This window comes from Burkholderia sp. BCC0419, from assembly GCF_902830285.1.
GTDB lineage: Bacteria > Pseudomonadota > Gammaproteobacteria > Burkholderiales > Burkholderiaceae > Burkholderia.
Map to the genome: position 1 here is coordinate 57,672 of NZ_CADESR010000014.1, position 57,671 is coordinate 115,342.

Annotated in this window: 42 protein-coding genes and 1 pseudogene (2 of these 43 cut by a window edge); 23 read left to right on the forward strand and 20 right to left on the reverse strand. The window is 66.2% G+C overall.

Annotated features, from left to right (window positions below):
• The 3 genes from HWW87_RS34920 to HWW87_RS34930 form a co-directional block, all read left to right on the forward strand.
• A protein-coding gene (locus HWW87_RS34920) for a porin (RefSeq protein WP_174387107.1) crosses the window boundary here: on the forward strand, positions 1-608 show its 3' portion. 586 nt of this gene lie to the left of the window's left edge; only the last 608 of its 1,194 coding nucleotides appear in the window; the start codon falls outside the window, past its left edge; the stop codon is at positions 606-608.
• Between the two features lie 97 nt (positions 609-705).
• Entirely contained in the window at positions 706-1,137 is a 432-nt protein-coding gene (locus HWW87_RS34925) for a GFA family protein (protein WP_175824085.1), read from the forward strand.
• 443 nt (positions 1,138-1,580) lie between these two features.
• Entirely contained in the window at positions 1,581-3,506 is a 1,926-nt protein-coding gene (locus tag HWW87_RS34930; RefSeq protein WP_175824086.1) for an SMP-30/gluconolaconase/LRE-like region family protein, read from the forward strand.
• A gap of 135 nt (positions 3,507-3,641) precedes the next feature.
• On the opposite strand, the gene HWW87_RS34935 is transcribed toward HWW87_RS34930, so the two are convergent.
• Positions 3,642-5,810, reverse strand: a complete 2,169-nt coding sequence (locus HWW87_RS34935; protein ID WP_175824087.1) for a TonB-dependent siderophore receptor — start codon at positions 5,808-5,810, stop codon at positions 3,642-3,644.
• Positions 5,811-6,211: 401 nt separating this feature from the next.
• On the opposite strand from HWW87_RS34935, the gene HWW87_RS34940 reads away from it, so the two are divergent.
• The gene (locus HWW87_RS34940) at positions 6,212-6,658 is read left to right on the forward strand and encodes a hypothetical protein (protein ID WP_175824088.1); all 447 of its coding nucleotides are present in this window, start codon (positions 6,212-6,214) and stop codon (positions 6,656-6,658) included.
• A gap of 26 nt (positions 6,659-6,684) precedes the next feature.
• Here HWW87_RS34940 and HWW87_RS34945 read toward each other — a convergent pair whose 3' ends face one another.
• From HWW87_RS34945 to HWW87_RS34965, 5 genes are all read right to left on the reverse strand, one after another.
• Positions 6,685-7,785: a porin gene (locus tag HWW87_RS34945; protein ID WP_175824089.1), complete on the reverse strand. Its 1,101-nt coding sequence runs from the start codon at positions 7,783-7,785 to the stop codon at positions 6,685-6,687.
• Positions 7,786-7,887: 102 nt separating this feature from the next.
• Positions 7,888-9,231: an MFS transporter gene (locus HWW87_RS34950; RefSeq protein ID WP_175824090.1), complete on the reverse strand. Its 1,344-nt coding sequence runs from the start codon at positions 9,229-9,231 to the stop codon at positions 7,888-7,890.
• A 163-nt stretch (positions 9,232-9,394) separates the two neighbouring features.
• Entirely contained in the window at positions 9,395-10,456 is a 1,062-nt protein-coding gene (locus HWW87_RS34955; protein WP_175824091.1) for an aromatic ring-hydroxylating dioxygenase subunit alpha, read from the reverse strand.
• 56 nt (positions 10,457-10,512) lie between these two features.
• On the reverse strand, positions 10,513-11,478 hold the full coding sequence (locus HWW87_RS34960; protein WP_175824092.1) for a PDR/VanB family oxidoreductase: 966 nt from the start codon (positions 11,476-11,478) through the stop codon (positions 10,513-10,515).
• Positions 11,475-12,554, reverse strand: coding sequence for an aromatic ring-hydroxylating dioxygenase subunit alpha (locus tag HWW87_RS34965; protein ID WP_175824093.1), 1,080 nt, complete (start codon positions 12,552-12,554; stop codon positions 11,475-11,477). The genes HWW87_RS34960 and HWW87_RS34965 overlap by 4 nt, the downstream gene beginning before the upstream one ends.
• Before the next feature lie 198 nt (positions 12,555-12,752).
• Here HWW87_RS34965 and HWW87_RS34970 point away from each other — a divergent pair, with 198 nt between their 5' ends.
• Positions 12,753-13,241, forward strand: a complete 489-nt coding sequence (locus HWW87_RS34970) for a MarR family transcriptional regulator (RefSeq protein ID WP_174387096.1) — start codon at positions 12,753-12,755, stop codon at positions 13,239-13,241.
• A gap of 54 nt (positions 13,242-13,295) precedes the next feature.
• On the opposite strand, the gene HWW87_RS34975 is transcribed toward HWW87_RS34970, so the two are convergent.
• Positions 13,296-14,042 (reverse strand): TetR/AcrR family transcriptional regulator, encoded by a 747-nt coding sequence (locus HWW87_RS34975; RefSeq protein WP_175824094.1) that lies wholly within the window; start codon positions 14,040-14,042, stop codon positions 13,296-13,298.
• Between the two features lie 170 nt (positions 14,043-14,212).
• On the opposite strand from HWW87_RS34975, the gene HWW87_RS34980 reads away from it, so the two are divergent.
• From HWW87_RS34980 to HWW87_RS35015, 8 genes are all read left to right on the forward strand, one after another.
• On the forward strand, positions 14,213-15,394 hold the full coding sequence (locus HWW87_RS34980) for an isovaleryl-CoA dehydrogenase (protein WP_175824095.1): 1,182 nt from the start codon (positions 14,213-14,215) through the stop codon (positions 15,392-15,394).
• Between the two features lie 31 nt (positions 15,395-15,425).
• Positions 15,426-17,033 carry a carboxyl transferase domain-containing protein gene (locus tag HWW87_RS34985; protein ID WP_175824096.1) on the forward strand — a complete coding sequence of 536 codons (1,608 nt, stop codon included), beginning with the start codon at positions 15,426-15,428 and terminating at the stop codon, positions 17,031-17,033.
• Between the two features lie 19 nt (positions 17,034-17,052).
• The gene (locus HWW87_RS34990) at positions 17,053-17,838 is read left to right on the forward strand and encodes an enoyl-CoA hydratase/isomerase family protein (RefSeq protein ID WP_175824097.1); all 786 of its coding nucleotides are present in this window, start codon (positions 17,053-17,055) and stop codon (positions 17,836-17,838) included.
• A 36-nt stretch (positions 17,839-17,874) separates the two neighbouring features.
• Positions 17,875-19,872 carry an acetyl/propionyl/methylcrotonyl-CoA carboxylase subunit alpha gene (locus HWW87_RS34995; RefSeq protein ID WP_175824098.1) on the forward strand — a complete coding sequence of 666 codons (1,998 nt, stop codon included), beginning with the start codon at positions 17,875-17,877 and terminating at the stop codon, positions 19,870-19,872.
• A 543-nt stretch (positions 19,873-20,415) separates the two neighbouring features.
• The gene (locus tag HWW87_RS35000; protein ID WP_069253042.1) at positions 20,416-20,847 is read left to right on the forward strand and encodes an STM2901 family protein; all 432 of its coding nucleotides are present in this window, start codon (positions 20,416-20,418) and stop codon (positions 20,845-20,847) included.
• On the forward strand, positions 20,847-21,185 hold the full coding sequence (locus HWW87_RS35005) for a DUF1493 family protein (protein ID WP_175824099.1): 339 nt from the start codon (positions 20,847-20,849) through the stop codon (positions 21,183-21,185). Before HWW87_RS35000 ends, HWW87_RS35005 begins: the two co-directional genes overlap by 1 nt.
• 339 nt (positions 21,186-21,524) lie before the next feature.
• Entirely contained in the window at positions 21,525-21,728 is a 204-nt protein-coding gene (locus HWW87_RS35010) for a hypothetical protein (RefSeq protein WP_175824100.1), read from the forward strand.
• A gap of 42 nt (positions 21,729-21,770) precedes the next feature.
• Complete coding sequence (locus HWW87_RS35015; RefSeq protein WP_175824101.1) at positions 21,771-23,885, forward strand: phospholipase C, phosphocholine-specific; 2,115 nt, start codon at positions 21,771-21,773, stop codon at positions 23,883-23,885.
• A gap of 87 nt (positions 23,886-23,972) precedes the next feature.
• Here HWW87_RS35015 and HWW87_RS35020 read toward each other — a convergent pair whose 3' ends face one another.
• Positions 23,973-25,292 carry a galactosyl transferase GMA12/MNN10 domain protein gene (locus HWW87_RS35020; protein ID WP_175824102.1) on the reverse strand — a complete coding sequence of 440 codons (1,320 nt, stop codon included), beginning with the start codon at positions 25,290-25,292 and terminating at the stop codon, positions 23,973-23,975.
• A gap of 405 nt (positions 25,293-25,697) precedes the next feature.
• Here HWW87_RS35020 and HWW87_RS35025 point away from each other — a divergent pair, with 405 nt between their 5' ends.
• The 3 genes from HWW87_RS35025 (at position 25,698) to HWW87_RS35035 (ending at position 28,915) form a co-directional block, all read left to right on the forward strand.
• Positions 25,698-26,840 (forward strand): DUF2827 domain-containing protein, encoded by a 1,143-nt coding sequence (locus tag HWW87_RS35025; RefSeq protein WP_175824103.1) that lies wholly within the window; start codon positions 25,698-25,700, stop codon positions 26,838-26,840.
• 783 nt (positions 26,841-27,623) lie between these two features.
• A complete protein-coding gene (locus HWW87_RS35030) occupies positions 27,624-28,427 on the forward strand; it encodes an EAL domain-containing protein (RefSeq protein ID WP_174433971.1) in 804 nt (267 codons plus the stop codon).
• A 71-nt stretch (positions 28,428-28,498) separates the two neighbouring features.
• Positions 28,499-28,915: a hypothetical protein gene (locus HWW87_RS35035; RefSeq protein WP_175824152.1), complete on the forward strand. Its 417-nt coding sequence runs from the start codon at positions 28,499-28,501 to the stop codon at positions 28,913-28,915.
• Between the two features lie 23 nt (positions 28,916-28,938).
• On the opposite strand, the gene HWW87_RS35040 is transcribed toward HWW87_RS35035, so the two are convergent.
• The 10 genes from HWW87_RS35040 to HWW87_RS35085 all read right to left on the reverse strand — a co-directional run bounded on the left by HWW87_RS35040 (position 28,939) and on the right by HWW87_RS35085 (position 46,292).
• Complete coding sequence (locus HWW87_RS35040) at positions 28,939-30,075, reverse strand: DUF2827 family protein (protein WP_175824104.1); 1,137 nt, start codon at positions 30,073-30,075, stop codon at positions 28,939-28,941.
• 27 nt (positions 30,076-30,102) lie between these two features.
• Positions 30,103-30,567 (reverse strand): DUF4019 domain-containing protein, encoded by a 465-nt coding sequence (locus HWW87_RS35045; RefSeq protein ID WP_175824105.1) that lies wholly within the window; start codon positions 30,565-30,567, stop codon positions 30,103-30,105.
• Positions 30,568-30,593: 26 nt separating this feature from the next.
• Positions 30,594-31,748 (reverse strand): DUF2827 domain-containing protein, encoded by a 1,155-nt coding sequence (locus HWW87_RS35050; RefSeq protein WP_175824106.1) that lies wholly within the window; start codon positions 31,746-31,748, stop codon positions 30,594-30,596.
• 14 nt (positions 31,749-31,762) lie between these two features.
• Positions 31,763-32,908, reverse strand: coding sequence for a DUF2827 domain-containing protein (locus tag HWW87_RS35055; protein WP_175824107.1), 1,146 nt, complete (start codon positions 32,906-32,908; stop codon positions 31,763-31,765).
• Positions 32,909-33,296: 388 nt separating this feature from the next.
• Entirely contained in the window at positions 33,297-33,959 is a 663-nt protein-coding gene (locus HWW87_RS35060) for an OmpA family protein (RefSeq protein ID WP_175824108.1), read from the reverse strand.
• Positions 33,960-34,079: 120 nt separating this feature from the next.
• A complete protein-coding gene (locus HWW87_RS35065; RefSeq protein WP_175824109.1) occupies positions 34,080-42,608 on the reverse strand; it encodes an ESPR-type extended signal peptide-containing protein in 8,529 nt (2,842 codons plus the stop codon).
• A 961-nt stretch (positions 42,609-43,569) separates the two neighbouring features.
• Entirely contained in the window at positions 43,570-44,472 is a 903-nt protein-coding gene (locus HWW87_RS35070) for a ferritin-like domain-containing protein (protein WP_174430901.1), read from the reverse strand.
• A gap of 95 nt (positions 44,473-44,567) precedes the next feature.
• Positions 44,568-44,786 carry a hypothetical protein gene (locus HWW87_RS35075; RefSeq protein WP_006480563.1) on the reverse strand — a complete coding sequence of 73 codons (219 nt, stop codon included), beginning with the start codon at positions 44,784-44,786 and terminating at the stop codon, positions 44,568-44,570.
• Between the two features lie 238 nt (positions 44,787-45,024).
• Positions 45,025-45,675: an NAD(P)H-dependent oxidoreductase gene (locus HWW87_RS35080; protein ID WP_059502143.1), complete on the reverse strand. Its 651-nt coding sequence runs from the start codon at positions 45,673-45,675 to the stop codon at positions 45,025-45,027.
• 311 nt (positions 45,676-45,986) lie between these two features.
• Positions 45,987-46,292, reverse strand: coding sequence for an NIPSNAP family protein (locus HWW87_RS35085; RefSeq protein WP_174391183.1), 306 nt, complete (start codon positions 46,290-46,292; stop codon positions 45,987-45,989).
• Between the two features lie 280 nt (positions 46,293-46,572).
• Here HWW87_RS35085 and HWW87_RS35090 point away from each other — a divergent pair, with 280 nt between their 5' ends.
• Complete coding sequence (locus HWW87_RS35090) at positions 46,573-47,361, forward strand: GNAT family N-acetyltransferase (protein ID WP_175824110.1); 789 nt, start codon at positions 46,573-46,575, stop codon at positions 47,359-47,361.
• Between the two features lie 165 nt (positions 47,362-47,526).
• On the opposite strand, the gene HWW87_RS35095 is transcribed toward HWW87_RS35090, so the two are convergent.
• Entirely contained in the window at positions 47,527-48,885 is a 1,359-nt protein-coding gene (locus HWW87_RS35095; RefSeq protein WP_175824111.1) for a DUF3999 domain-containing protein, read from the reverse strand.
• On the reverse strand, positions 48,882-52,262 hold the full coding sequence (locus HWW87_RS35100; RefSeq protein WP_175824112.1) for a DUF2339 domain-containing protein: 3,381 nt from the start codon (positions 52,260-52,262) through the stop codon (positions 48,882-48,884). Before HWW87_RS35100 ends, HWW87_RS35095 begins: the two co-directional genes overlap by 4 nt.
• Before the next feature lie 483 nt (positions 52,263-52,745).
• Here HWW87_RS35100 and HWW87_RS35105 point away from each other — a divergent pair.
• From HWW87_RS35105 to HWW87_RS35125, 6 genes and pseudogenes are all read left to right on the forward strand, one after another.
• Positions 52,746-54,041 (forward strand): annotated as a pseudogene (locus tag HWW87_RS35105) (glycine betaine/L-proline ABC transporter ATP-binding protein); the annotation flags it as partial.
• Complete coding sequence (gene choW / locus HWW87_RS35110; protein WP_175824113.1) at positions 54,034-54,930, forward strand: choline ABC transporter permease subunit; 897 nt, start codon at positions 54,034-54,036, stop codon at positions 54,928-54,930. The pseudogene HWW87_RS35105 and the gene choW, both read left to right, overlap by 8 nt.
• 108 nt (positions 54,931-55,038) lie before the next feature.
• Entirely contained in the window at positions 55,039-56,037 is a 999-nt protein-coding gene (locus HWW87_RS35115; RefSeq protein WP_175824114.1) for a GlxA family transcriptional regulator, read from the forward strand.
• A gap of 104 nt (positions 56,038-56,141) precedes the next feature.
• Entirely contained in the window at positions 56,142-57,089 is a 948-nt protein-coding gene (locus tag HWW87_RS35120) for a choline ABC transporter substrate-binding protein (RefSeq protein ID WP_174385424.1), read from the forward strand.
• A 169-nt stretch (positions 57,090-57,258) separates the two neighbouring features.
• Entirely contained in the window at positions 57,259-57,387 is a 129-nt protein-coding gene (locus HWW87_RS37490; RefSeq protein ID WP_279608068.1) for a hypothetical protein, read from the forward strand.
• Positions 57,384-57,671 carry the beginning of a trimeric intracellular cation channel family protein gene (locus HWW87_RS35125; protein WP_175824115.1) on the forward strand. Its footprint extends 339 nt past the window's final position, so 288 of the gene's 627 nt are visible here — the first part of the coding sequence; the start codon lies at positions 57,384-57,386; the stop codon falls past the right edge of the window. The genes HWW87_RS37490 and HWW87_RS35125 overlap by 4 nt, the downstream gene beginning before the upstream one ends.

Below are 57,671 nucleotides of genomic sequence, written 5' to 3' on the forward strand. Positions count from 1 at the left end.
TCGGCGCCGCGTACGCGGCCGGCCCGCTGCGCGTGGGCGTCGGCTACGAGCGCTCGGACAACAGCAAGACGGGCGCGGCCGATCCGACGGCGGGCAAGTGGCAGAGCACCGACGACGGCCTGTTCAATTCGTCGATCAACGAAGGCTATGCGAGCGCGCAGTCGCAGCAGGTGATCGCGACGGGCGCGACGTACGACTTCGGGCCGGCCGTCGTCGGCGTGAACTACAGCAACGTGCAGTACCGCAGCGGCGCGCAGTCACTGTTCAGCGGCCACGCGACCTTCAACGTCGCGGGCGTGTTCACGCGCTGGAACGTGCAGCCGCAAACGCAGCTGTTCGCCGGCTACAGCTACACGCGCGGCAGCGATGTCGATGGCATCGATAACCGCGCGCAGTATCACAACGTCACGCTCGGCGCGGTCTACGACTTGTCGAAGCGCACCAGCGTGTACTTGCTCGGCGCGTACCAGCGTGCGTCCGGCACGACGCTCGACGCGCTCGGCCGGCCGGTGGCCGCGACCGCGTCGGTGTCGGACAAGGCGAACGGCCATTCGTCCGATTCGCGGTCGCAGGCGATCGTGAGCCTCGGGCTGCGCCAGAAGTTCTGACGCAGCGATCGTTGCGCGTGCAACGGGGCCCGCGGCTGCTGCGGGCCGCGTGGTCGGCATGCTCCTATACTGTCGCCTCCCTTTTCGAGGAGACGACATGACCCGAACGCTTTCCGCGCGCTGCCTGTGCGGTGCCGTGACCGTCACGCTGCGCGGCGAGCCGGCGGCGCGCGCGAACTGCCATTGCACGACCTGCCGCGACTTCTACGGCACGCCGATGCTGTCCGCGACCGCATGGCCGCCGGAGCAGGTGACGATCGACGGCGGCCACGCGACGTTCCCGCATCCGTCGAAGTCGATGTCGCGCACGTGGTGCGCGTCGTGCGGCGAGATCGTGTTCGGGACGAACCGGCTCGGCATGCGCGTCGTGCCGAACAGCCTGACCGCGCGTGCGCATGGCGGGCAGTTGCCCGGCGACCTGCAGCCAACGATGCACCTGTTCTACCGGCAACGCGTGCTCGACGTCGTCGATGCGCTGCCGAAATACGTCGACGGCTGGGACGGCCCGACGTTCGACCCGGCGAGCTGAACGATCGCCGCCGCGTGCCGGCACGGCCGGCGCGCGGTTTTCCCGCCGCATCCTCCTTTTCCTCCCGCTTCCCTTCCATACCGCGAAATCGCAAAAAAACGTGCGCGCCGGATAATATTTTTTTCTTTCATTTAAATTTCGATTTGTAATAATCGAAACGGTGTCCGGTGAATGAAAAAGCAATGCGGTCATGCAAGAAAAAATGACGCATTCGCATTCAAGACCCGGAAGAAAATGCCGGGGAATGCGCCGGGACCGCGTGGCTGGCAGGCCGTCGTGGCGCGGGTTCGCAGATTTTTCGATCTTTGACGAAAAAGCACCGGACGGCAAAAGGCGCGGAGTGAATAATTCGGGATAACGGCGAACGCGTATTGCCGGAATCACCAATATTTCATGCGCCGCGATTTACAGTGTCGACCATTGTTCGTCTGGGAGCATTATTCATGTCAATGAAACAAATTCGCGCGGCGTTGCTGGGAATGTGCATGGCGATACTGGCGCCGGCAAGCCACGCGCAGGCCCAATACTCGACCGACTGGCTCGCGAACACGTACGGCACGCTGGCCTCGCACGTCGGCAACGGCGCGCGCTCGATGTGGGTCGCGCCCGAAGGCGTGATCTACACGGCGTCGCGCTGGGATGAGAACGCGGGTGGCGTCGCGATCTACCAGAACGGCCAGCCGCTCGGCACGATCGGCATCCACGACGAATTCCAGGGCGGCGCGATCACCGGCAATTCGACGTCGCTGTTCGTCGCGCTCGGCTACAACCGCACGTTCGGCAGCGGCTCGGTGGGCCGCTACAACCGCAGCACGAACCAGCGCGACCTGCGCATTCCGGTCAGCACGTGGACGGGCATCCAGTATGCGGACGTGATCACGGGCCTCGCGACGGGCGGCAACCTGCTGTACGTGAGCGACTTCTACGGCAACCGCGTGCGCGTCTATACGACCGACGGCGTGTGGCAGCGCGACATCGGCGTCACGGGCCCCGGCGCGCTGGCGCTCGATGCGGCCGGCAACCTGTGGGTCGCGCGCAAGAGCGCGGGTGTCGTCGCGCAGTTCAGCGCGACCGGCGCGGCGATGAACACGCTGCAGATGGCGGCCGGCGCGCGGCCGGCGTCGCTGTACTTCGATGCGCCGATGGGCCGGTTGATGGTGGGCGACGAAGGGCCCGACATGAACATCAAGGTGTACAGCGGGCTGCCCGGGCTGCCGGTGCAGGTCGGCACGTTCGGCGTGCAGGGCGGCTATCTCGACACGACGACGGGCATCAAGGGGCAGGTGGGCGACAAGCGCTTCACGCGCGTCGCGGCGCTCGGCAAGGATGCGGCCGGCAACCTGTACGTGCTGAACAACGCGTGGGGCGGCGGCTGGGATCTCGGCCGCAACGGCAGCACCGATCTGCATTCGTACAGCCCGATCGGCACGCTGCAATGGAAGCTGCAGGCGCTGAACTTCGAGGGAATCGCCGCGCCCGACCCCGTGACCGACGGCACGTTGTTCTTCAGCGGCAACAACGTCTATACGGGCACCGCGGGCGGCACGTTCGTCGCGAATACGGTCGACCCGTTCACCTATCCGAAGGACCCGCGCCTCGACATGAACGACTACCAGCGCGGCCAGCACTTCGGCCAGCTCGTGAACGTCGGCGGCAACCGGATCCTCGTCGCGTCGGGCCAGAACCCGGGCAACTTCAACTTCTATTACTTCAACACCGCGAGCGGCTATATCGCGATTCCGGCCGGCTCGCTGCCCGGCAAGCCGTTCAACACGACGCTGCAGGTGACGGCCGGCTTCGACATCGACGGCAACGGCGACGTGTGGGCCGGACTGAACGGCTCCAACGTGATCACGCGCTACCCGATGACGGGCTTCGACGCGACCGGCAAGCCGTCATGGGGCAAGCCGGTGACGACGCCCGTGCCGAGCAGCGTGGCGCCCGTGACGCGCATCATCTACCAGGCCGACAGCGACACGATGATCCTCGCGCAGGGCCTCGCGGGCAACTGGGACTGGACCGCGATGAACGGGCACATCGAGGTCTATCGCGGCTGGAAGAACGGCAACACGAGCACGCCGAACCCGGTGATCAACCTGACGAGCGCGAACCCGAAATCGATCGCGGCGGCCGGCCACTACCTGTTCGTCGGCTACGTGCACACGGTGCCGAACATCGACATATTCGACCTGAACACCGGCGCGCTCGTCACGACGCTGACGAACTCGAACGCGTCGGCGATGGACGTCGGCAACGACGTCGACTCGATGTACGGCGTGCGTGCGTACCTGCGCTCGACCGGCGAGTACGTGATCACGAAGGACAACTACAACGGGTCGAGCATCGTCGTGTATCGCTGGCGGCCGTGAGCGCGCCGGGGCCGGCTGGCCGGCGTGCCTCTGCCCGGCCGGCCCTGACCGTGACGCGACGTGTTGTCGTTCAACCGGGTTGCGTCGGCAAACCGGGCAGAGCAGTCGAGCGGCAGGAGGCGCCGCTCCGGGGCGTCAGAACGACACCGTCGTCGTCAGCGTGACGAGCCGCGGCTCGCCGACCGCGACGATCAGGTTGTTGTTGCTCGACGGATAGTAGGTCTTGTCGAGCAGGTTCTTCACGTTGAGCTGGAAGCGGGTCGGGAACTTGCCGATCGTCGTTTCGTACGCCGCGAACGCGTCGACGGTCACGTAGCCGGGCAGCGTGAAGCTGTTCGCGGTGTCGCCGGCGCGGGTGCCGACGAGCCGCGCACCGCCGCCGAAGCGCCAGCGCCCGGGCAGGTTCGCGATGGCCGTGTCGACCACCGCGAACAGGCTGCCGGTGTGGCGCGCGACGTTGACGAGCGGCGTGTTGCTGTCGCGATCGTTCGCGTTCGTATACGCATAGCTGCCGATCACGCTCAGGTGGCGCGTGATCTGCCCGGCGACGTCGAGCTCGATCCCGCGCGAGCGCGCGGTGCCGATCGTCGACGTGATGTCGCCGACCGTGACCGCGACGTTGCGCTTGTCGATCTGGTATACGGCGAGCGTGCCCGTGATCGCGGGCTTCAGGCTGAACTTCAGCCCGGCCTCGAGCACGCGGCCGTATTCCGGTGCGAGCGGCGCCGCGACGTTCGACGCGACGTTCGGCTTGAACGAGCGGCTCACGTTCGCGTAGGCGGTGAGCGCCGGCGTCAACGCATACGCGAGCCCGAACTGCGGCAGCCAGACGCTGCCGCGCGAGCGGTCGGCGAACACGAACGGCCGGCCCATCCCCGATTCCTGCTGCCAGTTTTCCCAGCGCAGCCCGCCCACCGCGGTGAGGCGGTCGGTGATCTTCACCGAGTCCTGCACGATCGTCGAATACGCATGCACGACCGAGCGCGAATCGCTTTGCTTCGGATTGGGTAGGCCGCCCGGCGCGAGCAGCCCGTACACGGGATCGTAGAGATTGAAGCCCGTCGTCGCCTTGCCGCGGATCGTGTCGCCTCGGAAGCTGCGCTGTCGCTCGTATTCGCCGCCGAAGTAGATCGCGTGGTGCATCCCCGCGAGCGTCACGTTGCCGAGCAGGCCGAGCGTCGCGATCTGGTCGGAATCGTTGCGTCCGAGATTCGCATCGGACGACCGCGTCAGCGCGCCGGTTCTGCTGTCGAACGCGGTGGCGCGGGTGATGAACTGATCGTAGCGGTCGCGACCCCAGCCGTAAGTCGCACGCACGCGCCAGGCATCGGAGAAGCGGTGCTCGATGCGGGTCCGCAGCGTTTCCTGGATGCCGCTGCTTTGCGACCACGCCTCCTCGTAGCGGCGATAGCGCAGCGCATCTTCGAGCTGGCCGTTCACGAGCACGGTGCCGCGGTCGAACGGCGTCGTGTAGTCGACGTACTGGTAACTGACGTCGATCGACGTGTTCGCGTCGTGCCACGACAGCGCGGGCGCGATCAGCGCATTGCGTTCGCGGCCGAAGCTGCGCCAGTAGCGGCTCGTGTCGTATTCGCCGGTCAGCCGGAACGCGAGCGTGCCGCCCGCGACCTGGCCCGGCTTGCCGAGCGGCCCCGTGAGATCGAACTGCGCGTTGCTGCCGCCATGGTTCGTGCGCGACGCGGAGATCGAGCCGCCGAACGTGTCCTCCGGCTTGCGGGTGACGAGGTTGATCACGCCGCCCGGGTCCTGCATCCCGTACAGCAGCGAGGCCGGGCCCTTCAGCACTTCGACGCGGTCGATCGTCGCGAGATAGCTGTGCAGCACCGGCGTGCGCACACCGTCGACCAGCACCGAGCCGTCGTTGTTCGACCCGAAGCCGCGCTTGATGAACGCATCGCGCGTGCCGCCGAGCGTATTCGTCTGCGTGACGCCGCTGATGTTGCCGAGCACGTCGTCGAGCGAGCGCGCTTGCTGGTCCTGCATCACGCTGCTGCTGACCACCGCGACCGATTGCGGGATCTCCTTCAGCGCACGGTCGTCGCCGCCCGCGATGCTTGTCGTGCGCGGCTGATAGCCGATCGTCGGATCGACGGCTGCCGACGCGTTGACGCTGATCGCCGGGAGTTCGTGGTCGGCGGCCGGCGCAGCGGCGTGTGCGGGCGCAACGGGTTCGGCACCGGCCGCCTGCGCGCCGCTCGCGGCGCACAGGGTGAGCAGGACAGGCAGGCGGGTGCGCCACGGACGCAAGGTCCGGGCACGGCGGGGCGTTCGACGGAATGGCATGAATCGATGCAGGAAGAGGAATGCTAAGGATCGTGTTGCGGGCCGCGGCGTTGCGTGGCGACCAGGACGCGCATGATATACGTAATGAGAATCGTTTGCAATTGTAATGGGGTGACCGGTCAACGCTCTGCGCTCGGTTGCCGACCTGCCGGCCGTCTGCTACCGTAGCGGCCAAAATCAGACGCAGTGAAATTCAACGAGAGAACCGGGGGCCGCACCATGTCATCTTCCTGTCACGTCGCGTTCAGCGCGACGCCGCGCGCCGCGCACGAGCGTGCGGGCGATGAAGTGATCGCAGCCGTGTACCGCCATTCGAACGATTAAAGCAACGGAAGCGAATTCAACCGGCGTAACGCCGGGCTTCGATGACTTCAACCACCACGCTAGACGGAAGACCACCCATGAAGAAGATTTCCGCGCCGTTCGCGGCGGCCGCGCTTGCGGCCTGTGCGCTGCTGGCGGGCGTTCACCAGGCCGCCAGTGCGGCTTCGGCCGCCGAACCCGCGATCGACGTGCATTACGGTGCCGTGATCGAGGCCTATACGCAGGACATGGCCGCCGCGAAGACGAAGTACGACGGCAAGCGCCTCACGTTCGTCGGTGCCGTGATCCGGATGGGCAGCGACCCGGGCGGCACGTATTTCGGCGCACTGACGGCCGACGGCGAGCAGTTCGACACGCATTTCGACGTGGCCGACCAAGGCGCGCTGAAGCCGAAATTCCCCGGCGGCGAGATCAAGCCGTTCGTCACGTCGGCGGCGTTCCGGTTCAGTTGCGTGAACGAAGGCTATATCGATGCGCCGGTGCTGCCGGGGTTGAAGCTGTCGCATTGCCGGCTCGCCGATTGAGCTGAGCGATGGGCGGGGGCCGGCGTTCAGAACTTCTGCTGGATGCCGGCCATCGCGCCGAGCTGGTTCATCCCGGTGCCGACCGTCCCGCCGGCGGCGACCGCGTTCGCGGCCAGTTTGCTGTTGAACATGTAGCCCACCGACGTGTAGACGGTCGTCCGCTTCGACAGGAAGTAGCTCGCGCGGCCGACGAGCAGCGTGCCGTTCGCGCCTTCGGTGTTCTCGCGGCGTTGCAGATAGCGCACGCCCTGCAGGTCGAGCGCGAGGTAGGGCGTCGCATAGTACGTGCCGCCCGCGAACACGATGTCGGCCTGCAGGTGTTCGGCCGCCGCGAGGTTGCGGCGGATCCACCCGGCGCCGAGTTTCGCGGGGCCGATCTTCACGTAGCCGGCGACGATGTCGCGCGTGTCGGTGTATGCCGGATTGTTCAGCGGCGCGAGCGCACCGCCGCCGCCGCGCATCACGTCGTGCGATGCGGCGAGCCCGAAATTGCTCGCGTCGTACGCGAGCATCGCCGTGTATTGGCGGCACGCGACGATGTCGCCGGCCACTTGCCCGGCACAGCCCGTCGCCGACGGTCCCGCCGGCCCGGCCGCGTCGCGGCCGAAACTGTAGGTGGCGCCGAGCGTCACGCCGTGAAACGTGCCCTTGTAGCCGATCGCATTGTCGCTGCGCGCATTCGGCAGATAGGAATCGAAATCCGCCATCGAATGAATCGACGGGCCGATCACGTCGGCATTGGTCAGCACGATCATCGACATGTTCATCTGGCGGCCGAGCGTCAGCGTACCGAACGGGCTGTTCACGCCCACGTTCGCCTGCCGTCCGAACAGGCGTCCGCCATAGTTCAGCGTACCGGTGCCCGGCTGGAAGCCGTTTTCGAGCACGAAGAACGTCTGGTAGCCGCCGCCGAGATCCTCGGTGCCGCGCAGGCCCCAGCGTGACGGCACCTCGCCGGTGAGCGTCGGCATCCCGGTGAACGACCCGCCGTGCGCGGCGTTGTTGTAGTAGGACACGCCGGTATCGATGATCCCGTACAGCGTGACGCTGCTTTGCGCGCAGGCCGGGCCGGCCAGTACGACCCCTATCGCCGTCGCCGCCAGTGCGACGCCCAGTTTCGTTTTCATGGCTGTCTCCAAACAGTATGTAGATATGCTTATCGATTTTTATAGTGCCCGGACGTGACCGGGATGACGACGCGTATCGGGTGAGGCTGCGAGCGTGGCGCGTTACGACAGCGCCGGATCGCGTTGCCCGTGCGATGCGGTGGCGCGCGCGCCGGCCACGGCGACGGCGATCGCCGCGCCGGCCATCGGCAGAAGGAACGCGAGATAGAGGTGGGACACGGACCAGCCGTCGTCCAGCAGCGCGCCGACCGTCATTGGCGACAGGATCGCGCCGAGGCGGCCGATGCCGACCGCGAGGCCGATGCCGGTCGTGCGGATCTCGGCCGGATACGGCGTCGGCGACAGTGCGTACATGCCGGCCACGCACGCATTGATCACGGCACCGAGGAACACGGCGACCGTCATCCCGATGCCGAGCGAGCCGGTGTTCGCGCCGAACACGACCATCAGCACGCCACCGAACAGCAGCGTCGCGCCCAGCAGGTTGCGCAGGCCGAACCGGGTCGACAGCAGGCTGAAGAGCGACGCGCCCACGATGCCGCCGAGATTGAGCAGCACGCCGCCGGTCACGCCCTGCGACGCCGACAGCCCGGCCTGGACCAGCAGCTTCGGCGTCCAGCTCACGACGAAATAGAAGCTGCCCATCACGAGAAAGAACGCGATCCACAGCGCGATCGTGCGGCGCGTGAGCGGTGCGCGCAGCACGGCCGTCCAGTTCGACGCGGGGCTGGCCGTATCGATGGAGGCGGTCGCGGCGGGCAGCGTGTCGATCGGCGTGCGTTTCATTCTTGCGAGGATGCGGTTGATTTTCTGCAGCGCATGCTCCGGACGCCGCGCCAGCAGGAAATCGAGCGACTCCGGCAACAATGCGAGCACCATCGGGATCGCCAGCAACGTCAGGATGCCGCCGAACGCGAACACGCTGCGCCATCCCCACGTCGACAGCAGGTAACCGGCAACGACACCGCCGGCCGTCGCGCCGATCGCGTAACCGGCCGACTGCATGCCGATCGCGGCGCTGCGCCATTTGTTCGACGCGTATTCGCCGCTGATCACGGTGAGGCTGGCGAGCATGCCGCCGATGCCGAGCCCGGTGTAAGCACGCGCGACCGCGAGCTGCAACGTGCTGTGCGTGGCCGCACAGGCGAGCATCCCGGTCGAGATGACGGCGAGGCAGAGCAGGATGATGCGGCGGCGGCCGACCCGGTCGGCCAGCGGTGCGATCAGCACCGAGCCGATGCCCATGCCGGCCAGCCCGGCGCTCAGCAGCAGGCCGATTTCCTTGCCGCTCAGTTTCCATTCGGCCGCCAGATGCGGCGCGGCAAACGCGATGGCCAGCACGTCGAAGCCGTCGAGCATGTTCAGCACGACGCAGGCCGTGACGGCCATCGTCTGGAACGCGCTCATCGGGGACGCGTCGATCGTATTGCGGATATTTGCGCTCACGTCAAAGATCCTTCATAAGAATAGTATGACTAATTGATTGGGACGAAATCGAAGCCTGGTGAAGCGGATGAGACAAAACCCAATGCGATGGCGGGGGCCGACAGGCAACTGCGGCGCGCCCGCCGCGAATGGCCGGCGCCGTTCGCGCACCGGCATGCGATGGTCAAGCGGGCTCCGGTTGCAGCAGCAGGCGCTCGATTACGCGCCGCGCGCGATTGGGGCCTGCATCGACGTGAATGTCGATCTGGCGACCGTCCGGAAACCGCCGCTGATTCCGGTACTGCGCTTCGATCACGGTCTTGTCCTCGTCGAAGGTCGCCGCGGATTGCTCGATGACCGTTTGCGCGACGCGTTCGACGTCGTGTCGCGGATTGGTCGCGACGGTCCAGAAGTAGTGCGTCGTCGTTTCCGTCTCGGGCGTGATGCCGTGGAAGCCGCGCATATGGAAGCCGCCGCGCGCCGGGTCGAGCAGGTCGCCGGTGCCCGCGTCCATCGCGCCGGTCCAGATGCGGATATGCGACACGTGGAACTCGATTTCCTGCCAGCGATCGACGCGGCCCGCGAACGGCCATGCGGCGGTGTACGTCGGCGGCGGGACGGAGTCCGGCATCCGGCGGACCAGCGTCACCGTGTCGCCGTCGCTGCTGACGTGCGTGTCCGCGCCCATGTGCAGCCGCGCGTTGCCGCCGATCGTCTTCAGGTGCACGTAGCCGAGGTGGCTCAGGTCCATCAGGTTGTCGTGAATCAGCTGATACGGCGCGTCGTAATGGTAGTGGCCGCCGCCGAACCGGTATTGCGGATCCGAGTGAAACGGGTAGTGCGGCGGCGCGCAGGTGGGTTCGGCGTGCGCGTCCGCGCCGATCCAGATCCAGACGATCGCGTCCTGTTCCTGCACCCGATACGACGCCACGCAGGCCTTCGCCGGAATCCGGTCCTGCCCGGGGATTTCCACGCACGTGCCGCCGCGGTCGAACAGCAGGCCGTGATAGCCGCAGCGCAGGCCGCGCGCTTCCAGCGAGCCGTACGACAGCGGCAGCGACTTGTGGCAGCAGCGATCCTCCAGCGCGCCGACTTCCCCGGACGGCAGCCGGAACAGCACGACCGGCCGGCCGAGCAGCGTGCGGGCGACCGGTTGGTCCGTCAGTTCGGATGACAGCGCCGCGACCCACCATCGGTCGACCGGGAACTTAGGAGTATTGATTGGCGGTCGGGCATGTTGCTCCATGGGGCGTCTCCAGTATTGTGATTGGCCGCCGCGTGTCGGGCGGTCCGTCTCTCGGCCTACAGATCGAGTACGAGCAGGTCGGTGCGGGACCTCGAACAGCACGGCATGAACTGGTCGCCGGCCGCCTTTTCGTCGTCGGTCAGATACGCATCGCGATGATCGGGCTCGCCTTCGAGCACGCGGGTCACGCAGGTGCCGCACACGCCTTGCTCGCACGACGTCAGCACGTCGACGCCGTTCGCCGCCAGCGCCGCGATCACCGTGCAATCGGCCGGCACGTCGATCACCTTGCCGCTGCTCGCGATCCGCACCTGGAACGCGCGGTCCGCGCCGGACGTTGCCACCGCGCCGCCGAAGAACTCATAGTGCAGCCGTGCGTCGGTCCAGTTGCGCTCGCGTGCCGCGTTCAGCACTGCATCCATGAAGCCACGCGGGCCGCATACGTACAGGTGCGTGCCTTCAGGCGCGGCGGCGAGCACGGCAGCCAGGTCGAAGCGTTGCGCGGGATCGCCGTCGTCGACGTGGAAGTGGGCGCGATCATGGAAACCGGCTGCATTGATCCGCTCGACGAAGGCCATGCGCTCGGCCGAACGCGCGCAATAGTGCATGTCGAACGGCATGCCGGCCGAGAACAGCCGTTCCGCCATGCTGAGAATCGGCGTGACACCGATCCCGCCAGCGAGCAACAGATGGTGCGGCGCGTCGGACGCGAGCGGGAACTGATTGCGCGGCATGCCGATCCGCACAGTATCGCCTTGCCGGACTTCGTCGTGAATCGCGCGCGATCCGCCTCGACCTTCGGCATCGCGCAGCACCGCGATCTGATAGCGATCGCGTTGCTCCGGGTGGTTGCACAGCGAGTACTGGCGCACGAGCCCGCCCGGCAGATGCACGTCGATATGGGCGCCGGCGTCGAAGTGCGGCAAGGGCGAGCCGTCGTCGCTGACGAATTCGAAGCCGCAGATGTCGCGCGCTTCCTGCCACTTGCGGGCCACCCGCACCGTCAATGTCGCGCCGCTCATGACGCCTCCTTGACCCGCGCGACCGGAATCACGGGCCGCTGCGGGCTCGCCGCGTTTTCGGCGGCGCGCAGCCGGTCGATCACCTTGCGCGACAGCACGCCGCCGGCGTCGATGTTGAGCTTGAGGAGCGTGCGCTCGGGCCACTGCTCGAGATTGCGCTGCTGGCGCTCGAGCATCTCGAGATCCTCCGCGAAGATCTTGCCCTGGCCTTCGCGGATCTCGGCGGTCAGCGCGTCGTCGTCGGGCCGGAAGTTGCGCGCCATCCCCCAGAAGTACCAGATCGACGTGTCGGTCTCGGGCGTGATGAAGTCGACCACGATCGACGACGCCTTCTTGTCCGCCGGCGCGTCGTAGCCGCCGTGGCCCGCATGCGCGACGCCCACTTCGATCATCACGTGGCTCGGCGGCGTGAAGCGGCAGATCTGCCAGCGGTCGACCGGCACGTCGTCGGCGAGCCCGTTGCCGCGCAGCGCCATCCGCCAGAACGACGGCGGCATCACGTTCTCCATGAAGCGGCTCGTGACGACTTCGTCGCCGTGGCTGGTCGTCTTCGGCGGCGCTTCGTCGATTTCCTTCTGGCCGATGCTCGTCGCATGCACGTAGGTCTCGTGCGTGAGGTCCATCAGGTTGTCGATCATCAGCCGGTAGTCGCAGCGGATGTGATACAGGCCGCCGCCGTGCGCCCAGGCCGGATCCTCGGCCCACGCCAGCGCGGGCAGCTTGGCGGGATCGGCTTCGGACGCGTCGCCCGGCCAGACCCACACGAAGCCGTACCGTTCGACCGCCGGGAAGCTGCGAATCGGCGGGAAACCGCCGACCCGCTGGCCCGGCATGCCGGTCGCCTTGCCGTTGCAACCCATTTCGAGCCCGTGATAGCCGCACACGAGCACGCCGTCGCGCACGAACCCGAGCGACAGTGGCGCGCCGCGGTGCGGGCAGAAATCCTCGAGCGCGGCGACCTGGCCATCCGCCGCGCGGTACAACACCATCGATTCGTTGCAGATCTTGCGGCCCAGCGGCTTGCCGTCAATTTCGTCGGGCGTGCAGGCCACGTACCACGCGTTCTTGAGAAACATGTTCCTTGTCTCCTTCGGGGCGGTGCCGCCGATACGCGGCATCTCGTCATTCCGTGTACTGAATGAGATTCAGTGTACTCATTGAGATTGGCTGGGGCAAGGCGAGCGGTATACTGGTTTTCCCGGGAAATGGCGCGAGGCAGCGCCATGCCGTCGGCGTGCGCAACGGCGCGCGCCGCCTATGTCATCGACTCATTCATGGAAAAAACGAATCCCGCCGACCTGCCGGCTTTCCCGCTCGATCTGTACGACGAACCCGGGCACCTGATCCGGCGCGCGCACCAGATCGCGGTTGCGATGTTCTACGAGAAGCTGGGCCGGGACGTGACACCCGTGCAGTACGCGGTGCTGCGGATGCTCTACGAGAATCCGGGGCTCGACCAGGTGACGCTCGCGCAGCGGGTGGCGCTCGACACGTCGACCACTGCCGATCTCGCGGTCCGGCTCGAGGCGAAAGGATTGATCGTCCGCGAAGTGCTGCCGCGGCGGCAGCGGCGTCTGTTGTTGACGCCGGCGGGCGTCGAGTTGCTCACGCACCTGATTCCGTCGGTGAAGGAACTGCGTGCGGGGCTGTTCGACGGAATGGGCGAGGACGATTCGCAGGAACTGATGCGTTTGCTGCGCAAGTTCGTGCATTTGAACAACGAGCAGAGCCGCGCGCCGCTGCGGGTGAGCGAGGATTCGTAGCGGCTCCGTGCTCTGCTAGACGGCGCAGGCGCGGCGGCGTGCCGCCCGCCCGCGTCACGCGCGTGACGCTTGCCCTTCCAGCCGCCGCACGGCTTCGGCCACTTCGTTCCTGAAGCGCACCAGCGCCGCCTGCTCCGGCGCCGGCGGTTGCATGGCGGCCCACAGCATGTCGATCAACTGCGTGGCCGTCGTTTCCGTATCGAGCTTGCGGTGCCCGAGGATCGCATCCCACAGCACGTGCTCCATCGGCCCGAACACCATCGAGCGCAGCAGGCTCAGCGGCAGATCCGCGCGCACCTGCCCGGCCGCCTGGCCGCGCGCGAGCACGTCCATCAACGGCGCCGTGTAGCGGCGCTGCAGCGCGGTGAGCTCGTCGCTCAGCGCATGCTGCTTCGCGCGGCCTTCCGACAGCACCAGCGCGCACAGCCCCGTGCCGTTCACGAGCATCAGCCGCAGGTGGGTGCGCACGATGAACGCAAACTGCTGCTGCACCGACGCGTCCCGCGGCATCCCGTGCTCGAACGCGGCGATGATTTCGTCGTACCAGTCGGCGATCACACGCGCGCACAGCTCGCGCTTGCCGCGGAAATAGCTGAACACCGTCGCCTCCGACACGCCCACGCGCTGCGCGATCTCCGCGGCCGTCGCATGCTCGTAACCTTTTTCGGCGAACACTTCACGGCCGGCGCGCAGAATGTCCTGCACGCGCTGCTGGGATTTGCGCCCGGCGGGTGCGCGCGGCGTGTCGGCGCGGTCGGCTCTGGCGGTGGCGGTCATGGTGTCGGCGGGAGCGGCTGTCATGCTCGCATCATATCTGAGTATCACTCAGAAAACTATTGACGCCAAACCCGGCGAGGCGCGAAACTGTGCAAAATTTCCGCTGTATTGGTCAATGAATCGACGTATTCATTCGATTTGAGCGAAACTCAGAAATCGGTGAGTGCGACACACTTTCTGGAGACGGAGGAGACATGATCAACCTGCCCGGCGTGCAATTCATGCTCGGTGAAGACATCGAGATGCTGCGCGACGCCGTCGCGACGTTTGCGGCGAAGGAAATCACGCCGCGCGCGGCGGAGGTCGACCGCACCGACCAGTTCCCGATGGATCTGTGGAAGAAGTTCGGCGATCTCGGCGTGCTCGGCATGACCGTCTCCGAGGAATACGGCGGCGCGAACATGGGCTACACCGCACACATGGTTGCGATGGAAGAGATCTCGCGCGCATCGGCGTCGATCGGCCTGTCGTACGGCGCGCACTCGAACCTGTGCGTGAACCAGATCCACCGCAACGGCACCGAAGGTCAGAAGCAGAAATACCTGCCGAAGCTCGTGTCGGGCGAACACATCGGCGCGCTCGCGATGAGCGAGCCGAACGCCGGCTCCGACGTCGTCAGCATGAAGCTGCGCGCGGACAAGCGCGGCGACCGCTACGTGCTCAACGGCACGAAGATGTGGATCACCAACGGCCCCGACTGCGACACGCTCGTCGTCTACGCGAAGACGGACATCGAAGCGAATGCGCGCGGCATCACCGCGTTCATCGTCGAGAAGGGGATGAAGGGCTTCTCGGTTGCGCAGAAACTCGACAAGCTCGGCATGCGCGGGTCGCACACGGGCGAGCTGGTGTTCCAGGACGTCGAAGTGCCGGAAGAGAACATCCTCGGCCAGTTGAACGGCGGCGTGAAGGTGCTGATGAGCGGCCTCGACTACGAGCGCGCGGTGCTGTCGGGCGGCCCGACGGGCATCATGGCCGCGTGTCTCGACGCGGTGGTGCCGTATATCCACGACCGCAAGCAGTTCGGCCAGTCGATCGGCGAATTCCAGTTGATCCAGGGCAAGGTCGCCGACATGTACACCACGTTCCAGGCATGCCGTGCGTATCTGTACGCGGTCGGCCGCCATCTCGACTCGGCGGGCAGCGACCATATTCGCCAGGTGCGCAAGGACTGCGCGGGCGTGATCCTCTACACGGCCGAGAAGGCGACGTGGATGGCCGGCGAGGCGATCCAGATCCTCGGCGGCAACGGCTACATCAACGAATACCCGGTCGGCCGGCTGTGGCGCGATGCGAAGCTGTACGAGATCGGCGCCGGCACGAGCGAGATCCGCCGGATGCTGATCGGCCGCGAGCTGTTCGCGGAAACGATGTAACGCCCCACGTCACGCGAACGGAGCCCCGTCGATGCCGATCATCGAATCGAAACTGAACCCGCGTTCGGAAGACTTCCGCGCGAACGCCGCGGCGCTGGAGGCGGTCGTCGCCGATCTGCGCGCGAAGATCGAACAGCTCGCGCAAGGCGGCGGCCAGGCCGCGCGCGACAAGCACCTGTCGCGCGGCAAGCTGCTGCCGCGCGATCGCATCGCGCAACTGCTCGATCCGGGCGCGCCGTTCCTCGAGTTCTCGCAGCTCGCGGCGAACGGCATGTACAACGACGACGCGCCGGGCGCGGGCGTCATCACCGGGATCGGCCGCATCGCCGGCCGCGAATGCGTGATCGTGTGCAACGACGCGACGGTCAAGGGCGGCACCTACTACCCGATCACCGTGAAGAAGCATGTGCGCGCACAGGAGATCGCCGCGGAAAACCGGCTGCCGTGCGTGTACCTCGTCGATTCGGGCGGCGCGAACCTGCCGAACCAGGACGACGTGTTTCCCGATCGCGATCACTTCGGCCGCATCTTCTTCAACCAGGCGACGATGTCGGCCGCGGGGATCGCGCAGATCGCCGTCGTGATGGGCTCGTGCACGGCCGGCGGCGCGTACGTGCCGGCGATGAGCGACGAGTCGATCATCGTGAAGGAGCAGGGCACGATTTTCCTCGGCGGGCCGCCGCTCGTGAAGGCCGCGACCGGCGAGGAAGTGAGCGCCGAGGATCTCGGCGGCGGCGACGTGCACACGCGCCTGTCGGGCGTGGCCGACCATCTCGCGCAGAACGACGCACATGCGCTGTCGATCGCGCGCAACATCGTCGATCACTTGGCACCGAAGATCGCGCCGCCGGTCGCGCTGCGCGAACCGAAGCCGCCGCGCTACGACGCGAAGAGCCTGTACGGCGTGATTCCGGTCGATACGCGCAAGCCGTTCGACGTGCGCGAGGTGATTGCGCGCATCGTCGACGATTCCGAATTCGACGAATTCAAGGCGCGCTTCGGCACGACGCTCGTCACCGGTTTCGCGCACATCTGGGGTCATCCGGTCGGGATCGTCGCGAACAACGGCATCCTGTTCTCCGAATCGGCCGTGAAGGGCGCGCATTTCATCGAGCTGTGCTGCCAGCGCAAGATTCCGCTCGTGTTCCTGCAGAACATCACGGGCTTCATGGTCGGGCGCAAGTACGAGAACGAAGGCATCGCGCGGCATGGCGCGAAGATGGTGACGGCCGTGTCGAATGCGAAGGTGCCGAAGTTCACGGTGATCATCGGCGGCTCGTTCGGCGCCGGCAACTACGGGATGTGCGGCCGCGCGTTCGGCCCGCGTTTCCTGTGGATGTGGCCGAATGCGCGGATCTCGGTGATGGGCGGCGAGCAGGCCGCGTCGGTGCTCGCGACCGTGCGCCGCGACGGCATCGAGGCGAAGGGCGGTTCGTGGTCGGCCGAGGAAGAGGATGCATTCAAGCAGCCGATCCGCGACCAGTACGAGCGCCAGGGCCATCCATATTACGCGAGCGCGCGGCTGTGGGACGACGGTGTGATCGATCCCGCGCAGACGCGCGACGTGCTCGGGCTCGGCCTCGCCGCGTCGATGAACGCGCCGATCGACGACACGCGCTTCGGCGTGTTCCGCATGTAACGCCCGGGAGGACTGACCGATGCGATACGAAACGATCAAGGTAAGCGAAGCCGGCCGCGTGGCGACCGTCACGCTCGCGCGTCCCGACGTGCGCAATGCGTTCAACGAGACGACGATCGCCGAGCTGACCACCGCGTTCGAATGGCTCGATGCGCACGAAGGTGTGCGCGCGATCGTGCTCGCCGCGGAAGGTGCGGCATTCTGCGCGGGCGCGGACCTGAACTGGATGAAGAAGATGGCCGGTTACTCGGACGACGAGAACCGCGCCGATGCGCGCAAGCTCGCGCGGATGCTCGAAGCGATCCATCGCTGCGGCAAGCCGGTGATCGCGCGCGTGCACGGCGACGCGTATGCGGGCGGCGTGGGCCTCGTCGCGGCGGCCGACATTGCGATCGCCGCCGACGGCGTGAAGTTCTGCCTGTCGGAAGCGCGGCTCGGGCTGATTCCCGCGACGATCGCGCCGTACGTCATCCGTGCGATGGGCGAGCGCGCGGCGCGCCGCTACTTCACGACGGCCGAGGTGTTCGACAGCACGCGCGCCGCGTCGCTCGGCTTCATTCACGATGCGGTGCCGGCCGACGCGCTCGACGAAACGGTCGCGAAGCTGGCGGCGACGCTCGTCGCGAACGGCCCCGACGCGGTGAAGGCGTGCAAGCGGCTCGTCGCCGACGTGGCCGGCCGCGCGCTCGACGCGACGCTGATCGAGCAGACTGCCGACTGGATCGCGAAGACTCGCGCCGGCGCGGAAGCGCGCGAAGGGATCGCGTCCTTCCTCGAAAAGCGCACGCCGTCGTGGCGTGAATGATCGCGTGACCCCAACCTTCCGGACAACATCGAAGCCATGTTCGACAAGATTCTGATCGCCAACCGCGGCGAAATCGCCTGCCGCGTCGCCGCGACGTGCAAACGTCTCGGGATCGCGAGCGTCGCCGTCTATTCCGACGCGGATGCGAACGCGAAACACGTGGCCGCATGCGACGAGGCCGTGCACATCGGCGGCTCGGCCGCGGCGGACAGCTACCTGCGCATCGAGCGCATCATCGAAGCCGCGCGCGCGACCGGCGCGCAGGCGATTCACCCCGGCTACGGCTTTCTGTCGGAGAACGAAGATTTCGCGCACGCATGCGAAACGGCCGGCATCGTGTTCATCGGGCCGCCGGTCGACGCCATCGCGGCGATGGGATCGAAGGCCGCCGCGAAGGCGCTGATGCACGCGGCCGCCGTGCCGCTCGTGCCCGGCTATCACGGCGACGACCAGGACGCGGTCAGCCTGCATCGCGAAGCCGACGAGATCGGCTATCCGGTGTTGCTGAAGGCGAGCGCGGGCGGCGGCGGCAAGGGGATGCGCGTGGTCGAGCGCTCCGACGATTTCCCGGCGGCGCTCGCGTCGTGCCAGCGCGAAGCCGCGAGCAGCTTTGGCAACGATCGCGTGCTGATCGAGAAATACCTGACGCGTCCGCGCCACGTCGAGGTGCAGGTGTTCGGCGACACGCACGGTAATACCGTTTACTTGTTCGACCGCGACTGCTCGGTGCAGCGTCGTCACCAGAAGGTGCTCGAGGAAGCGCCGGCGCCGGGCTTGCATGAGGACGTGCGCCAGGCGATGGGCGAAGCGGCCGTCGCGGCCGCGCGCGCGGTCGGCTATGTCGGCGCGGGCACCGTCGAATTCATCATGACGGGCGAAGCGTTCTACTTCATGGAGATGAACACGCGCCTGCAGGTCGAGCATCCGGTGACCGAGATGGTCACGGGGCTCGATCTCGTCGAATGGCAACTGCGCGTCGCGGCGGGCGAGCCGCTGCCGCTGAAGCAGGAAGCACTGCGCGTACAGGGCCATGCGCTCGAGGCGCGCCTTTACGCGGAGAACCCCGCGCGCGGCTTCCTGCCGTCGACCGGCACGCTGAAGCACCTGCGGCTGCCGGCCGGCGTCGAGTTCGCCATCGGCGCGGCGGTGCGCATCGACAGCGGCGTGCGCGAAGGCGATGCGATCACGCCGTTTTACGATCCGATGATCGCGAAGCTGATCGTCCACGGCGCCGATCGCGCGGAAGCGCTGGGCCTGATGCTGCGTGCGCTGCGCGCGTGCGAAGTGGTCGGCCTGCATACGAACGCCGCGTTCCTGCAGCGGATCGTCGTGTGCGAGCCATTCGCGACGGCCGATCTCGACACGGGCCTGATCGAGCGCAACCACGATGCGCTGTTCGCGCCGCAACAGCCGCCGCGCGCGATGCTCGCACTCGCCTGCGCGGCGCTGCTTGCACGCGAACGCGGTGCGGCCGCGCAGGGCGCATCGCCGTGGGGCGCGCTGCGGGACTGGCGGCTGAACGGCGGCTATCGCCGCACGCTCGAATGGCACGCGGCCGATCGCGAAGCGGACGTGACGGTGACGTACGAGGACGACGGCGCCGGCACGCGCATCGCGATCGGCGACGCGGCCGCGCAACCGTTCGCATGGGCGCGCGGTGCCACGCCGATCGATTTCGACGTGATGCTCGGCGGCGTGCGCAGCAGCGGCCGCGTATATGCGGACGGCGATACGTTCCATGTGTTCACGCAGGGCGCGGCCGAGACGTTCGAATGGCGCAACCTGCTCGCGCATGCGGGCGACGCGGAGCAGGGCGGCGGCCGCTTGACCGCGCCGATGCCCGGCAAGGTGATCGCGGTGCTGGTCGAGCCGGGCCAGAAGGTCGAAGCCGGCACGCCGCTGATCGTGATGGAAGCGATGAAGATGGAACACACGATCGGCGCGCCGAGCGCGGGCGTCGTCGCGGAAGTGCTGTACGGCGTCGGCGACCAGGTTGCGGACGGCGCGCAGTTGCTGATGATGGCGGAAGGCTGAGCGTTGCACACGCGTGAGGGCCGTTGCCGGCGCTCACGCACGGGTCATCGTGCCCCGTATTATCCGAGCGTCTCCGACACCATCGGGCTGGGAACACCTGATGTGCCTGCATCAGGACGACATCGCATATCAGGACGACATCGCATTCCTGTGTGGTGATCGTCGCTCTTGTCGCGCGTAGACAAAAACGAATAATTTGCGTGTCGCATCTTCAGGGTTTTTGAATAATCCCGGGATACTCGTCGGTGACCGGCCGCTCGACATGCGCTGTCGCGCTGCCTTGCACCGGTTTTCCCGTTGCAACAGTTGTTCAAAGATCGAAACCGGCCCCGTCCGGACTTCTTCGTCAAAACGAACTGACTGCTTCCTCTTGTGGAGAAAGGCCGCGCGCGATCGCGACTGCTTTCCGGGGTGTCCGGAAAATCAGGCCCGATTGGAGAAACAGCTGCACATTCCTGCCCATGCGCGACATGGTTGCGTTAGCGTAATCGCCGGGATGTGCGGCCCGGTGTCCTGCGCAAGGTAGCCGAGAGAAAGAATGAGATGGCGAACAAATATAAATACGGAATTCACATCGACCTTACTCCGCCAGAACTTTTCTGCCTGATTGTTATCGACGTGGCCTGTGATGAACTGGGTATCGATGATGCTGTCGGAATCGCGATGATTTTGTTGGGTCAAAGGTTCGTGCCGACCAGAGGGAAATTCGGCGGAGCGGTCAAGGGAACCTCGATCGCATCCAGGGTATCGAGAAAGGTGTTGCCCTATGAACTCAAGTACAAAATTCTGCCAACGGTAACGTCATTCAAGAGTCTCCTGCTGCTCAAGATCAAATTTACCCGCGAACTCGGCGCTTTTGTCGGGCGGGCCGTGCCGGTGGTCGGTTGGATCATTACCGCTATCGATATATCAGTCATCATGTATCGCTCTACAGTCACGTACAATGGCTTGGTCAAGCAGGAGGATCGCTTTTAATGGACGGTCGTCTGATAGAGATGGTGCGGGATGAGGCCGATTCGCCACTATGGGGCGAGCTCGAGATTACCGAGGACACGGATCTCTGCATCGACCTTGAAATTTCCGACAGGGCCATGTTGAGATTGATGCGGAGATTTTCGGAAACGTTTGGTGTCGATATTTCCGATTTCGACGTTGATTATTATTACCCTTCCCGGAAACTGCGATTGGGTCGATTTTTGATGACGATATTCAGGTTGCCATTTAGCGCCGACGCCCGGGACAAAATACTAGAGCGTCCGCTCACCATCAAAATGATGGAGGCGGCGATTGAAACCGGACGGTGGACGATGTAGCCGCTCGAAAAAGGGCCAGGCATCGCCCGGTTCATTGCTGGTCATCCATGACGGTGCAGCGGTCCGCAGTCCGCTGACATGGCGCGCTTTTTCCCGGTGTGTGCCGCCCCCCGCGCTACATTGGCTCCTTCGAATCTCCCGTCCCGCCGACGATGGCCGCTCCTGCCTTTCTGTCGACGGCGCACTTGCCATTTTCGCACCAACGCGGGCATCTGCATGCACGTCGGCCCCTGTCACTCGACACCGTCGTGTAACAAGTCGAACATAGCATCTCGGCGTCGATATGACCGGCGCGGGGTTCGCGTCCGTGTCACGTCATCATCCTCACGGAGAACCGTTATGCGAACGTCGGCCCTACGGTCTTTCGCGGTCGCCGGCCTGATCGCGCTGACCGCCCTGCTCGGCGCCTGCAACGACGACCTGACCGCACCCGCCGCGCCCGTCGCGCAGCAGAAGGCCGCGTGCGGCGGCGCTGTGGTCGCCACCGCGCAGATGCGCTGCCCGCCGGGTTTCACCGCGCCTGCTTCGTCGCCCGCTTCCTGATACCGGCCGTTTCCACCAGAAAACCCATCAAGAGCAACCAGCATGGCCATCCATTCGCGACGCGATTTTCTGAAGTTCTCGGCCGGCCTCGCCGGCGCGACCGCCGCCACCGCACTGCTTCCGGAATCGATCCGCAAGGCGCTGGCGATCGAGCCGAACACCGTGACGGGCACGATCCAGGATGTGCAGCACATCGTCGTGTTCATGCAGGAGAACCGCTCGTTCGACCACTACCTCGGTCACCTGAGCGGCGTGCGCGGTTACAACGACCGTTTCCCGGTCACGCTGCCGAACGGCAAGCCGGTGTGGTTCCAGCCGCGCCAGGAGGACAAGTCGAGCGTGATCGCACCGTTCCGCTACGACACGACCAATCCGGGCGTCAACGCGCAATGCATCGGCGGCCTGCCGCATACGTGGGCGACGACGCACGGCGCGATCGACAACGGCCGCGCGGACCAGTGGGCCGTGCAGAAGTCGAACATGACGATGGGCTATCACGTTCGCGACGACATCCCGTTCCACTACGCGCTCGCGGATGCGTTCACGGTGTGCGACAACTACTTCTGCTCGATCCCGGGCAACACGCACCCGAACCGCATGTACCTGATGACGGGCATGGTCGATCCGCTCGGCACGGGCGGCGGCCCGCTGCTCGACAACACCGACTACATCGACAACCAGTTCGACAAGGTCCAGTTGCCGCCCTTCAGCTGGACGACCTACCCGGAACGGCTCGAGAAAGCCGGCATCTCGTGGCAGATCTATCAGCAGGGCACCGGGTTCGACAACTTCACCGGCAACTACGGCACGAACATGCTGGCGTGCTTCAACAACTTCGTGAATGCGCCGGCCGGTTCGTCGCTGCAGACGCGCGGGATGAGCACGCGTCCGATCACGCAGCTGAAGGACGACGTGCAGGCGAATGCGCTGCCGCAGGTGTCGTGGCTGCTGCCGCCCGCTGCGTATTCGGAGCATCCGAAGTTCACGCCGCTGTACGGCGCGTACTACCTGTCGACGATCCTCGATGCGCTGACGTCCAATCCGGACGTGTGGAGCAAGACCGTCCTGCTGATCATGTACGACGAGAACGACGGCTTCTTCGACCATGTCGTGCCGCCGTCGGCGCCGACGCTGCCGGGCTCGGGCATGAGCACCGTGGACGTGTCGCTCGAGCGGCACAACGTCGTGACCGCGACGCAAGCCGGCACCTATACGGCCGACAACCTGCCGTACGGCCTCGGCCCGCGCGTGCCGATGTTCGTCGTGTCGCCGTGGTCGAAGGGCGGCTTCGTGTGCTCGCAGGTGTTCGATCACACGTCGGTGCTGCAATTCATCGAGAAGCGCTTCGGCGTGATGGAGACCAACATTTCACCGTGGCGCCGCGCGATCTGCGGCGACCTGACGTCGGCGCTCGACTTCTCGAAATCGGATGCGACGCTGCCGGCCCTGCCGAGCACGCAGGCGTATGTTGCGCAGGCCGATCTGCAATGCTCGCGCGCGTCGTCGCAGACCGCGCCGGCGAGCACCGCGCAACAGGTCGTGACCGCGCAGGAACCCGGCACGCGGCCGGCGCGCGCACTGCCGTACGAATTGCATGTCACCGGCCAGTTGCAGGCGCAAGGCTACGCGCTGACGTTCGCGAATACCGGCACGCAGGGCGCGCACTTCTGGGTCTATACGGGAGACCCGACCGCGATGCCGCGCCGCTATACGGTCGAAGCGGGCAAGCAACTGACCGATACGTGGGCGCTCGATGCGAACGGCAACTATCTGGTGAGCGTGTGGGGGCCGAACGGCTATTTCCGGCGCTTCGCCGGGTCGGCGGCTGCGGATGCCGCTGCCAAGCCTGAAATCACGCCGTGCTACGACACCGCGAACGGCGATGTTTACGTGACGATCGCCAATGCAGGCACCGGCCCGCTCACGGTCACGGCGACCGATGTCGCGTACGGCGGCGCGGCGCGCACGCTGACGGTTCCGGCCGGCCAGCGCATCGAAGCGCACTGGGACCTGTCGTGCAGCAGCCACTGGTACGACCTGCAGTTCGCGGTGGCGGGCAATGCCGGCTGGGTGCGCCGCATCGCGGGGCACGTCGAGACCGGCAAGCCGAGCATCACCGACCCCGCGGCCGTCGCGCCCACGATCGCGGCGATCTGACGACGGCAACCGATGCGACGACGCGCCGGCCGGTTGAATCCGGCCGGCGCGTCGTGTTTGCAGATCGATGACGTTGCGGCGGTTGCGTCAGGGCAGCAGCCCGTCGTCGTGCGCCATCATCAGCGCACGCATCGCGGACCACATGCCGTAGTAATGCACGATGTAGCTGTCCGTGCGGCGAAACAGCCAGGGCGTGTTGAAGCTGACGAGATCGGCCACGCCTTCGCGTTGCAATTGCCGGTCGCGCTCCATCGCACGAATGAAATGCAACTGGTCGCCGTCGCTCGCATAGACGCTCGAACGGTCGTGCAGCGCGGCAATCGTCGTCATCAGATCGCGCAGCATCGCGTCGTTGCGTTCGGTGCGGCGAAACGCCATCACGCCCGAATTGAACGCCCACTGGCCGATATCCTGCGCGAGCAGCCAGTCGCGCCCTTCGAGCAGCGGCTCCAGCGGTTGCTGTTGGTTCGCGATCAGCACATCGGCATCGAGCCACACGACCCATTCATGGTGCTGCAGGTATGCGTGCAGCAGCCACGGCTTGAACCAGTTGCCCGTCGCGTTCAGCCCGATCTCGGCGGGAATGTCGCGATGCACGTAGAGCGTGTAGCCGTGCGCGTCGCAGTAGCGCCGGAAATTCCGCTCGGCGACGCGTGCATAGCTGCCGATGTTCGGCGTGTACAGCATCATCAATGCAATCGGGCGGCCGGGGTTGTACGTGCTGCGCTCGGCGGCTTCGTCAGGCGCCGCGGCGTCGTGATCGAACGCGAACATCGGCCGGCCGGCGGCGCGGCTGCGATTGACGTATGCGACGAGCGTGTCGCGAAAGCGCGGCGTCGCGCCTTTGCGTTCGGGATCGTGCGGCGTGTCGTCGATGCTGATCGCGAACGTCGGTTCGCGACTCCACATCGGATCGAGGTCGGGGCCGCACGGCATCACCGCGTACAGCCCGTCGATCGGCGTCATGTAGCGATGCGTATCGAGATCCGCGAACAGCGCGGCTTCCGACGTCAGCCTCGGCTCGCTGCCGAGCTTGCAGCGCTGCACGAGCCGCATCACGATCGTGCGCACGTCCGGCGTGTTGCGCCAGATCTGCACGTCGACTTGCGGCAGCGGCGACGCGAACGCGTCGACGAACAGCATGTCGCGTCCGGTCATCAGGCGATCGAGCGCGACGGGTTCGATGATCGCCGCGTCTTCGCTGAGCAGCAGCACGAGTTCGTCGGGTTGCGCGCCGCGCAGCACGTGAAGCAGCGATTCGTAGCGATGCAGCGGCCGCAACGGCAGCGCTTGCGGCATCGCGGATGCGTCGACGATTTCGTGACGATAGCCGTGCGCCTGCGCGTACCAGCGGTGGTTATCGAGGCTGGCGGACGCGTACTGGCTGAAATGACTGAGGACGATCATCGCGCGCTCCGAACGGCGGGCAGCGGGCATACGATCCGCGCAGTGTTCTTCAGTTCGGAATTCCATCCGGATACGCTTTCCTGCGAGCGCCGCCCCGGTTCGTCATGAATGGTCTGGAAGACTTGCGCGGCATCGTGTTCCATTCGGTGTGCCTTGGTTTTGATCGTGGTGTGGCGAGGTCGCTTGTGGCCTGCTCGAATGCCCCGAGAGAACCGGCCGCCGGGCGGCACGAGTATCGCATAACGGTCGGGCGGATTGGCACGGCCGGGCCGGCCGCTGACCATCCCTGACAGTATGCGGCCGTCGCTCCGCTAGAATGCGGGGTTGCCGCCGCTTGACGCGGGCGGCGCTTCGCGCGCTACACTGCGCCATGCCATTCCCGTTCAACTTTCCATCCCGCCGACGATGACGTCTCCTGTCCTGACCGGCCTGCGCATCGGTATCACGATCGGATTGCGTGCCCCCGACGAAAGCCTGTGGATCAACGGCATCAAGCAGAACGCGCTGTTCCTCGCGAAGCTGCTGATGGCGTCGCCGCACGGTTACCGCGTGACGCTGGTCAACACGACCGACGTGCCGCTCACCGACGCGCTGCCGTGGGATCGCAACGTGTACGACACGCGCGCATTCGCCGACATGAAGGATGCGCTCGACGTGGTGATCGAGCTCGGCGGGCAGATCGACGGCGAGCAGACGGCCTACCTGAAAGCGCGCGGCGTGAAGCTGGTCAGCTATTGCTGCGGCGTCGAGTACATCAACGCGATGGAGTCGATGCTGTTCGGCCGCCGGCTGTGGGATTCGCTGTTCATCAACCGCGGCTACGACGAGGTATGGGCGATTCCGCAGATCGCGCCGTCGTCGCTGCCGTTCCTGCAGTCGCTGCGCCGCTGCCCGGGGCGCGTCGTGCCGTTCGTGTGGGATCCGATGTTCCTGACCGAGCGCGCGCAGTCGCTGCCCGAGCACGGCGAATACCGGCCGCGCAGCGAGCCCGGCAAGCGGCTCACGGTGATGGAGCCGAACCACGACGTCGTGAAGTTCTGCGTGTATCCGATGCTGATCATCGACGAAGCGTATCGCCGCGATCCCGACGCGATCTGCTTCGCGCACGTGACGAACGCCGATCGCCTCGCGCACGACAGCCCCGAGTTCGTGATGCTGATGAACTACCTGGACATCGTGCGCGCGGGCAAGGCGAGTTTCGTCGGGCGCTTCGATACGCCGCTGTTCCTGGCCGACCTGACCGATATCGTCGTGTCGCACCAATGGTCGAACCCGCTGAACTATTTCTATTTCGACGTGTGCTGGCAGGGTTATCCGCTCGTGCACAACGCGAGTCTCGCGCCCGATCTCGGCTACTACTATCCGGACAACGACGTGCAGCAGGGCGCCGATGCGCTGCTGCGCGCGCTGCATACGCACGACGACGACTGGCGAGCGTATGCGCGGCGCCAGCGCGAGATCCTCGGCCGTTACACGTCGGCGAATCCGGCGCTCGTCGCCGAATACGACGCGCTGCTCGCGAACCTGATCGGCGCGCCGGCCGCCTGAGGCCGAGTTTGCACGGTGCACGTTCGTTGCGCCGCCGTCCGCCGTCGGGTTTGTCCCGCCCTCATGTCTGACGAAATAATGCCGTTAAAAAAAAGAAACCGCCGAACCCGATGGGTTCGACGGTTTTCGAAGGCACGAAATTGACGGCTCCGAGGGAAGTCCGTCAAAAACAAGTTTATAGGTTAACAAGTCAGAAAGATTGTTAAACATGTTTCAATCTATAATCTTCATATAATTGAAATTGGTATTATTGGTTAAACGGGGATTGATTCCGTTTCGAATTTTCATAATATCGTTTGAAACGTGAAAATTGAATGCTGCGATGATCGAATGATGCGCAGCGGCAGGTTTTGCGTGGGAGGCAGCGCGTGCGGAGGCCGGTGTTTCGATCTGGCATATCGAGCGCGGGCAGCACTTCGCGACACGGTATTTATCTGATCAATTGACGATGTCCCGATCCGCAGGACAAGAAAATTCGGGAAAAGACGATCCGGATAAAACTGTTTGGATGAAAAAGATAAACGATCCGGATTTTGAGTTCTTGTAATTCGCGTTGTGTAACCTGTCGCACTGTCGGCATCGTGCGCGCATGGTGTATTTCAAGTAACTGAATATCGTAAAAATATCGAATTTGACGGCGCCGAAGCGAACAGTACGCTCCCCGGAAAAAATCGACATACAGGATGGGCCGGGTAGGCGGCGGAGCGCGTCGAGGTCGGCTCGTTCCGCCTATGTGTTGAGGTCGAGCCGTGATCGGCGGCTCGCCATTAGCCGGAGCGCCGGATGAATGCGGTCGAAGCTCGCCAGGAGGCGAATCGGAAAGCGAATCGCGATGAAATCGATCTCGTGTTCGGGGCACCCGACGATCATCCCGACCTTGCGTCGGTACGCAGTTTCGTCGAAAGCCGGCTCGGATTCGCGCACGAGCCCGTGTGCCGCGCCGACCTGTCGGGCGGCGTGCTGTATGAGGAACGCCTGGCGCGGCTGCGATGGGGCGAGCGCGATGCGCTGCCGCCGCTCGCCTTCCTGCCGCGCCTCGAAGCGCTCGGGCTGATGCGCTGGTTCGACCGGCTGGTGGTCGGCCGCACGATCGATGCGCTGCGCGCCGATCCGGGCGCCGTGTACGGTTGCAACGTCGCGGCGGCAAGTGCGGTCGTGGACGACGCGTGGCTGGCGATTTTCAGGCGGCTCGAGCGCGAGCCGTCGGTGGCCGCGCGGCTGGTGGTCGAGATCACGGAGACGGGGCCACTGAACCCGGTCGCCGGCCGGTCGTTCGTGTACCGCTTCCGGCGGGCCGGGTGCCGGATCGCGATCGACGATTTCGGCGTCGGTTTCAGTGCATTGAATAATCTGGTGGTCGGCAATCCCGACATCGTGAAGCTCGACCGCTCGATCCTGTCGCTGATCAAGCGCAACGCGATCGGGCGCTACCAGTTCCGCCGGCTGATCGCGTTTGCGCATGAAAGTGCGCGGCACGTCGTCGTCGAAGGCGTGGAGAGCGAGACCGACCGGCAGATCATCCTGGATGCCGGCGTCACGTGGGCGCAGGGCATCCGATTTTCATGGCGATCGCCGGCCGCCGCATGACCGTGGGAACGGGCAGGGCCGCGCGCGGGGTGCGCGTCGGGAGCGGGACGAATCGCAAAGGGGGCGTGGGCATGGCGGGAACGAAAGCCGGAGGCGGAACGGGCACGCAGGCGGCCGATGCGCGCGAGCTGGTCGCGATCGCCGAACTGGTCGACATGCTGCGGCAACTCGGCGCTGAATCGACCGATGCGCCGATCGACGTCGCGTCCTGCCTGGACGGCCTGACGATCGTCGCGCGCCGCATTCAGCGGATGAGCCCGCTCGATGCGGGCGGCCGCGAGCTGGCGGCCCGGCACTATTACGCGGGCGTCATCGCCGGCGCGTGCGGCGACGAGTCGGCGATCGCGCGCGGCGTATCCGACAGCCTCGTCAGGCAATCGGGCGGTGCAGGCCGGTCGGCAGCCCGTTGTTTCGCGGTGCTCGCGCGCATGGGGCGGCGGCATGGCCGCGCGTTCGCCGCGCAAAGCGGCGATCGGGTGCTGGCGTAACGCAACCGGCGCTGCGAAGAAAATCAGCCGAGCGGGCGGTCGGCGAACAGGTGCTGGATCTGCGTGGAATAGGCGCGGACGTTGTGCTCGGCGAGCGTGTCGACCTGGTGCAGGCAGCGGTGGGCGGCAGCCGCGTAGTCGTCGAGCCGTGCGTCGTGCGTCTGCGCGGCGGTCGCGATCGCGCGCGCCGCATCGAAGATCTCGAAGTCCGGATAGTAGTAGCCGACGTCGCGCAGGAACGGCGAGTTGTGCACGAGCGGGTAGTTGCCGTACAGCGCGTCGTACAGCAGGTAGTTCAGGCCGTTTTCCCAGTGGTGCGACACGACGATGTCGGTGTGATGCGCGGCCCACGCGACGAACGGCGCGCGCACGTCGGCGGTGGCCTTGCCGTCGCGCACCATCTCGAGCCCGAGCGCGAGATGCTTGAAGGCGACGTTTTCCTTCTTGTCGAACGTGTTGGTCATGTACACGTGCTCGACGAGCTCCGGATGGTCGACGTAGCACGCGTTCGCGGCGAGCATCGGCACGATCGCGCTCTTCACGACGTTCAGGTTCGGCTCGAAGAACGCGATGCGCTTGGCCGGGCCGTGGTTGCGATAGCCGAAGCGCGCCTTCAGCTCGGGATCGGCGTCGAGGCTGCGTTCGATGAAATACGGCGACCAGATATGCGGCAGCTCGATCACCGGTGCGCGGTACACGGCCTGGAAATACGCGGCGCACGTATGCATGTGCTGCGGATTGGTCCAGATCTCGTCGAACTGCACGCGGTGCGGGTTCGGCCGCCAGTCGTTCTTCTCGAAGTTGATCGTCTCGACCGCGATCACGTAGTCGTTGCCGAAGCGGTACGACACGCACTTGCCGCCGCGCCGGCGCACGACGTCCGTGTGCGACGGGTCGACGAACGCGTTCATCTCGATCAGCAGGTCGGTCTGGTGCACGACGGCCGACAGCGGCCGCAGCGCGTCGCCGAACGCGTCCATCATCAGCGACTGCGGATACTCGGTGATGCCGTCGTCGTGCGCGAGCCAGACCTCGCCGATCAACGGCGATTGCTTCAGCAGCATGTACAGGTACACGCAGTGCTGGTTCGCGCCGTTGTACCAGATCGACTGCGTCGCGTCGCGCTGCACGTTCATCGTTATCGCGACATTGATTCGCATGGTGTCTCCGTGTCGTCGACGCGACGCTTACTTGGCGGTGTCCCGGGTCGCGCGCGGCGCATAGCCGGTCAGGTGCCAGTGCCCGTCGTTTTCGAGGTGGAAGCTCACTTTTTCATACACCGTCGAGCCGGTGGTCAACGTCGTCACATAGTCGACGTTCGCGTAGAGGCCGTCCGGTACCGTCGCATTCGTGTAGCGGTTGCGCGAGATCTGCTCCCATTCGCGGTGGCGGACGAAGGCGACCGTTTGCCATGCGCGCCGGATATCGCTCACGAAGTGGTCCTGCTTGAAGCGCGCCTTGATGAAGTCGGCCGAGCCGAGCCAGATGTCGTTGAACTGGCCGGCTTCGAGTTGCCTGAATACCGTGTCGGCATCCTGCAGCAATTCATCCGCGGATCCTCCCGAGGATTGCGCGTGCGCGCCGATCGCGATCGACGTGACGACACAACCGATCAGCCATTTTGCGCGGATAAGGGTCGAATGTGCGTTCATGGTCGAAGTCCGGAAATGGCGGCGCGTCACGCGTCGCGATAGAGACTGGCGATCGCGTCCGTATAGGCCGCGACGTTCTCGGGGTTGTAGATGCTGACCGAGTCGAGCACGTGTTTCGACTGCTCGCGATATGCGTCGAGATTCGCGTCGTGCTCGGCGAACGCCTGCAGCAGTGCGCGGCCGCCGGCCTGGCAGTCGAAATCCGGATAGAAATACCCGGCCTTGCCGAGGAACGGCGAGTTGTGGATCAGCGGATAGTCGCCGTACAGCAGCTCGTAGTACAGGTAGTTCTGCGCGTTCTCCCACGTGTGCGACACCACCGCATCGCCGTACGCGGCCATGAACTCGTACACCGCATAGCGGCTTTCGAACGTCGTGATGCCATGCTCGACGATGTCGAGGCTCTTCGCGAAGTGGATGAACGTCGTGTGATCCTTCAGGTGGATCGTGTTGCACACGCGCACGAATTCGAGGAATGCCGGATTCGCGCGATAGGCCTCCTCCGTGATCAGCATCGGAATGATGCTGGTCTTCACCATGCAGATGTTCGGTTCGAACATCGTCACGCGCCAGCGCGGCTTGCCGGGCTGATAGCCGAACGACAAACCGGCGCCGAGCGTCGCGCGCGCCTTGTCGAACAGCATCGGGTGCCAGATGTGCGGGACGATCGTGACCGGCGCGCGCAGGCCTGTCTGGTAGTAGTGCAGGCACGAGCGCTCGAATTCGGGAATCGTCCACACCGCATCGTACGGCGCGCCCGAGAACAGGAAGCCCGACGGCTTGTCGAACATCGCGCGCTCGATGTCGATCACGTAGTCGTTGCCCACCCGCATCGTGACCACCTTGCCGCCGCGCTCGCGGAACGCGCGCAGGTAGTCCGCGCCGAACTGCGCGCTCATTTCGATCAGCACGTCGCAGCGCTCCAGCGCTTCGTCCATCGACAGCAGCGGCACGTTCCACTCGCCGAGCATCATCTGCGGATCGGCGACCTGTTCGCCGCCGTTCACCATCACGGCATCCGCGACGAGCGGCGACTGGCGCAGCAACAGGATCAGCAGCAGGCAGTTCTGGAAAATGCCGTTTTCCCACAGCGACTGGCCGGCGCCGCGCACGAACAGCGACACGCCGACGACGAGACGCTTGCCCTCGCCGGGCGCTTGACGGGCATTGGAGTCCGACATGCGTATGCTCCGGTTCAGGCGACCAGACGCGAGACGAACGCGTCGAGGTTCGCGGGGTTGTCGATCGAGACCGACTGCAGCAGCCGGCCCGCCTTCGCGCGGTAGTCGTCGAGGCGTTCGTCGTGATGCAGCCACGCTTCGAGCAGCGCGCGGCCGCCGGCGGCCGAGTCGAAGTCCGGGTAGTAATAGCCGGCGTCGCCGAGCAGCGTCGAGTTATGGATCAGCGGATAGCCGCCGTACAGCACGTCGTAATACAGATAGTTCTGCCCGTTTTCCCAGTGATGCGACACGACCGCATCCGCGTGACGCGCCATGAAGCCCGGCAGGTCGATGCGCGGTTCGAACGTCGCCTTGTGCTGGCGCACGAGATCGAGGCTGTTCGCGAAGTGCACGAAGGTCGGATGTTCCTTCATGTGCATCGAGTTGACGACGAACATGTGCTGCACCGCGTCGGGCCGCGCGCGGTAGAACTCGTCGCACGCGAGCATCGGGTAGTGGCAGGACTTCGCGACCGAGATGTTCGGCTCGAGCATCGCGAGCTTCCACGGCCGCTGGCCGGGCCGGTAGCCGAAGGTCGCGCCTTCGTCGGCGAGCGTGGCCACGCGGCGCTCGAGGAAGTACGGCGACCAGATGTGCGGCATCAGGTGGACGGGCGCGCGCAGGATCGTCTGCAGCATCGGCGCGGCGGTCTTGTCGTATTGCGGCAGCAGCCACACTTCGTCGAACGGTGCGCCGTTGAACACGTGCCCCGACGGCTTTCCGAAGATCGGCGTTTCGCACAGGCCCGCATACACGTGCCCGCAGAAAAACGCGGCGATCTTCTTGCCGAGCGCGTTCATGTGCCGGAGCCATTCGACCGGCAACTGCGCGCCCATTTCGATCACGACGTCGAGTTCGTGCGTGACGTCGGCGGGTTTCACGAGCGGGATGTCGAGGCCGTCGAGTTCGAGGCCGGCCGGCAGCGCGTTGGCGTCGCCGCCGTTCAGGAAATAGACGGGGCCGACGCGATCCGAGCGCTTGAGCATCATCGCGAGGAACGCGATGTTCTGGTGAATGCCGTTTTCCCAGATCGCCTGGCCGTCGCGCGCAAACAGCGAGATGCCGACCGCCGGCCGTTGCTTGCGGGTGCCGCCCGCGGCGGCTTCATTGATGTCCGTCACCGGTTGTTTCCTCTGCGGCGTCGTGCGTCCGGGCATCGCGTCGAGCGTCTGGCCGGCAGCGGCGCGCCGTGGATTGTCATGGTTGGATTCGCGCCGGTGCGCCGCGGTGCGTGAATCGGGCGACGGGATTCGCGCGGGCGGCAGCCGGATTCCGGCGTGTCGCCGGGCACGCCGGGCGTGGCGCGCGTCGGGCAGGCTGCCCCGGCGACCGTCTGCGGCGATTGTGGCATGGAAATCGCCGGTTTTGGCAGGGCGTGACGAACTTTGACATAGCCGCCGGCCAACGGGAGCGGGCGCCGGCGAAGCGGCGCCCGGTCGTCCGGCGGAATTCCGGCGCGGCGCGGGCGGCCTGCCGGATCGCGCGGCCGCATCGGCGGCCGCAGGCGGCTCAGTGCTGCAGCCGGATTTCGACGCGGCGGTTGCTGGCGCGGCCTTCCGGCGTCGCGTTCGAGGCGACCGGATCGGCCTTGCCGCGGCCCGAGACCGTCATCGAGTCGGTCTTCAGCCCATGCGCCTTCAGATAGGCGGCGACGGATTCGGCGCGACGCTTCGACAGCGCGAGGTTGTAGTCGTCGCTGCCCACCGAATCGGTGAAGCCGGTGACCGACACTTGCGAGTACGTGCGGTCGGCGCGCTCGCTCAGCAGCCGGTCCAGCGATTCGCGCGCGGTTGGTGCGAGCGTCGCGTGGTCGGTGGCGAACAGCGCGTCGCCCGACAGGTTCACGCGTTCGACGACGGCGGTAGCCGGTTCGGCGGCCGAAGCCGCTTCGGCCGGCGCGGCGCCGCACTGGAAGACCAGCGTGGCCGGATCGGATTTGTCGCGCAGCGCGCGGGCCGAGTCGACGGCGCGCACGGGCTCGTCGCCGCAGATCTTGCGAGCAGCCTTCATGCAGGTCTGCGGGCCCGACAGCAGGCCGTGGCAGTCCACCTGGAACGTGCGCACGCCGTCGCGCGGCTGCAGTTCGGAGGCGCTGAAGGTCGGGCCGGATGCGGTCGAGCACGCGGCGAGGGCCGTTGTGGAAAGCGCGAGCGCAAGAGCGAGTTTGTTCACGGTGACGTCCTTAAAGCTTGGGTTGAGCGAAACCCGCCACGCGCAGCGCAGCGGGCTCGTCCTGCCGTCGGAGCCGCGGGCCGTCCGGCGGCGAGACGAACGGCCGGGCGGCGCGACGCGTTACTTCCACTGATACAGCATGCCGGCGCCGATCACCTTCTGACCGCCGCTGAAGCCGCCGTTGACCGACGCCTTCAGGTTCTCCGTGATGCGCGCCTGCATGCTGACCGCCATCGCCTTCTGGCCGAGGAAGGTCGACGTGCCCACGCCCATCCCGAAGTTGGCGTCGCGATCGAGCTGCGGGATCGACGCCATCGCGCCGACGGCCGCGATACCCTGCTTCGCCATCTGGTCGGTCTGCTGCAGTTGCGAACCCAGCGAGTTGATCTGCGCCTGCTGGCCCGACAGTGCCGTCGACAGCGTCGTCTGCACCTGCGTCAACTGGTTCACGTTCACCGCGTCGGTGCCTTGCGTACCCGGCGCGACGTTCGTGATCTGGCGCTGCTGCGTGTCGCTGCCGACCGACACCACGTTCGAGCGACCGCCGTCGTTCGAATTCGCGCCGATCGCCACCGAGTTCGAGCCGGCGGTGACGACCGGGTGATCGTTGCCGGTGCCGTTCATGTCGGCCGCCACGCCGTTGTTGTTCGCCGCACGCGTCGTGTTGTTGTTGAGCGTCGTCGACAGCTGGTTCAACTGGTTGTTGATGTTCGTCACGCCGGTCGACAGCGACGCCACGTTGCTGTTCGTCGTGCTCAGGCCGGTGGACAGCGAACCGATGCCCGTCGAGGTCGACGTCGACAGCGAGTTGACGTTGCTGTTCGTCGTGCTGAGGCCCGTCGACAGCGAGTTGACCGCGGTCGAGGTCGACGTGGACAGCGACGCCACGTTGCTGTTCGTCGCGCTCAGGCCGGTCGACAGCGAGTTGATGCCGGTCGACAGCGACGCGACGTTCGACGCGGTGGACGTCGACAGCGTGTTGATCGCGTTGTTCGTCGCGTTCAGCTGGCTGCCGTTGATCGCGTCCGTGCTGGTGGCCGAGATCCGGCCCGCGGCGACGTTCGTGATCTGGCGTTCCTGGCCCGGTGCGCCGACGCTCACCACGCCGACCGGCGAGCTGCCCGCGAAGGGGTACGTGACGCCGCCGATCGTGGCGCTCGAGGTGCCGACCGCCGCGGCCGTGACCGAGTTCGCGCCGAGTGCGATCGAGTTGGCGACGTTCGCTTGCGCGTTCGTGCCGAAGGCGAGCGCGTCGGCGGCCGTGGCCTTGGCGGCCGAGCCGTAGGCCTGGGCGCCGGTGGCGCTGGCCGTGGCCTGGCTGCCCAGTGCGATCGTGTTGTCCGCGGTGGCCTGGTTCGCGCTGCCGAGGGCGAGCGCGCTGGCGCCGGTTGCCGTGTTCTGGTTACCGAGGGACACCGCGCCGTCGCCGGTCGCCGTGTTGTTCGCACCCATCGCCACGGCGCCGGTGCCCGTCGCCACGTTCGGGTCGCCGATCGCGACCGCGCCGTCGCCGGATGCCGTGTTGCCGGAGCCGATCGATACCGCCTTGCCGCCCGTTGCCGACGCGTTCTGGCCGATCGCGACCGCGCCTGCCGTCTGCGCGTTCGAACCGTCGCCGACTGCCACGCTGCTGGCGCCCGCCGCGCTGGCGTTCACGCCGGCGGCGAGGGCGTTGGTGCCCGTGGCGCCGTCGTTGGCGTAGTTGGCCTGCTGCACGCCGTTGTCGTTGACGCTGTAGTAGTGCGTCTTCGCGGCGTTGATCGCGGTCGAGGTGGACGTGGACAGCGACGATACCGAGCTGTTCGTGCTGCTCAGGCCAGTGGACAGCGAGCCGATGCCGGTCGACGTCGACGTGGACAGCGACACGATCGTGCTGTTCGTGCTGCTCAGGCCGGTGGACAGCGAGTTGATGCCGGTCGAGGTCGAGGTGGACAGCGACGTGATCGAGCTGTTCGCGGACGACAGGCCGGTCGAGGTCGAGGTGGACAGCGAGGTGATCGAGCTGTTGGCCGAGGACAGACCCGTCGAGGTTGAAGTCGACAGCGACGACACCGAGCTGTTCGTGCTGCTCAGGCCGGTGGACAGCGAGTTGATACCGGTCGAGGTCGAGGTGGACAGCGACGTGATCGAGCTGTTGGCCGAGGACAGGCCGGTCGACGTGGAGGTCGACAGCGAGGTGATCGAGCTGTTGGCCGACGACAGACCGGTCGAAGTCGAAGTCGACAGCGACGATACCGAGCTGTTGGTCGAGCTCAGACCGGTGGACAGCGAGCCGATACCCGTCGAGGTCGAGGTCGACAGCGAGGTGATCGAGCTGTTAGCCGACGACAGGCCCGTCGACGTGGAGGTCGACAGCGAGGTGATCGAGCTGTTAGCCGACGACAGACCCGTCGACGTGGAGGTCGACAGCGAGGTGATCGAGCTGTTAGCCGACGACAGGCCCGTCGAGGTCGAGGTGGACAGCGACGTGATCGAGCTATTGGCCGAGGACAGGCCGGTTGAGGTCGAAGTCGACAGCGACGTGATCGAGCTATTGGCCGACGACAATCCAGTCGAAGTCGAGGTGGACAGGGACGTGATGGAGCTGTTGGCCGAGGACAAGCCGGTCGAAGTCGAGGTGGACAGCGACGTGATCGAGCTGTTCGCCGACGAGAGGCCCGTCGAAGTCGAGGTCGACAGCGAGGTGATCGAGCTGTTGGCCGAAGACAGACCCGTCGACGTGGAGGTCGACAGCGACGTGATGGAGCTGTTGGCCGACGAGAGGCCCGTCGAAGTCGAGGTGGACAGCGACGTGATCGAGCTATTCGCCGACGAGAGGCCGGTCGAAGTCGAGGTCGACAACGAGGTGATCGAGCTGTTAGCCGACGACAGACCCGTCGAAGTCGAAGTCGACAGGGAGGTGATCGAGCTGTTAGCCGACGACAGGCCAGTCGAAGTCGAGGTCGACAGCGAGGTGATCGAGCTGTTAGCCGTGGAGAGGCCGGTCGAGGTCGAGGTCGACAACGACGTGATCGAGCTGTTGGCCGACGACAGGCCAGTCGAAGTCGAGGTCGACAGCGACGTGATCGAGCTGTTAGCCGACGAGAGGCCGGTCGAAGTCGAGGTCGACAACGACGTGATCGAGCTGTTGGCCGAGGACAAGCCGGTCGAAGTCGAGGTCGACAGCGACGTGATGGAGCTGTTAGCCGACGACAGGCCGGTCGAAGTCGAGGTCGACAGCGACGTGATCGAGCTGTTCGCCGACGACAGACCCGTCGACGTGGAGGTCGACAGCGAGGTGATCGAGCTGTTGGCCGAGGACAAGCCGGTCGACGTGGAGGTCGACAGCGAGGTGATCGAGCTATTGGCCGACGACAATCCAGTCGAAGTCGAGGTGGACAGCGACGTGATGGAGCTGTTGGCCGACGAGAGGCCGGTCGAGGTCGAGGTGGACAGCGAGGTGATCGAGCTGTTAGCCGATGAGAGGCCGGTCGAGGTCGAGGTCGACAGCGACGTCACTGAGCTATTGGTCGAGCTGAGGCCCGTCGACAGCGAATTGATACCCGTCGAGGTCGAAGTCGACAGCGACGAGATTGAACTATTAGCCGACGAGAGGCCAGTGGACGTGGAAGTCGACAGTGAGGTCACCGAGCTATCGGTCGAGCTGAGGCCGGTCGACAACGAGTTGATGCCGGTCGAAGTCGAAGTGGACAGCGACGAAATCGAGCTATTCGCGGACGAGAGCCCCGTCGATGCAGACGTGGACAGGCTCGCGAGTCCCGACCCGGTTGCCTCGAGCGCCTGATTGGTCTGGTAAAGCTGCGAGCCGTTGATGGCGTCCGTGCTGCTTGCGCTGATGCGGCCTGCCGCGACGTTGGTGATCGTCCGTTCGGCGCCCGCGTCACCGACGCTGACCGTGCTGGTCGGCGCGGTGCCCGCAAAGCTGTAGTTCTTGCCGTTGATGGTCGTCCCGGTCGTGGCCACCACGGATTGAGTGGTCGAGTTGCTGCCCAGCGCCACGTCGCCGCTTTGCGCGCCGGCCTTGGCATTGCTGCCGATGCTGACCGTGTCGTCGACCGAGATCTGTGCGCCGGCCTGGTTGCCCATCGCGACGTTGTTGTTGCCGGTGGTGCCTGCACCTGCATAGGAACCGAACGCCGAGTTGCCACTGCCGGTCGTCGAGGTTCCAGCGTAGTAACCCGCTGCGGTGTTGTAGGAACCATTGACGTAGGTGCCTGCGCCGACGCCCAATCCTGCGTTGTAGTTGCCGGTTACCGAAATGCCTGCCGTGTTGCCGACGGCCGTGTTGCCGACGCCGGCCGTGTTCTGGCCGGTGGCCGCGCCGATCGCGACGTTGTACGACCCGCTACTGCCCTGACCGGCTGCCGAACCGATGCTGACGGACGAGTCCGTTGCGGCCTGGGCGCCGTCGCCGATGGCAACGCTCTTGGCGCCCGCTGCGGTCGCATTCGTGCCTGCCGCAAGCGAGTTGAAGCCAGTCGCGCCGTCGTTGTTGTAGTTGCCCTGCGTCGTGCCGTTGTCGTTGACGCTGTAGTAGTGCGTCTTCGCATTGTTGATCGCGGTCGAGGTGGACGTGGACAGCGACGTGATCGAGCTGTTAGCCGACGAGAGGCCGGTCGAAGTCGAGGTCGACAACGACGTGATCGAGCTGTTAGCCGACGAGAGGCCGGTCGAGGTCGAAGTCGAGAGCGACGTGATCGAGCTGTTAGCCGACGACAGGCCCGTCGACGTGGAGGTCGAGAGCGAGGTGATCGAGCTGTTAGCCGACGACAGGCCGGTCGAGGTCGAGGTCGAGAGCGAGGTGATCGAGCTGTTAGCCGACGACAGGCCGGTCGAAGTCGACGTCGACAGCGAGGTGATCGAGCTGTTGGCCGACGAGAGGCCGGTCGAGGTCGACGTCGAGAGCGACGTGATCGAGCTGTTAGCCGACGAGAGGCCGGTCGAGGTCGACGTCGAGAGCGACGTGATCGAGCTGTTGGCCGAGGAGAGGCCGGTCGAGGTCGAAGTCGAGAGCGAGGTGATCGAGCTGTTAGCCGACGACAGGCCGGTCGAAGTCGAAGTCGAGAGCGAGGTGATCGAGCTGTTGGCCGAGGAGAGGCCGGTCGAGGTCGACGTCGAGAGCGACGTGATCGAGCTGTTGGCCGAGGAGAGGCCGGTCGAGGTCGAAGTCGAGAGCGAGGTGATCGAGCTGTTGGCCGAGGACAGGCCGGTCGAAGTCGAGGTCGACAACGAGGTGATCGAGCTGTTGGCCGACGAGAGACCCGTCGAAGTCGAAGTCGAGAGCGAGGTGATCGAGCTGTTGGCCGAGGACAGGCCGGTCGAAGTCGAGGTGGACAGCGACGTGATCGAGCTATTCGCCGACGAGAGGCCGGTCGAGGTCGAGGTCGACAGCGAGGTGATCGAGCTGTTAGCCGACGACAGGCCGGTCGAGGTCGAGGTCGACAACGAGGTGATCGAGCTGTTGGCCGAGGAGAGGCCGGTCGAAGTCGAGGTCGAGAGCGAGGTGATCGAGCTGTTGGCCGACGAGAGACCGGTCGAAGTCGAAGTCGAGAGCGAGGTGATCGAGCTGTTAGCCGACGACAGGCCCGTCGAGGTCGAGGTCGACAACGAAGTGATCGAGCTGTTAGCCGACGAGAGACCGGTCGAAGTCGAGGTGGACAGCGACGTGATGGAGCTGTTCGCGGACGACAGGCCCGTCGAAGTCGACGTCGACAGCGACGAAATGGCGCTGGTCGCGGTACCGACTTGTTGGGCGACGGAATAAAGCTGGCTGCCGTTGATTGCGTCGGTACTGGTCTGGGTCACTTGGCCGGCAGCGACGTTGGTGATCTGCCGTTCCTTGTTGAGGTCGCCGACGCTAACGGTGCCGACCGGCGTGGCGCCAGCGAATCCGCCGAACGTCACGCCGTTGACGGTCGCGCTGCTCGTGGGATTGGCCGGGGCGGTCACCGAGTTCGCGCCGAGCGCAACGGAGTTGTTCGTGCCGGCGACGGCACCGCTGCCGATGGCGACGGCGTCGGTGCCCGTTGCGGTGCTGTCGGCGCCGGTCGAGTTCGCGTGGAAGTACTTGATGCCCTGGCTGTTGATGTTGTCGATCGCCGAGCCCACGCTGTTGGCCGTCGATGTCGTGCCATTCGCGTTGTACGTGGTGTACGCCGGGGCCGAGACCTTGCCCGTCGTCGGGTCGTACGTCGAACCACCGCCAAGTGCCGACGCGGTGCTGCTACCGAGGTTGTCTGTCTTCGTCGAGACCGTGCTGAGGCCGGTGGACAGCGAATTGATGCCGGTCGAAGTCGAGGTCGACAGCGAGCCAATCGAGCTGTTAGCCGAAGACAAGCCCGTCGACGTGGACGACGAAAGCGACGTGACGGAGCTTTTTGCCGAGCTGAGGCCAGTAGACAGCGAGTTGATGCCGGTCGACGTCGAGGTCGACAGCGAAGTGATCGAGCTGTTAGCCGACGACAGACCCGTCGACGTGGAAGACGAAAGCGACGTAACCGAGCTGTTTGCCGAGCTGAGGCCGGTGGACAGCGAGTTGATGCCGGTCGACGTCGAGGTCGACAGCGAAGTGATCGAGCTGTTAGCCGACGACAGGCCCGTCGACGTGGACGACGAAAGCGACGTAACCGAGCTATTAGCCGAGCTGAGGCCGGTCGACAGCGAATTGATACCAGTCGAGGTCGAAGTCGACAGCGAGCCAATCGAGCTGTTAGCCGACGAGAGACCCGTCGACGTAGAAGTCGAAAGCGACGTAACCGAGCTATTGGCCGAGCTGAGGCCGGTGGACAGCGAGTTGATGCCAGTCGAGGTTGACGTCGAGAGCGAGCCGATCGAGCTATTAGCCGACGACAGGCCCGTCGACGTGGAAGACGAAAGCGACGTAACCGAGCTATTAGCCGAGCTGAGGCCCGTGGACAGCGAATTGATACCAGTCGAAGTCGAGGTCGACAGCGAGCCGATCGAGCTATTGGCCGACGACAGACCCGTTGACGTAGAAGTCGACAGACTTGCGATGCTCGACGTCGTCGTGCTTGCCACGGCGAAGAGCTGGCTGCCGTTGATCGCGTCGGTGCTGGTCGCGCTGACGAGGCCCGCCGCGACGTTCTGGATGCGGCGCTCCGCGTTCGGCTGACCGACGCTGACGATGCCGCCCGTCGGCGTCCCGGCCTGATAGTTGCCGAACGACTGGCCACCGATCGTGGTGCTATTGACGGCCGTGGTGCCGCCGGACGTCGTCGTCAGTGCACTGTTCGTCACGGAACTGCTGCCGAGTGCGATCGAGTTCGCGACGTTCGCGGTCGAACCGACGCCGATCGCGATGGCGTTCGACACCGAAGCATTGGCATTTTGCGCGAACGCGACCGAACCTGCGCCCGACGCAGTCGCGTTCGAACCGAAGGCCGTTGCATAGGAGTTCGACGCCACGGCTGCCGCACCGACGGCGACGGCGCCGGCGTTGCCGCTGGCCGTCGAGCCGTTACCGAGCGCGAGTGCGTCGGTGCCGGAAGCCAGCGACTTGGCGGAGAAGCTGCCGACGTTACCGAGTGCGATCGCGCCGGTGCCGTTCGCGGTCGCGGCGTTGCCGATGGCAACCGCGCCGTTGGTGCCCGTCGCCGATGCCGAGCTGCCGATTGCGACGGAGCTGCTGGTCGCCGTGCTGCTGTTGCCGAGCGCCACGGAACCCGTGCCGCTTGCCGAGTTGTTGTTGCCGAGCGCGATGGCGCCGGAACCGTTCGACGTGTCGTTCGCGCCGATTGCCAGCGCACCCGTGCCGGTGGCGCTGTTCGGATCGCCGATCGCAACCGCGCCGTCGCCGGTCGCGACCTGGCCTCGGCCGATCGCGACCGCGCCGCCGGCAGCCGTGCCGCCGTTCGCGGTGGTACCGGACGAGCCGATGGCCACGTTCCGGCCCGTTGCGCCCGAGACGACGCCGTCGCCTTGCGCAATGCCGTACGCACCATTGACGGTCGCACCGCGGCCGACTGCGATGCCCGACGTGGCGGTCGATGCGACGGACGACTGGCCGCCGATCGCGATACCGTCCGACGCGGCCGACTGCGCGCCCTTCGTTGCGTTGCTGCCGATTGCGATCGAGCCCGCGCCCGATGCGAGCGTCGAGTTCGCCTGCGACAGCGGCGTCGTGCCGTCGCCGCCCGCGCCGCCGATCGCGACCGAGTTCAGCGCGCTCGCCGTCGAACCGAAGCCGAGGGCGGTTGCAGCGGCGCCGCTGGCGGTGGTTTCGAGGCCGGCTGCGACACCCCACAGGCCGGCCGACGATTGCATGCCGGTGGCGACGGCGCCGTTGCCGTTCGCCTGCGCGAACGAGCCGTATACCGTGACACCGGTCCAGCCGTTGCCGTTGGAGTTACACCCGGCTACGACCGAATACGTTCCGGAGCCGTCGCCGGCCTGGTTTTGCGTACCGCCCGGGTTGACGCGGCCGACCGCGCCGTTGCTTCCCGTGAAGCAGGTTTGCTGTGTGTTGAGCGTATTGGCTTCGGCCAACCCGGGGAGGCTGATCGCCAGAGCTGTGACTGCTGCCACCACCACGGCCGACTTGTTCGGCTTGCCCCGTGCCGAATCGATTTCCGATGCCGCGACCCAGGCGCCGAGCGCTTCGTTCCAGATCGAGCGGTATGTGCGGTTCATGTCCTGCTACCTCCAAATGTGCACGCCACACACCGGTCTCTTTTGTTAGAGGATTACTCCGTGCGCTCGCGCGAATCTCAAAATTGATGGGCGGAGTTTATTGGAGGTGGATTTTGTAGATTGACAAACAGTGATAAATGAAGTGTTTCTAAAGTTAAAGAATGGTTAATGCAGCGTGTTTAGAGGCGCTGGAGAAAAATGAGTTTGAAAGATGCAAGAATGTGTCTTGTAGGGTTCGAAATATTCTGGTGATCCCGTAAATTTCACATAAGAATCAATGTATTAGGTTGGATGTGTGCGGGAGGTAACACACCGGATCGGTCAAAAAGTAAGACAAATGAAATAGCAAACGTTTGCGCGACGCCCCATCCTTTCGTGTTTGTAATGTTAATGGGTATGCCTGGATATAATGTATTTTGTTTTTTATTAACTTGTTAATGGTTTTGCTTTAATTGAATTTGCATTTGTATTTTGCGATTATCTAGTAATTAAATTTATCTGATTTTGAACGCATTGGATTATGCTGATTTGCGCATCTCGGCCGGAGCAGCGGCCCGTGTGACGGGCGTTTCGGGCCGCCTGATCCATGGAAGTTGTAAAAAAGTGCTACAGAGCGCCAGATGAAACGATCCGCGTCAATTTATCGGATTTGTCCTATTGACGATGGTGTTGACATCGGCGTTAAGGCGGAATCGGCGCGCATGCCGGAAGTCGAGCGGGGGCGCTCGCGGCGGGTGTTTCGCGTGGTGTCGACAGGACGTCAAAGACCGCGGGCGGCGTCGGGTCGGAGGGGCCCGAAATGTCAGATGCCGGGTGCGGCAATTTGTCCGCCACGCCGCCAACGGCTCGACGTGTCGAAGAAAAAGAGGGAAGGATTGAATGTGTCGGGCACGCCACATTCGGTCCACGGGCGTGGGCCGAACCGGGGGCTTGCCGCATGGCCCGCGGCAAGCCCCCGACTTTACTTCTTCAGAAACCGCAGCGCGAACCGCGCCATCCGCGGCACGAACATCGGGCGCAGCAGGCGCTTGTCGTAACCGGCCATCCGCCGGTCGTTCTCCACGAGACACAGCTCGATCAACTCGCGCGGATTCAGCGCATCGCCGATGTCCGCGGTGCTGGTGGCCGGGAAATTCATGTCACGCGCGGCGCCGTCGGCATCGATGCCGCGCGCGATGCTCATGCGGTCGCGGATCAGTTGCACCCACACGGCCGCGACGCGTGCGAAGAACCACGGCCGGCGCCACCACGGCATCGTGCGCCAGTACCACGCGTACCAGTTCACGAAGAACAGGATGTGGCGGCCTTCTTCCTGGATCACGGGCTCGAAGGTCTCGACGAGTTCGGGCGGGAAATAGCCGGAGCGCTGCGCGGAGCGGAACAGGCCGAACGCGAAAAAGCTGTCGATGCACTCGCTGAAGCCCGTCATCATCCACGACCATTCGGGATCGGTCGGCGCCGGGTAGGCCGGCTCGGGCGCGAGCCGGATGCCGTACGCCTCGACGAGCTTCGACAGCACGACCTTGTGGCGGGCTTCCTCGCCGCCGTCCATCTCGAGCGCGCGGCGCAGCAGCGGATCGTCGACCGTCGCGGCGTAGGTCGCCACGCGAATCGACGCGCGTCCTTCGGTTTGCACCGCGATGTCCCAGATCGGCAGCGACGTGAGCCGCCTGAGTTCGGCCGGCTGGAGCGCCGGCCAGTCGATCACCGCCGGCTTGTACGGATTGTGTGTGTCGAGCAGCATCCGACAGAACATCTGCTTGTGCGCATCGGAACCGATCCGGACCGGACCTTGCCTCTCGAAGGTCCAGTTGCGCATCGCGTGATCTGCGGCTGCATGCTCTTCCTGCAGCGTGTCGGTCATGGCTATTGTTATGCGATTACGGATCGAAAGATTCTTGCACAGCTTCCGTCATCGCGTATTTTCGAGCGGCCATGTGCACGCCGGCCCCGCGGGTGTCACGCGTTCGTGTCGACCCAGAGGCGGCCCCAGCGCGACGCGTAGGCGAGGGCGTGCTCTTCCTCGAAGAAGAAATCGATTGCGTCGAACGACACGGAGCGCGGCGACGGCCCGCCGCTCGCGCGTTCGATCGTCAGGTTGGCGGCGAACAGCCCGTTCGGCAACCGGGCGGCAGCGGGAGCGACTTCGTAGCCCTTGTAGCGGATCGTACGGTTCATGGCGTGCGCGGAAAAAGTTCGGACTTTCAGCGTACGAAAACGCGCCGGCTGCGTGAACCAATCTTTCGGCCAATGCAAATTACGCGGCGGCCTGAATCGTTATCGGAGCGGTACGCGGGAACGGTGTTTTCGGGAGGCGGAGGACGACGCGCCCGGCACATCGCCACGCGTCGGAAGACGCACCGCGCGCGCCCCGTCGAAGCGTGTCGACCGAGGGCGCGCGGCGGAAATGCGGAGGTTACTGGTTGGCGACCTTCAGCACGGGTGCGAGCGCATCGACCGATGCCGCATGCGAGGCCGCACGATGCGATGCGAACGCGAGCGCGAATTCGGCGGCTTGCGCACCGACCGTCTCGAGTTGCGCGACGACCTTCGGATCCGAGCAGCTGTCGGCGCTTTCGAAGCGCGTTTCCAGCGTGTTGACGGTTGCGCCGAACGGCGTCGGCCAGCCGCGCAGCGCATGGACGATCGAGCGCAGCGACGTCAGCACGGTGCCAGCCGCCTGCCAGCCGTACGCGGTGACGATCAGGCCGACCGCGCGGCCGTCGAGATACGGGCGGTCGTCCGCACGCAGTTCCTCGAGCGTGTCGAGTGCGTTCTTCACGAGACCGGATACGCCGCCGTGATAGCCGGGCGTGGCGATGATGATCGCGTCGGCCTGGCGCACGGCGTCGATCAGCTCGCGCTGCGCGTCGGTCAGCGTTTTGTGTTCGGGTGCGTAGTGCGGCAGCGTATGCAGGAACGGGCCGTCGAACAGGCGCGTGCGCGCGCCGGCGGCTTGCGCGCCGCGCAGGGCGAACGACAGCGCGCGTTCGGTGGACGACGCGGCTCGGGTGGTCCCGCCGATGCCGACGACGAACGGGCGGCGGTGTTGATCGAATGCAGTCAAGGGGCGCTCCTCGGGAATGGCTTGCCCGGCTAAGCACAGGCTTAAAACCAGATGGTAACGACCCCATCGCCACTCTGAAAACGACTTTTCGTTCTATCGATATGCCGTGCGGCGAGGGCAATCGTGTGCGCGGCCCCGCAGATCGATAGCAGAAATGCTTGGTTGGGACGGTGTGCCGCGGTCGATAAGATGGGCTCGTCTCCTCCATGATGTCTCTACTGACATGGGTTGGCCCCGCCGCGCGGATGCTGGCGGGGCTTTTTTTCGTCCTCGGCCGGAAAACGGGGCGCGATGTGCGGCGGCCCTGCCCGTTACTCGAACACCGGCCGGAAGAAGCTGCGTTCGTAGCTGACGATGCACCGCGTTTCCTCCGCGTAGCGGAACGCGGCCTGGCAGGCCGGATCGTCCTTCGAGCGTTCGCGGTAGCGCTCGTATTCGGCGAGGCTCGGGAACGAGAACATCGCGAGCGCGATGTTGTTTGCGCCTTCGGACGGCAGGAAGTAGCCGTGATGCGTGCCGCCGAACTGCTCGACGAGCGGAATCCACATCTTGCCGTAGGTTTCGAATTCGACGAGTTTGTACGGATCGACGACGTAGCGAAGGAAGCAGGTGATCATGGGCGCTCGCGATGAGGTGACGGAGCAGCAAGTCTGGAGCGCGGGGCGGCACGTGTCAACGGCGTGCGCGCCGGGCGTCGATTTCATGGCTTGACGCGTTGCTTGCGCGAGCAACGATCGGTGCGCCGATGCGTTCGCCACGACGGACATGCAGCATTGAACCGCACCGTACTCGCTACCTCCATCCGCCGCGTTACCCCAGGATTTTTACGACATTTTTTCTTGCGACGGCGCGCGGCGCGCTCCTAGACTTCGTGCATCTTCACCACGGAGCATGGCCATGTCGATACCCTGGAACGCGATCGCCGAACGCACCGCTGCCGCGCCGCCTTCCGTGTGCGCCGATCGGGTGATCGTCCGGCGTTTCGATCCGGCAATCGACAGCTATGCACACCTCACGCCGATGCTGCATCGTGCGTTCGCGCGGCTCGGTGCGATGGGGCTCAACTGCACGTGCGTCGATCAGGACGAAGACGTCACGCGCCGCCGCGCGGAAGCGGGCGAGTGTTATGTCGCCGTGTGCGGCGGGCGTGTCGTCGGCACGGCCACGCTGTATGCGACCGATCCGTCGTCCGCCTGCCCGCTGTACCGGTGCGAAGGCGTCGCGAGCGTGCGCCAGGTGGCGGTGGACCCGGCTTGCCAGAGCCGCGGGATCGGCGCGTTGCTGCTGTCGTTCGCCGAGCAGTGGGCCGCGTTGCGCGGCTATGCGCTGCTCGCGCTGGATACGCCGCATCCGGCTTCGCACCTGCTGGCGTTTTACGGCGCGCAGGGCTTCGAGGTGGTCGACGTGATGCGCTTCGCCGGCAAGCGCTACGACAGCGCGATCCTCTGCAAGCGGCCCGTTGCACACGCTGCGCGCCGCGTGTCGCCGGCGTCGCGGTTGGTGGCGCGCGTGGCAGCCGTGCGGCGTGTCATGCATGCGTGGGCGCCGCGCATCGTCGCGATGGCCCGACGCGAGTCGGGCCTGCGTCGCGGCGGACGATTCGCGGCGCGTCGCGCGGCCGGTGCGGCCAGTTGCCGGTCGTCGCCGTGGCGGCCGCGTCAGCACGGCCGCTTCGTGGCGCGATAGCGCCGGGCGGGTTTCGGCTCGTGCCGCTGGCGCGTCGTGCGGCCTTCACGCGAAGACGGGACGCGGACCGCTCGATGAATCGGTGCGATCGCGCGTTGCGATGGCACGAAGAACGAACCTGCTCGATGAATGGCGCGTCAAGCGGTACGCGCGTGCGTGTCGACGTCACTCGTCGCGGCTGCGCGTCTCGCCGCCGCCTTTCGCGAGGCGCCATGCGATCGCGCCGAGCACGCCGACCGCAACGATCAGCGCGCCCCACAGCACATAGCGGCGCCCGGCATCCGCATCGGCGGCTGCCGCCGGCGTGACCGCCGATACCGGCAGCGCCGCGCCGACGCGGGCGGGCCGCACTTCGGGCGCCATGCCGACCAGCAGCGCGTCGCGGCTCACGGCCGACGACACGAGCGACGCGTCGCCCACGCCGAGCGTAAACGGCGGCGTGCCGCGCGCGACGAAGGTCAGCGCGGCCGGATGCCAGCCGATCGCGACGGCCGGCTGGCCGCCGCCGAGCCCGCCGTTGCGCATGTCGACGATGATGCGCCACACGCGATCCGTATTCGCGCTGAACTCGAGCGGCGGATTGCGCTGCTCGCCGCCCTTGCCCTGCAGCCGGAACAGCACGGTGGCCGCGACGTCGCGCCACGGCGCCTGCGCATCGGCGCGGCTTTGCAGCGTCGCGCGCGCGACGGTGTTCGGCTGCGGCAGGTCGATGCGCACGCGGTCGACCGGATACGCGCCGTCGGTGTCGAACAGATACTCGCCCGGTGCAGCGCCGGCGCGTACCCGCGCGGCGTCGCGCCACTGGCGAGGCACAGACGCCGTATCGGTGCCGCGTGCGTCGCGCGGATGCGTCTCGACGTCGACCGACGCGATCGCCGGCGCGCCGTCGAGCCAGTCCAGCCGCAGATAGCGCGGCGCCGCGCCGTCGAGCGCGATGCGTTCCTGCACAAGCATGTCGTTACCGCGGCCGACCTTCAGCAACTGCGTGCTGCCGAGCGGCCGCCAGCTGCGCAGGTCGTCGCTGGTTTCGACGGACACGCGCCCCTGGTAGCTGTCGTCGTCCACGTGCACGAGCAGCGCATCAATGCTGCCGTCGGTATGCGACAGGTCGACGAGGTCCGCGCCGTGCCGGGTGCGCGAAGGCGTCGCGACCGCCGCGCGCAGCGCGCCGTCCGGACCGACCGTCACGCCGAGCGGCGCGTTGCCGTTCTCGGCGCGCGTGGGCGGCAGCGGGAACCAGTGCACCGGCGTGCGGGACGGCGGCAGGGCGGGCGCGGCCGCGGCCGGCGCGTCGAGCGAATACGGCACCGGCTCGCCCGCGCCGTTGAAGATGCGCACGTCGCCGAGATCGTCGCGGCGGCTCGCCGCATACACGGGCTGCGGCACGGTGAGCTGGTAATACGCGGCGCTGCCGTCGAGGTCGAGCGCGAAGCGCTGCGTGACGCGCCCGGCGTTCGATGCGCCGTCGGCTGCCGCGAACGATGCGAGCAGGCTCAGCCCGAGCAGGGCGGCGAGTCGTTTCATGGCTGGCCGTCCTGTTGGGCGGCGGCCTTCGGCGGCAGCGGCGAGAAATAGCCGATCAACAGCAGCAGCACGCCGATGCCGATGAACGACACGATGCGCTCGATGCCGGTGACGTGCGACAGGTCGAACAGGAACAGCTTGACGACCGTGAGCGCGAGCAGCGCGGCGCCGACGAACCACAGCGGTCGCAGCCCGCGGCGCGTGGCCCAGATCGTGATCGCGAGCGCGCAGACCGTCCAGTACACGGACACCGATGCCTGCACGAGCGTCGATTCGGCCATCGCGCCGAATGCGTACGGCACGCCGGCCCAGTGATGCAGTGTGCGCAGCAGGATCGCGTTCAGCCACAGGAACCCGGTCGCGCCGGCCGCACCCAGCAGCTCGATGCGATACTTGCCGAACGACCAGCCGAGCTTGCGCGCGCGCACGAACCACGACGCGGCGAGCGCATAGACGACCGCGAGCACGAGATCGAGCGGGTTGAACAGCGGCACGCGCGCCCAGCTTCCGCCGTCCTGCGTGAAGTTCGCGTAGAAGGTCCACGCCCACATCACGACGATCAGCGGCAACGACGCGAACGCGCAGACGCGGGCGATGCCGTCGCGGCGCGTCAGCCACATCCCGGCGAACGCGAACAGGCTCCAGCCGACCATGAACACCTGCTGGATGCCGAACGACGACAACACGGTGTCGATGTCGTAGCCCAGGTGGAAGCGGTGATGCAGCGTGCGCAGCATCAGCGCGTTGAACCACAGGAACACGGTCGCGATCGCCACATAGTCGACGATGCGCGGATGCCACGTGACGCTGAGCGTTTTGAGGCGACGCAGCCACGCGGCGAAGGCGACGAAGACGAGACCCTGCGCGATGTCGAGCGGATTGAGCAGCGGCAGCCAGAAGAGCGGCGCTGCGTCGCCGTCGCTCACCGTGCTGGCGATGCTCCACAGCCACAGCAGCGCGGCGAGCGGCGCGGCACCCCACACCTGGTACGCGCGCGGGAACGCCGCGACGGGCCAGCGCAGGCGCGAGCCGGGGCCCGACACGAGCAGGAGCAGTGCGCCGAAGCCATACGCCCATGCGCTCCAGCTCCATGCGCCTTCCGGGACGAACGCGCGCAGGCGCCAGAAACCTTCGAGCGACAGCAGCCCGCACAGGGTCCAGAACGTCAGCGTATGCAGCGGCGCGAGGATGCCTGCTGCAACGGCGGGCGCGGTTCCGTTCGCGGTAGCGGCACCAGTCGTGCCGCGCGACTGGCGCCACAGCAGCGCGAGCCCCGCGCCGACGGCCACGGGCCACGCGAACGCGCCCATGCCCGACAGCGGTGCTTCGTGCGCATCGAACGCGCGCAGCGCGAGCAGCGCCAGCACCGGCGTGAGCGCGAGCGCGGGCCATTCGGCGAGCGGCCACGCGAGCCGGCGGCGCGCGACGTGCGCGAGCCATGCGGTGGCGGCCGCGAACAGCGCGGTCGTATCGACGACGAAGCGGTCGGCATGCAGGTCGACGTGACGGCTCGCATAGACGAGGATCTCGTGCAGCCCGCCGCTGACCCACCACAGCAGCCCCCACGCGGCGGCCGCGACACCGATCTCGGGCATCCATGCGTGCCATGCGCGCGCTTCGCCGCGCCCGTGCAGCCACCAGCCGGTAAACAGGCCGGCGAGTGCGATCAGCAGCATCGCGATGTATGGGCTGTTGAGCACCGGCAGCGCGGTCGCGTCGGCCGGCCCGAGCAGGCTCGTGAAGAACGCGCCGGCCGCGGCGACCTGCATCAGCAGCCCGAAGCCGAACGGCAGCAGGCGTCTCTGGCGCACGCCGAGCCACACGACGGCCGCGCCTTCGATGGCCCACGCGGCGCTGGTCGTCGGCCCCGAGAACGCGAGCGGCACCGCGAGCGTCGCGAAGATGACCGCGAGCGCGAGCATCGATTCGAACAGCAGCCCGAGGCGGTCGCGGCGCCGCGCGAGCCATGCCGCCACCGCGACGTAGAACGCCGACAGCGCGACCGCGCTCCATGCGAGCCCGAACGGCATGCCTTTCACGAGCGACGCCTGCAGCGCGGTCGCGACGATCGGCGTGCCGAACACGAGCGTGCCGTCCACATAGTGTCGCAACGCGAGTTCGCGTTTCACCGCATACAGCAGCGCGATGCCGACATACATCAGGAAGAACAGGACGAGGAACGGCTCGGTGCTCGCGAACAGCGCGGGGCGATAGGCCGTCACGCCCCACGCAGAGCCGATCGTGAACGTGAACGCGAAGCCGAGCAGGTTCAGCGGGCGCCAGGCCTTGAACCACGCGATCGCGAAGATCCCTGCGTTCAGCAGTGCGTAGTAGCTGAACAGCGCGACGTGGTTGCCCTGCCCGGTGGACAGCAGGATCGGTGCGAGGAAGCCGCCCGCGCTGCCCATGAACGCGAGCGGCAGCGCGTTCTGCCGCACCGCGAGGAACGCGCTCAGTGCGCAGACCGCGACCATCAGCGGGAACGCGGCGCCGACGGGCAGCAGCGCATAAAGCTTGGTCGCGGCGAAGATCGTCAGGTACAGGATGCCGACGCCGCCGCCTTGCAGCACGAGGCCGTATGCGGCGCGACGCGCCCGCACGCGCCAGCCGATCGCGAGCAGCGCGGCCGCGGCGAGCGCCGTGCCCGCGAGGCGGAATTCGATCGGCAGCATGTCGTTGTCGGCTGCGTACTTGAGCAGGAACGCGACGCCGAAGAACAGCACGATGATCCCGACGCGCACGACCGTGTTGCCGCCGAGCAGCCAGTCGCGCGCGGCGCCGAAGGCGCGTTCGGCGATACCGGGTTCGCGCGGCGCGGGCGGTTCGGGCGGGGCAGGGCGGATCGGGGTTGTGGGGGCGGCAGCGGTGGTGTTGTCAGCGTTCGCGGACGCAGCGGCGGTGCGTGCCGCGGTTGCCGGTGCAGGCGGTGTGGCGGGCGCCGGCGTCGAAGGGGATGCCGGCGTGCTCGCGCGGGCGGCGGCCGGTGGTGGCGCGGGCGGTGTCGGGAAGTGCGCCGGCAGCGGCGCGGAGGCGGCGCTGGCCGAAGCCGTTGGCGCGATGCCGCCGGAGGTCGTCGCGCCGGCCTTCGCGCCCGCCAGCTGAGCGCGCAGCGTGTCGAGTTCGCGCGTGAGCGTGTCGACGGTGGCTTCGAGGCGCGCGACGCGATCGGCGAGCGGTAACGGGGTGGGAGGCGGTGCGGAGCGGGCAAATGCGTCGGGCGCGACGCGCTGGTTCTGCCGCTTGCGTTGCCGCAGCGCGTGCCCGACCCAGAACCCGACGGCGGCCCCGAGCAGCGAGCCGCTCGCGGCCGAGAAATCCCCGATCAAGGCGGCGATGCCGCCCACGACGAAACCGATTACGGCGAATGCCCAGTTCAACGCCTTGCTCCCTCTCACTATCGTTATCGTCCTTCGATCGCGATCGCACCGGATCGAGGCGGTTTCAGCACGGCCGGCAGGCGAACCGGCATGCGCGCGCCGTGCAGCTTGGCCCTCGTGCGAAAGGCCCGCGGCAGTGTCGCGATCGGCGTGTTTGCGGGGAATGTATCACAGCGTGCGTGCTCCGATTTCCGGGGTTGGCGCGGTATCGCGGCGTGCGCCGTCCGGTGTCGCCATACGGCTTTTTGCACGGTCATGCTTTTTACTGACGAATGCGGCGCGCGCTTTCGTCCGAGTGGATCGGCGCCGGAACGGACGTGAACTTGTCGCAAAACGACGCGTGCCCGATACGGCCTGGCGCAAAACCTCATGTGCCGTTTGCCGCGTTGCTGCGCACAAGGCCGGCGTGCGACGCCCGTCGTTGCTGGCCGTGCGCGTATTGCGCCGCCGCAATCGGCTGCGCGGCCCGCCGGGCGGGGCTGGCGGCCGTGTCGTATTTGCGCAAGCGTTTGTCGTAATTCGTCGGCAGGTCGGGGTTTTTTCTGGCAACTATGTAGGCACGCTATGTATGACAAGCGCGAGTCCCCGCTACACGAGGAGAAGGTTTCGATGGATGCCCCCAAGGTTGTGGTCGAAGGTCTGTGCAAGGTGTTTGGAAGTAATCCGCAGCAGGCGCTCGACATGCTCGCCGCCGGCGCGACGAAGGACGATGTGCTCAAGCGCACCGGCCAGGTCGTCGGCGTGCACAACGTCTCCTTCGATGTGCAGGAAGGCGAAATTTTCGTGCTGATGGGCCTGTCCGGCTCCGGCAAGTCCACGCTGATCCGCCTCGTGAACCGGCTGGTCGATCCGAGCGCCGGCAAGGTGCTGATCGACGGGCTCGACGTCGCGTCGGCGCGCCGCTCGGCGCTGACCGCGCTGCGCCGCAAGGACATGAGCATGGTGTTCCAGTCGTTCGCGCTGATGCCGCATCGCACCGTCGTGTCGAATGCCGCATTCGGGCTCGAAGTCGGCGGCATGGGCAAGAAGGAGCGCGAGCGCCGTGCGATGGAAGTGCTCGAGCAGGTCGGCCTCGCGCCGTTTTCGCACAAGCTGCCGTCCGAGCTGTCGGGCGGCATGCAGCAGCGTGTCGGCCTCGCCCGCGCGCTGGCCGTGAACCCGTCGCTGATGATCATGGACGAGGCGTTCTCCGCGCTCGATCCGCTCAAGCGCCGCGAAATGCAGGACGTGCTGCTGCAACTGCAGAAGGAGCAGCGCCGCACGATCATGTTCGTGTCGCACGATCTGGAGGAAGCGCTGCGGATCGGCAACCGCATCGCGATCATGGAAGGCGGCCGCCTCGTGCAGGTCGGCACGCCGCAGGACATCATCGCGAACCCGGCCGACGATTACGTGCGCGCATTCTTCGACGGCATCGACACCAGCCGCTACCTCACCGCCGGCGATCTGATGCAGACGGGCGCCGTGCCGCTCGTATCGAAGTGCGATGCCGCGAACGTCGCGGCTTCGCTGAACGGCAGCGCCGAGTACGCGTTCGTGCTCGATGCCGCACGCAAGATTCGCGGTTTCGTCACGCGCGAGGCGCTCGGTCAGGAAACGCCGTCCGTGCGTCCGATCGAAAGCATCCGGCGCGATGCGTCGCTCGAACACGTCGTCGCGCGCGTGGTCGCGAGCCCGAATGCACTGCCCGTCGTCGACGACGACGGCTGCTACTGCGGCTCGGTCGATCGTGCGCTCATCCTGAAGGCCATCACGCGTTCGCGAGGCTCCCATGTCTGAAATGATTCCACTCGGTACCTGGGTCGACCAGTCCGTTCACTACCTGCTCGACCACGACGCGAAGACGTTCGACGCGATTGGTCAAGCGATCGAGGGGCTCGCGGCATTCGTCGAGCATGGCCTGCAGGCGATCCCGATGTGGCTGATGATGGCGATCTTCATCGGCGTCGGGCTGTGGCGGGTGGGCTGGCGCTTCGCGCTGTTCACGACGCTGTCGCTGCTGCTGATCTTCGCGACCGGCTTCTGGGACCAGACGGTCATCACGCTCGGCCTCACGCTGTCGTCGACGATCATCAGCCTCGTGCTCGGCATTCCGCTCGGCGTCTGGGCCGCGAAGAGCAAGTGGGTCGCCGCGATCGTGCGCCCGATCCTCGACCTGATGCAGACGATGCCGGCCTTCGTCTACCTGATTCCGGCCGCGATGCTGTTCGGTCTCGGCCGCGTGCCGGGGATCCTGTCGACGGTGATCTTCGCGATGCCGCCCGCGGTGCGTCTCACGAGCCTCGGCATCCGCCACGTGAACCGCGAGATCGTCGAAGCCGGCCAGGCGTTCGGCTGCACGCCGTGGCAACTGCTGTACAAGGTGCAGTTTCCGAACGCGCTGCCGTCGATCATGCAGGGCGTGAACCAGACGATCATGATGGCGCTGTCGATGGTGATCATCGCGTCGATGGTCGGCGCGGGCGGCCTCGGCAACGACGTGCTCGCGAGTATCCAGCGCCTCGACATCGGCCTCGGTTTCGAAAGCGGCCTGTCGGTCGTGCTGCTCGCGATCATTCTCGACCGCATCACCGAGAGCTTCGGCCGCGCGCCGGGCACCGTTAAGGCGCCGCTGTTCTCGGGCCTCAAGCAGCTCTTTCGCGTGAAGGCTTCGCCCGCGCAGGCCTGATTTCCGGTGACCGGAACACCCTCCGGCCGCTCACCCTGAATAGATAACGGCTCCCGCGGCTTCGGCCGCAGGGCTGGCCCCTTGCAACCTCCTCGCCAGGAGACCGATGTGACGTCCGCCGTCGCTGTCGCGCCCGCCGCCTGCGTTTCACCGGTTTCGTCCCTCGCCCATTTCGGCTTCCTGACGCTGCCGAACTTCTCGATGATCGCGTTCTCGAGCGCGGTCGAAGTGCTTCGGATGGCGAACTACGTCGGGCGGGCGGATCACTACAAGTGGTCGATCTACTCGCTCGACGGCGCGCCGGCGCATGCCAGCAACGGCATCGCGGTGCGGCCCACGCAGGCGCTCGACTACGAGAACCTGCCCGACGTGATGATCGTGTGCGGCGGCATTCGCATCCGCGACGTGGTCGACGACGGCGCGCGCGATACGCTCGCGGCGCTCGCCGAACGCGGGCTGCCGCTCGGCGGCATCTGCACGGGCGCCTATGCGCTGATGTCGAGCGGGCTGCTCGACGGCTATCGCTGCACCGTGCACTGGGAGAACCTGTCCGCGCTGCATTCCGAATTTCCGCAGGTGGGCTTTGCCGACGAATTGTTCGTCGTCGATCGCGACCGGCTGACCTGCACCGGCGGCACCGCGCCGCTCGACCTGATGCTGAACCTCGTCGGCATGCGGTTCGGCCAGCAACTGGCCGCGCAGGTATCCGAGCAGTTCATCCTGGAGCGCATCCGCAGTTCGACCGATACGCAGCCGATTCCCGTCGATGCGCGGGTGGGCTTCTCGCGCGCGGAGCTGATCGAGGTCGTGCGGCTGATGGAGGCGAACATCGAGGAGCCGCTGTCGCTCGAGGAGCTCGCGCGGCTCGTGCGGCTGTCGCAGCGGCATCTGCAGCGCATGTTCAAGGTGTACCTGAACGTATCGCCGACCCACTATTACCTGACGCTGCGCCTGAAACGCGCACGCGACCTGCTGCGTACGACCGACGCATCGATCGCGCGCGTGACGACGGTGTGCGGCTTTCATTCGCCGTGTCATTTCAGCAAGGCTTACCGCGCGCAGTTCGGCCATGCGCCGAGCTACGAGCGTCGGCTGCCGGGGCGCTGAACGGGGCCAATCAATCGGTCCGCGACGTCGCCGGGATCGCGGCGCGCGGCTTCAATAAACGATCCCGCATTCATGCAAACGACATCACTTTGAGGAGAAGAAAGATGAAGCGCCTATTGATCGCAGCGGTGTGCGGGATCGGGATGACCGCGCCGATGTCGGCCGTCTATGCGGCCGATCCGCCCGTATGCAAGAACGTGCGCTTCGCCGATGTCGGCTGGTCCGACATCGCGGCGACCACGGGCCTCGCATCGACGATGCTGCAGGGGCTCGGCTACAACCCGACGAAGACGATCGCCTCGGTGCCGATCACGTTCGCGGGGATCAAGAGCAAGCAGATCGACGTGTTCCTCGGCTACTGGTCGCCGACGATGGACCCGATCATCCAGCCGTTCACGAAGGCCGGCACGATCAAGGTGCTCGCGACGCCGAACCTGACCGGCGCGAAATACACGCTCGCGGTGCCCGACTACGTGTACCAGGGCGGCCTGAAGTCGTTCGCCGACATCCAGAAGTTCGCGGACAAGCTGAACGGCAAGATCTACGGGATCGAGCCGGGCAACGACGGCAATGCGCTGATCAAGAAGATGATCGACGGCAACCAGTTCGGCCTCGGCAAGTTCAAGCTGGTCGAATCGAGCGAAGCCGGGATGCTGGTCGAGGTGAACCGCGCGGCCCGCGACAAGCAGTGGATCGTGTTTCTCGGCTGGGAACCGCATCCGATGAACGTGCAGATGAAGATCGACTACCTGACCGGCGGCGACGACGTGTTCGGCCCGAACTACGGCGAAGCGAAGGTGCTGACGGCGACGCCGCCCGACTACGCGCAGCGCTGCCCGAACGTCGCGAAGTTCGTGTCGAACCTGCAGTTCACGACGTCGATCGAGAACCACGTGATGGCGCCGATCATGAACAAGCAGGATCCGAACAAGGCCGCCGCCGACTGGCTGAAGGCGAACCCGCAGGCGCTCGACAAGTGGCTGGCCGGCGTGACGACGCTCGACGGCAAGCCGGGCCTGCCGGCGGTGAAGGCGTACCTCGGCGTGCATTGAGCGTGGCGTGTCGGGCTTTGCGGCTGCGGCCCGAAGCCTGACGTGAATGTTGAGCCGGCGCAAGCAGGGTGACCTGCTTGCGCCGGCTTTTTGCTGCGTGCTTCGCGCGCCGTCCGACGATCGCGGGACGATGCGCTAGACTGCTCGATCCCCGATCGAGGAGACGGCAATGACCCGCAACCCGCTTGATGCATCCGGACGGCAACACGCAGCCGGCACGCGGCCGAATGGCGCGACCGCTTCGGTCGACACCGGCTGCAACCGGACGGTCCGGTACTTCGGCCATTCATTCGCATGAACCGCATCGAGCAAGTCGTGCTCGCCGCCGATCTCGCGGGCACGGCGGTGTTCGCGATCGAAGGCGCCAATGCGGCGATCGGCGCCGGACTCGACCTGTTCGGGGTGATGGTGCTGTCGCTGGTCGTCGCGCTCGGCGGCGGCGTGATTCGCGACCTGCTGATCGGCGCCCGCCCGCCGAGTGCCGTGAGCGACTGGCGTTACCCGGCGCTCGCGTTCGCCGCCGGGCTGTTCGCATTCGTGTTCCATGCGCGGGTTGCGTCGTTCTCGCCGTCGCTGCTGACG

Coding starts and splice junctions, on each gene's coding strand:
- HWW87_RS35000 (WP_069253042.1), top strand. CDS start 20,416: ATGGCGAACAAATATAAATACGGAATTCACATCGACCTTACTCCGCCA.
- HWW87_RS34945 (WP_175824089.1), bottom strand. CDS start 7,785: ATGAAAACGAAACTGGGCGTCGCACTGGCGGCGACGGCGATAGGGGTC.
- HWW87_RS34965 (WP_175824093.1), bottom strand. CDS start 12,554: ATGTTTCTCAAGAACGCGTGGTACGTGGCCTGCACGCCCGACGAAATT.
- HWW87_RS34960 (WP_175824092.1), bottom strand. CDS start 11,478: ATGAGCGGCGCGACATTGACGGTGCGGGTGGCCCGCAAGTGGCAGGAA.
- HWW87_RS34925 (WP_175824085.1), top strand. CDS start 706: ATGACCCGAACGCTTTCCGCGCGCTGCCTGTGCGGTGCCGTGACCGTC.
- HWW87_RS34985 (WP_175824096.1), top strand. CDS start 15,426: ATGCCGATCATCGAATCGAAACTGAACCCGCGTTCGGAAGACTTCCGC.
- HWW87_RS34970 (WP_174387096.1), top strand. CDS start 12,753: ATGGAAAAAACGAATCCCGCCGACCTGCCGGCTTTCCCGCTCGATCTG.
- HWW87_RS34995 (WP_175824098.1), top strand. CDS start 17,875: ATGTTCGACAAGATTCTGATCGCCAACCGCGGCGAAATCGCCTGCCGC.
- HWW87_RS35005 (WP_175824099.1), top strand. CDS start 20,847: ATGGACGGTCGTCTGATAGAGATGGTGCGGGATGAGGCCGATTCGCCA.
- HWW87_RS35035 (WP_175824152.1), top strand. CDS start 28,499: ATGGCGGGAACGAAAGCCGGAGGCGGAACGGGCACGCAGGCGGCCGAT.
- HWW87_RS35095 (WP_175824111.1), bottom strand. CDS start 48,885: ATGAAACGACTCGCCGCCCTGCTCGGGCTGAGCCTGCTCGCATCGTTC.
- HWW87_RS35070 (WP_174430901.1), bottom strand. CDS start 44,472: ATGACCGACACGCTGCAGGAAGAGCATGCAGCCGCAGATCACGCGATG.
- HWW87_RS35120 (WP_174385424.1), top strand. CDS start 56,142: ATGAAGCGCCTATTGATCGCAGCGGTGTGCGGGATCGGGATGACCGCG.
- HWW87_RS34990 (WP_175824097.1), top strand. CDS start 17,053: ATGCGATACGAAACGATCAAGGTAAGCGAAGCCGGCCGCGTGGCGACC.
- HWW87_RS34955 (WP_175824091.1), bottom strand. CDS start 10,456: ATGGAGCAACATGCCCGACCGCCAATCAATACTCCTAAGTTCCCGGTC.
- HWW87_RS35015 (WP_175824101.1), top strand. CDS start 21,771: ATGGCCATCCATTCGCGACGCGATTTTCTGAAGTTCTCGGCCGGCCTC.
- HWW87_RS34940 (WP_175824088.1), top strand. CDS start 6,212: ATGAAGAAGATTTCCGCGCCGTTCGCGGCGGCCGCGCTTGCGGCCTGT.
- choW (WP_175824113.1), top strand. CDS start 54,034: ATGTCTGAAATGATTCCACTCGGTACCTGGGTCGACCAGTCCGTTCAC.
- HWW87_RS34935 (WP_175824087.1), bottom strand. CDS start 5,810: ATGCCATTCCGTCGAACGCCCCGCCGTGCCCGGACCTTGCGTCCGTGG.
- HWW87_RS35030 (WP_174433971.1), top strand. CDS start 27,624: ATGAATGCGGTCGAAGCTCGCCAGGAGGCGAATCGGAAAGCGAATCGC.
- HWW87_RS35020 (WP_175824102.1), bottom strand. CDS start 25,292: ATGATCGTCCTCAGTCATTTCAGCCAGTACGCGTCCGCCAGCCTCGAT.
- HWW87_RS35085 (WP_174391183.1), bottom strand. CDS start 46,292: ATGATCACCTGCTTCCTTCGCTACGTCGTCGATCCGTACAAACTCGTC.
- HWW87_RS34930 (WP_175824086.1), top strand. CDS start 1,581: ATGTCAATGAAACAAATTCGCGCGGCGTTGCTGGGAATGTGCATGGCG.
- HWW87_RS34980 (WP_175824095.1), top strand. CDS start 14,213: ATGATCAACCTGCCCGGCGTGCAATTCATGCTCGGTGAAGACATCGAG.
- HWW87_RS35045 (WP_175824105.1), bottom strand. CDS start 30,567: ATGAACGCACATTCGACCCTTATCCGCGCAAAATGGCTGATCGGTTGT.
- HWW87_RS37490 (WP_279608068.1), top strand. CDS start 57,259: ATGACCCGCAACCCGCTTGATGCATCCGGACGGCAACACGCAGCCGGC.
- HWW87_RS35090 (WP_175824110.1), top strand. CDS start 46,573: ATGTCGATACCCTGGAACGCGATCGCCGAACGCACCGCTGCCGCGCCG.
- HWW87_RS35025 (WP_175824103.1), top strand. CDS start 25,698: ATGACGTCTCCTGTCCTGACCGGCCTGCGCATCGGTATCACGATCGGA.
- HWW87_RS35010 (WP_175824100.1), top strand. CDS start 21,525: ATGCGAACGTCGGCCCTACGGTCTTTCGCGGTCGCCGGCCTGATCGCG.
- HWW87_RS34975 (WP_175824094.1), bottom strand. CDS start 14,042: ATGACAGCCGCTCCCGCCGACACCATGACCGCCACCGCCAGAGCCGAC.
- HWW87_RS35050 (WP_175824106.1), bottom strand. CDS start 31,748: ATGTCGGACTCCAATGCCCGTCAAGCGCCCGGCGAGGGCAAGCGTCTC.
- HWW87_RS35040 (WP_175824104.1), bottom strand. CDS start 30,075: ATGCGAATCAATGTCGCGATAACGATGAACGTGCAGCGCGACGCGACG.
- HWW87_RS35075 (WP_006480563.1), bottom strand. CDS start 44,786: ATGAACCGTACGATCCGCTACAAGGGCTACGAAGTCGCTCCCGCTGCC.
- HWW87_RS35065 (WP_175824109.1), bottom strand. CDS start 42,608: ATGAACCGCACATACCGCTCGATCTGGAACGAAGCGCTCGGCGCCTGG.